This window comes from Rhizobium sp. WYCCWR 11152 (assembly GCF_013087615.1).
GTDB lineage: Bacteria > Pseudomonadota > Alphaproteobacteria > Rhizobiales > Rhizobiaceae > Rhizobium > Rhizobium indicum.
The window spans coordinates 338913-396583 of the sequence record NZ_JABFCP010000002.1 but is presented as its reverse complement, the minus strand read 5'-3'; the positions used below and the strand labels follow the sequence as shown (position 1 = coordinate 396583).

Below are 57671 nucleotides of genomic sequence, written 5' to 3'. Positions count from 1 at the left end.
GAGTGTGGTGTCGGCGTTGAAGCCGACCCCACGCTTGCTCGTGGCCTCTTCGGACGCCAAAGCTGTCATTGCGCCATTGCCTGCTTGGCGGCGGAAGCAATAGCCTCCATCGCCTGGTCGACGCTCATCTGTCCCTTGGCAGCGCTATTGATTGCCGTGTTTACACCGCTGGAAAATTGCGGATACCAAGGCGGCGTGCCTTGCGGGAACAGCGGCTCAACCGTCTTCGACTGCGCCACGAGAGCGTCGCCGCTGTTCAGCTTTCCGGACTCGTTCAGTTCGGAAAGCGCCGACGTGCGTGTCGGCAGGAAGCCGTTCACGGCATTCTTCTTCTGAAAGTCCTTGCTGGTAAACCATTTGACGAAGGCGATCGCCGCCTCCTTGTTGGGAGAGACATTTGGAATAGCCAGCGCTTCTGGAAGGCCGAAACTGCGCGTTTCACCGCTTGCCGTCGGTACCAGGATCGCCTCTACCTGGCCGGCGACTTTCGACTGCTTGGGATCGTTCATCTGGCCAAGACGACCAGGCTCACCGGAGATCATGATGCTGGTGATGCCCTGCGCGAACATGCTCTCATTGATCTGGCTGTCCTTCAGGCCGGTAGACGCCGGATCGACCAGCCCTTCCTTGAGGAGCATCAGCTCGAAAGCAAGCGCCTTGTAACCAGCCGAATCCGGCGAGGTGAACAGCGGATTGAAGTCCTTGTCGAAGAGTTCGCCGCCGAAGGCCTTGGTCAGCAAGTACCAGCTCGTTGACGCGCCTTCCGTCGCTGAGACCGGCAGGCCGATCGGATACTCGACAATGCCCTTTTCCTTGATCTTCTTGGCTGCAGCGACCAGGGCGTCCAATGTTTTCGGCATCTCGGTGATACCTGCATCCGCGAAATGCTTCTTGTTGACGAGCATCACCCGGAAGTCGTTGGTGTAGGGAATTCCCAATAACTTGCCGTCAACCGTGAAGATCTTGGCAACGCCGATATCCTTCACCGTGTCGGCGTCGATCACGTCGTTGAGCGGCATATACCAACCGGCCGCGCTGAACTGACCGGTCCAGGACCAATCGAATTCGGTCACATCCGCTGGCGCTGTACCGGCAACCAAGGCTGTCACCAGCTTCGGGCGGATGTCGTCCCACGACAGGGTCTGCAGGTCGACGTGAATGCCGGTTTCGGCTTCGAAGTCAGAGGCGATGTTCGGTCCCTGCGGCGATGGCATGAGCACCGTGATCGACTGACCGGCAAGCGGCTTGGCGTCCTGGCCAAGAGCCGGTGCGGCGATTGCCAAGGCCGCCGATGCAAGTAGAGGCAAGATCAATTTATGCATGTTCCCATCCTTCATTATTCTTGAGCTCAATTCACTGGGATGTGCGGTCACCGCCTTCGGCCGTGGCCACGATTTGCCCGAACCAGCCGTCGTCCAACGGCCAGTCGAGAAGTTGGGCGGCAGCCAGGAGCGCGCCGCCAATCGGGGGAAGTTTCGGCAAAACCGTAGGCCTGCCGATTCGCCGTTCAAGCGCCTCCAAAAGAAGCCGGCTCGAAAAAGTACCGCCGGCATAGGTCCAGTCGGCATCCGGATCACAGTGGCCGGCAATTGCCTTATGATGCTTCGCGAGTTCATCGGCGGCCTGCTCGATCAAGCCGACCGCTCCTTTGTCGCCGCCAAGTGCGATCTGATCGACGAGGGTCGAAATTGCTGCAATGTCCGCCCGTGCATTCGCCAGGGAGCTGGCCCAATCGCCGAGCCCATTCATGGGATTGCTCAAGTCGATGCCAAGGTGGTCAAACAGAGCCGTTGCGAGAGCTGTTGCCGGAGCGCGCCCGTCCAAGCTTTGGCTGACGAGATTGAGCGCCCTCTGCCCGATCCAATGGCTGCTGCCCTCGTCACCGACGAGATCTCCCCAGCCGCCGGTCCGCGCCGACTGGCCTTTGGAATTGCGCGCCCATGCCATTGAACCCGTGCCGGAAAGAATGAGGATACCCGGCTCGCCCGCAAAAGCACCGAGGTGCGCCGCGTCGACGTCGTTGAGGACGCGCCGGTGGACGTTTGGGAATAGGCGCTCGATCGCATCCCGCTGTAGAGCCGAAAGGCGTTCGACCTCCCCGTAGGCGGGCAGTGCTGCGGCGACGGCCGCCAGATTTCCTTCATCGCGAAAGGGAAGGAGATGCTGCTCCAGCTCCTGGAGCCAATTCGGATTGTCCATGGGATTGACCCCATGGCCGCGGGAACGCCGCAATATCCGCCCACGCTTGTCCGCGAGGGCAACCAGCACCTTGCTTCCGCCACCGTCGATGCCGAGGATCAGCGCGTCGCTCACTCTTTCGCCCTCAGATCCGCGATTGTTGCGTCGACGCCGAAGTTGACGAGTTCCTCGCGCCAATGCCGCGAAAGCCCGGAATCGGTAATGACTTTCGCAGTGTCCAGCGGCGCGACCTTGTAAGTCGCCATGGTTCCGAATTTCGAGGAATCGGCCAGGACGAAACGATTGGCCGACCGAGCCAGCATGCGCCGGTTGAGGCTCGCTTCCGCACTGTCCACGCTGTAGATCGCACCGTCGGAGCTGATGGCGCTGGCGCCAAGAAAGAGCTGGTCGAACCATAATGTTTCCAGCATTGCCTCCGCCTGAGGTCCGACAAGCGACGCATTCTCGCTGCGCAGCTGACCGCCGAGAAGCACCACTTCCAAATTCGGAATATTCAGGAATTCCTGCGCTACCGTTAGGCCGTTGGTGAATATCCTGAGCGGCATGGGGTTGATGCGAACGAGGCGCGCAAGCTGCAGGACGGTGGTTCCCGCGTCGAGAAAGATTGCCGTACGCGGATGAAGCAGGTCGTAGGCCGCGGTGGCAATCGCCCGTTTGGCCGATAGATGGCGCTTTTCGCGCTCCTGAAATGCGACCTCAACCGACGATCCTTCGGCAATGCGCGCTCCACCATGCACGCGATCAATGGCGCCCTCCTGCTCAAGAATCTGCAGGTCTCTACGAACCGTGGCAAGCGATGCTCCGATCGCATCGGCAAGCGCCTGAATGGTCGAAAAGCCGTTCGCGTAGAGGTGGCTGCGAATGGCATCCAGTCGATCGACCTTCACTCCAACTGCCTGGCTCAAAGACAACTCCCTCTGGATCCTTCCCCAATTTCGATCACATTTTCATTTCAAATGATCAGTGTCAATCAATTTTCTGACGTTTTTTGATTTATTGGAATGAAGGCTGGAATGAAAAAGACGCGCCGTGAATTCACGGCGCGCCTAAACGAATGAACTGCCATGCGCTTCTGGCTGGCTTATCCACGGGATCTCACTGATATCTCGGCAACAAATCGCCGTGTGCATCGATCAGGTCGTCGACAAGGTGCCAGATTTGGTCTGGAGACAATTCCGCAGACGTATGCGGATCGAGCAGAGCGGCTTGGTAGATGCGCTCGCGGTTTTTTGTCAGAGCCGCCTCGACCGTCAACTGCTGAACGGAAACGCTCAAGTTCATGACGGCGGAAAGCTGAGAGGGGATCCGACCGACCCGGACCGGCTGAATTCCATTTCTGTCGACATGGCAAGGCACTTCCACAATGCATTCATCGGGCAGATTCTCGATCAGGCCGTTGTTTGGAACATTGCCGTATATCAGCGCCGGGTTGCCAGTGACCGCGGCATGAATGATGCCGGCCGCGTATTCGTTGCTGCGGCACACCTCGATCGGTTTGTCGCCTTCCAGTTCTTTGCGCAGGGCATGCCACTCTTCGATCTGCACTTCGCAGCGCCGGATGTATTCGTCCAGCGGAATATTGAGCTGATCGATCAGATCCCCTCGTCCCTCCTTGATGTACCAGGAGGTATATTCGGAGAAATGCTCGCTGGATTCGGTGACGAAGTGGCCGAGCCGTTTGAGCACATCGAACCGCACCCGATCGTCCGGCGGAACGCGGCCATCGGCGGCGAGAGCGTTCAGTCTCGGATAAAGGTCTTCCCGCCGTCCATCGCTATGAACTTTCTCATATTTCAGGAAGAAGGCGACGTGATTGATGCCAGCCGAAACGTAGTTCACGTTGGCAATGTCCTCTCCGAGGCATTGCGCGAGATGCCCGGCTGTATGCTGCACACTGTGACACAGGCCGACGGTGCGGATTTCCGGGGCCAGATCCTTGATCGCCCAGCAGTTGATGGCCATCGGGTTGACGTACTGCATCAAAAGAGCCTGCGGGCAAACCTCCTGCATGTCTCGGCAGATCGCCTCAAGGACTGGTATCGTCCGCAAACCGCGGAAAATGCCGCCGATGCCAAGGGTGTCGGCGATCGTCTGACGCAAGCCGTATTTTTTTGGAATGTCGAAGTCCGTGACGGTAGCCGGTTTGTAGCCACCGACCTGCATCATGAGGATGACGAAATCAGACCCGCGCAGCGCCTCTCGCCGGTCGAGCGTGGCGTCGATCCTGACGTTTGAAAGCTTAAGCGACTCGCAGATCCGGCGAGCGACGATCTCTGACGTCTTCAGTCGCTCTGGATCAATATCGAAGAGACTGATGACGTAGTCGCCGCCTCTCTGCGAGGATAGGACATCTCCCAGAATGTTCTGTGCAAAAACGGTGCTACCAGCGCCTACTAGGCAAATCTTCGGCATTGCAATCTCCCTATCGGTTGTGATTGCTTACTGCTCCTTCTAGATCAGAATTTCTTCCTGACATCGGCCTATTAATTCCGGAATTCGAGTCTCAGACACATGAAACATCTCCAAAGCCGCGGCGAATGGATTGGATCCCGAGGGGAGTTCCTGATCGAGCGTCACATCGCTGATGCGATGGCCGCACCGCATTGGCACGACCACGTTGAAATAAACCTGCTCATGGCAGGCCAGATGACCTACCTCTTTAATGGAAGGCAGGAACAGGTGGAGGCCGGCCGCTTGGTTTTATTCTGGGCTGCAATTCCGCATCAGACGATCGCTGTTAGCGAAAATGCGCCGCTGGTATGCGTCTATCTTCCCCTTATCGATTTCCTGGGTCTGCCGGTGGACAGGAAAGCAAGGCAGTCGATCATGCAGGGGAGATTTCTGGCGCAGGCAAATCAGGAAACGATGGATGCGTTGACCCTCCCACGATGGGAAAAGGAATGGCAGTGCGGTAGTGCGGCAAGACGGAAATTGGTTGTGGAGGAAGCACGACTGCGAATACGACGTCTGATCCTGGACAATGCTGAAAGCGACAATTCGCCAACCCATGTTTCTCCGACATCGTTGGCCGGCCAGGCAGTGCGACACGTCGAGCTGCTGATCGACCTCATCAATTCCCGCTATGCAGATCCGGTAGGCGTAGCCGATCTCGCAAAACTCGCTGGCATGCATCCAAGCACCGCCAACAGCGCTTTCCGAAAGATTTTGGGAATATCAGTCAACGAATACCTGACCCGACATCGGATTGCCCGGGCGATGCAGCGACTGACGGACACGGAGGATCCGGTCCTCCAGATCGGTTTTGACTGCGGGTTTGGTTCCAGCAGTCGCTTCTACGAGATTTTCAAGGAGCGAACGGGGACGACCCCCCGTCATTTCCGAGAAGCGGTGAACTCCAAGAACACTCCGGCGCCTTGACGAATGGTCCGCCGGAAAAACTATTTGATCTGTTCGACTAGCGTGCGTCTACAAGGCAACGTTCTCTTCGCCGTCATGATCGCCTGGTCGGCACGTGTTACGGCTTCGGCCCCAGCCTGTTTCCCAGATCATCCCCGGTCACAACGCGCCCTGCGGCGACGGGACGCCGACGCGAATGGCCTGCGAAAAAATCGGCGAAAGACCGTCGTCGTGCGCCCTTGCAGCGATGTGTGCGGCCGACCGAAGTTGCGACAAGGGAACGGAGGTGTCCAGCGCGCGCCGGTCATAGGCGTATTCCGGCAGGTATCCGTTGACGACGAGGCGCCAGTCCATCGGCACGGCGTCGCCTGCGACGCGCATCATCTTGACGATGGTCGTCGTGCAGTTGGTCGTCAGCGAATTGTAGAAGGCGGGCGTGGCCGCAAGGGCGTTTGCGTCGGAGACGTACTCGCGCAGAAGAAGCCTCGCAGCTGCAGGCGACGCCCTCAGGCGGTAGATCTGGACGTCCTCACCGCGAAAATTGGAGCGGAGGCCGATCACATCTCTTTCGTCTGCGGCGAGGATGACTAGAGGGCTGTTTTTGAAGAGGTCCGCCAGCGGCGAGAACGTGCCTCCAGAAAGGCGACGCACTTCGATAGACCACGCCATATAGCGGCCGTCGTCGAAGCCGAAGCTCATGATGACATGCGCGATGGTCGGACCTGACCAGTACGACATGAACATGTCGACGGTCTTCAACTTGTTCAGGTCATAACTGCGCTTCGTCCATCGTTCCGTGAAGTCGGTGGCGCTGCGCCACTCGAAATCGCGGACATTTGTCAGCGTCAACAGATCACCGTCGAATTCGCCGGTGACCTGACGAGCGACGTCCGGAGCCCACGCTCCATTTGCCTGCGGCTCGATAGTGCTCCACCAGACGAGGACAAGGACGAACGCGGCCCCAAACGCGAGGACCGCACGAAAGCGCCTTCTGCCAAAGAGCGCCACGACGACGGCGGCGCCAAAAAGCCCGAACAAGATGGCGCTGGCTTGCCTGCCGACCTCGGGCAACGGCAAGCGGTACCAAAGCGCCAGCGACGACCAAGCCGATGCAAAGACGACAAGCAAGACGAGCACTGCAATGGCGATCGCACGGGCCGGTCGAATCATTTTGCTTTTCCAAACGAGTTTGAAGCGTTCGTCCTGATCGTTGGACCCTATCGGTTTCCGGACACGAAGCCCAGAACCTATCCGAAGCGACAGGCCGCCGGATCCTCCATTTTGGTATGGCTTGAATTCCGCTGGCGTGACCGACGGTGCCAGCAGGCATGACAAAACCAAGATATTCTTCATGGAAACCGCCAGCGCAGATGAAGTCACTTGACCTCCCGATCGCATGCGGCTCCTGAAGAGATTCGAACCGCGGCAACAGATTGCCGCGCAATTGGCCAATTCGATCAACTGAAGGGGCGAACACTCAAAACTAAGACGTCGCAAGGCTGGATGGCACCGGCACCGAACCACGCCCGTCAAATGACGGACGCGGCTCAGCGGGAGGCGCCGAGGGATCAGCCTATCCGACTGCCTTCGGCTGAGAAGAGGTGGATTTTCTCGGATTTGGGCGCGACGTGGATTTGCTGGTCGGCTTTTATATCCAGCCGCCGGTGCAGCACGATGGTTGCCGTCTGCGTGCCGACACGCACCGAAAGATGGGTCTCCGCACCGGTCGGCTCGACAGTCAGCACGGTGGCCGGAATGCCAGTCTCCGCAATGTCGAGGTCTTCCGGGCGGATGCCGTAGGTGCGCGCCGCGCTTTGGCTCAATTGTGGCGGAAGCGGCAGGGACACACCGCCTTCGATACGGAAGCCGCCGTCGCTGACGCCACCCTCGAAGAGGTTCATCGACGGCGAGCCGATGAAGGCGGCGACGAAGGTGTTATCCGGGCGGTCGTAGAGATCGAGCGGCTTGCCGATCTGCTCGATGCGGCCGGCGCGCATGACGACGATCTTGTCGGCCATGGTCATCGCCTCGATCTGGTCGTGGGTGACGTAAACGATGGTAGTGCCAAGGCGCTGATGCAGCTCCTTGATTTCGCTGCGCATGGTCACCCGCAGCTTGGCGTCGAGGTTGGACAGCGGCTCGTCAAAGAGGAACACTTTCGGATGGCGTACGATGGCGCGGCCCATGGCGACGCGCTGGCGCTGGCCGCCGGAAAGCTGCTTTGGCAAGCGCTCCAGCAGGGGTTCAAGTGCGAGAATGCCGGCGGCTTCTCTCACCAGCTTGTCGATGGTCGCCTTATCGCGCCCCTGCAGCTTCAGGGCAAAGCCCATATTTTCGCGCACCGTCATGTGCGGATAGAGCGCGTAGGACTGGAACACCATCGCGATATCGCGCTCCTTCGGCGCGACGTCGTTGACGACGCGGCCGTCGATGCGGATTTCACCGCCGCTGATATCCTCTAGCCCCGCCAGCATGCGCAGAAGCGTGGACTTGCCGCAGCCGGACGGCCCGACGAGCGTGACGAACTCACCGTCCTCGATATCCGCGGAAACCCCGTGGATAACGGAGGCCGCGCCGTATTGCTTCAGAACCCGGTCGATTGCTACCGATGCCATTGTCTGTCCGCCCTCACAGTTTCAATTGCCAGACGCCGGCCTCGGCGACGGCGCCGGTGAGCGTTGCCGAACGTGCGGCGGCAAAGCCCGGAATGCGTTTGGACCCCGTCCAGCGGCCGTTGTCAGCGAAGACCTCGATGGAGCCGGCATCGAGGAAGATGCGCAGGCTGGACGGTTTCGCGCCGGCGGCGACGTAACGTGGCGGCGTCACACCGGTGCGAGCGTCGAAGACAATCGCCAGACCATCGGCATCGAGTTTCACGCCTAGATCGACATCCGGATGATCGAAGGTGAGATCGAAGGCGGCGCCCGGCTCGGTGAGATCAAGTACGATCTCGACGGCGCCGGTGCCGAGCGGCACGGTCTTGCCAGCGGCAAGCGCGGTGTCATCAAGCAACTGATGGCGCAGGCTTTCGACGGCTGCGACCGGCGGGGTCAGCACGGTGTCGCCGTCGAGAAGCACGCGGCGCGGCAGGGTCATGGTCGTCGGGAAGTCGTCCTTCTTGGAAAAATCCGTCCAGTTGGCGAGCCAGGCGATGCCGACCGGCTCGTCGCCATCGACGAAAGCCTGGAAGGCATAGGCATCCGAACCGAAATCCAACTCCTGCACGAACTCCGCGGTGAAGGTGCGGCCATCAAAACCGCCGACGGTGACGGAGGTGAGGTTGCGGCGGCCGGTGGCCGGGTCGCGGCTGGTGAGCAGACCGAAGATCAGCGCCCAGCGGGTTTCTGCGTTTTTGCCGGAAAGCGGCACCATGCAGGGGCATTCCGCCGCCGTCATGCCGAAACCGTCCTCACGATGGAGGATACCGAGGAAGGTCCAGCCATCGGCGCCTTGCGCGTCTGCGGTTTCATAGAGCAGTACGACGCCGCCCTGCCTGTCGCGGCTGCCGAGCAGCATCTTCCAGCGCCCGTCCGGGCCTTTGAAGACATAGGGGTCGCGGAAATCGGTGGTGAGGTTCAAGCCTTCCGGGCGCAGCGGCATCACGATTTCCGACGGCCCGGCGACGATGCCGTCGCGGCTGACCGCGGAAAGCTGGATTTGCTCTTCCGGTTGCCGGTCACGCACATGCTCGGTGTAGAAGACGCGGATCTCCTCGCCTTCCGGGCCGGCGCCGGGGATCGCCGAGCCGGAGAAGGCACCGCCGCGGCCATCGTCCTTTTCCGATAGATGCGCCGCCGGGAAGAGGAACATGGGCAGATGCCTCCAGCGGACGAAATCCTTCGAGACGGCATGCCCCCAGTGCATAGTGTTCCAGCGCGGCTCATGAGGATAGTGCTGGTAGAAGAGGTGAGCGTTTCCGCCGAACCGTCCAAACCCGTTCGGATCGTTCATCCAGCCGAAGGGCGGGCGGAAATGGTAGCTGTCGGGCACGTCGGGGGCGGCGGTGCGGGCATCGCTGTGCAGGACGCGGATGCCCTCCTTCATCACGGTTTCCGGCCGGAAGGCGTAAGCGACTGAGAGCGCTGTGGTTGTCGCATCATAGGACAGCGTGGCACGACCGCCTTTCGCGAGCGTCACAGCGAAGAACTCAAATTCCCCCGTGCGGCGGGTCGAGGGCTCGCCGATGTCGTTGCCATCAACGGCGACGAAGAGCTTCGCCTCGCCGCCGGCATGGCGCGCCTTCAGCCAGAGATGCAGCACCGTGCCTTCGGGCAGCTCCGCTTCAATGGTTTCAGGTGCTGACGTTTCGGATTTTGCCTGCAGAGACATGATCAACCTTTCACGGCGGAGCCGACGAATGAACTGACGAACCAGCGCTGGAAAGCCAGATAGAGAATGAGGACCGGGATCATCATCAGCACCGAGGCGGCCATGGCGCGGTCCCAGTAGATGCTGTCCTGTCCGAAGAAGGTGGCGATGGCGACGGCAATCGGCCGAGCATAGTCGGTCTGAGTGACCAGCGTCGGCCACAGATACTGGTTCCAGCTTTCGATGCCCATGAGGATCGAGACCGTGGCGAGCGCCGGCAGGCTGAGCGGCATGTAGATCGACCGGTAGATGCGGAAGGCCGATGCGCCGTCCATTTCCGCCGCTTCATAGAGTTCTTTCGGCAGCTGCGCGAAGAACTGGTAGAAGAGGAAGACATAGAGCGGGCTTGCCACCCAGGGCAGGATCTGCACCGCGAAGGTATCCGTCAGCCCCGCCCGCGACATCATGACGACGAGCGGCATGATGATGCTTTCCTGCGGGATGACATAGAGCGCGACGATCAGCGCCAAGAGCGCCGCCTTGCCGCGCAGCGAGCCCCAGGCGAGAACGAAGCCCGCCATGGAATTGACGACCAGTCCCGAGACGACTGTGGCGACGAGGATCACCAGCGAATTGAAGAGATATCGGCCATAGGCCAGCTCGCCGGAGAAATGGGCGATCTCCTTGTAGTTCGACAGCGTCGGGTCGCTGACCCAGAAGGCGCGGAAGCTGCCCATGTCGGCGAGAATGCGGAAGCGGTCGTCCTTCAGGCTGGCGATCAGCAGCATGAACAGCGGCGAGATCATCACCAGCGCGATGACCAGGATGCAGAGGCTCTGCACGATGCGCAGGCTTCTCTTGCCGTTGCCCCTTGCGATTGCCAGCGGGACGGGCTGGGTCAAAGCGAGATCAGACATCGAAGCGCCTCAGGAGTTTGCGTTGCAGGAGCGCGATCAGAAGAACGATGACGAAGAGGATGACGGACACGGCCGATGCGTAGCCGAGTTTCTGCTCCTCGAAGCCGGCGCGCACCATATAGTGGACAACGGTTTCGGTGCTTTCGTTCGGGCCGCCCTGGGTGAGGATCGCCACCTGCGTATAGAGCTTGAAGGCCTGGATCGTGGTGATGACCAGCACGAAGACATGGGTCGGGCGAAGGCCGGGCATGGTGACGTGCCAGAAGCGGCGCAGCGCGCTTGCCCCGTCGATGCGGGCGGCATCGTATAGTTCTTCGGGAATGCCCTGCAGGCCGGCGAGATAGATGATCATCTGAAAGCCATAGGCCTGCCAGGCTGAAAGCAACACGATGGAGAACATCGCCCAGTTGGGGTCGCCGAGCCAGTCGATCGGCTGAATCGTGCCGCCGGAAAGGAAACCGACGATCTGGTTGAGCGGGCCGCTCGGGTACTGGAAAAGCGTGCCCCAGATGACGCAGACCACCACCATGGAGGTGATCGCCGGCAGGAAGAACAGGCCGCGCAGCAGGTTTTGCATCGGCAGCTTCTGATGCAAGAGTAGCGCGGTCAGGAAGGCGAGGCCGCACTGCAGCGGCAGCACCCAGACGGTGAAGCGCGTGACGTTCCACAGCGAGGTCCAGAACAGCGGATCGGTGAAGACGCGCTCGAAATTCAGGAGGCCGACGAAGCGTACCGGCGTCGGGCGCGGCACGAGCGGCTGGTTGGTCATCGCCGTCCAGAAGGACAAGAGGAACGGCGTGATCAGGAATATCGCCATAAGCAGAAAGGCAGGCGCGATCATCGCCATTTCCTGCCAGAGCCGCTGGTTGTCGCGGCGTTTCGCCGGACGTTGCAAAGCGGGCGTGGAGGTCTGTTGCAAAGTCATTGTTTCCTCCTCATCGGTCATCCTCCCGAGATAGTCCAGGGCCGGCCGGAGAGCCGGCCCCGTCAAAACCCCTTACTGCTGCTCGTCGAAGGGCGGGTAGCCGGCGTTGTCCTCGATATCCTCGTCGATCTTCTTGGCGGCGGCCGTCAGCGCTTCCTGCGCGTCACCACCGTTGAAGATCTTGTCGACGGCCTGCATGAAGGCCGAGGTGATCGTCGGATAGGCCGGGTGCGGCGGACGGGCGATCGCGGTCTTGGAAGCCTGCTCAAAGGCGACGGCGAGCGGACCGCCTTCCGCATAGAGCGGGGATTCGGCGGCGAAGCTCTTCAGGCCCGGATAGGCGGACTGGGTCTTGGCGTACTCTCTGTATTCCTTGTCCTTCAGCAGGAAGCTCAGGAACTTGCCGGCGATCTCAGGGTTTTCCGAGGTCGCGGAAATGCCCCAGATCCAGGTTCCGTTCGGGCTCACGCCCTTGTCGCCGATCTTCGGCAGCGGCATGACGACGATATTGTCCTTCATCGCTGCCGATGCCTCCGCGTAGAACCAGTGGCCGCCCATGGCGAGCGCGGCCGGCTGTCCTTCGGCGTAGAACTGGTTGGTGCCCGACGAAGTCGGTACGACCCAGCCCTTCTTCACCCAGTCCTGCATCATCGTCAGCGCCTTGACGCAGGCCTCGCCATCGAGCGTGCCGCTGGCCTTCCAAGTCTTGCGGTCGATCAGGTCGCAGCCGGCGCTTTCGAGCAGGGGGCCGTAGGCATAGGTGATCCACTCGGTCTTGATGCCGTAACCTCGGAAGGTGTCGATCGGCCACTTCACGCCTTCGAGCTTGGAAAGCTTTTCGAGATAACCTTCGAATTCCTCGCGGGTCCAGGCATCATCGACCGATTTCGGAATGCGGGCGCCAATGGCTTCAAGATATTTCTTATTGCCGTAGAGCACGACCGAGGAGTCGGTGAGGCCGATCGCATAGAGGTCCTTGTCGATCGGATAGGTGCCCTGGGCGATATTCGAATCCGTCATGTCATCGAGCAGGTCCTTGTCAATGAGCGGCTTGACGGGCTGTAGATAGCCGGACCAGACATAATTGGCGAGGAACGGAGCATCGAATTCCATGATATCGGGCAGCTGCTTGGCCATGACGGCGGCGCTGAACTTTTCGTTATAGGCATCGTGCGGCGCGTAGATCATCTCGATGTCGACATCGGGATTGGCGGCCTCGAAGCGGGTGGCAACGTCGCCATAGGCCTTCACCCAGCCGGGATCGCCCTGGTGCATGACGTGGATGACGGTCTTCGCCTCGGCGAAACCGGCGGTCGCGACCAGGGCAGCGGACGCTAGGAGTGCGGGAAGTAAACGATTACCCATTAAAATCCTCATTTCGTATTCTCCTCCTGTTTGGCACTATTCGATGTTCAGACGGATGCCCGTTCGACCAGATGGAACGGCAGTTTATGCAGATGCGGCGGTTCGGGCTGCTCGGCCAGGAGGATCTCCATGGCAAGGCGGCCCATGGCGCGGTGCGGCAGGGCCATCGTCGTCAATGGCGGGTCCAGCCGCGAGGCCAGCTCGACCTGGTTGTCGAAGCTTGCCACCGCGATATCATCCGGAATGCGAAGGCCGGCACGGGCAAGCGCCGCATAGACTTCCATCGCCACGCGGTCATTGCCGCACAAGATGGCGTCAGGCCGTTGACCGGATTTCAGAAGCGCCTCCACATGAGAGGCAACAAGGCTTGGCGCGCGGTCGCTATAGACGCTGCGGCGCACCGCCGGCAGAACGCCGATGGGGTCGATGCCCCCCTCCTCAAGCGCCGCACGAAACCCCGTCTCGCGTAGCGTGCCGGCGAGAATGCCCGGCAGGTTGATGAAGGCGATGCGGCGGCGGCCGGCGACGAGGAGATAACGCACGATCTCCCGCGCGCCGCCCTCTTCGTCCGGCACCAGCGCGGTGACGCGGCCGGCAGCCTCGCGGCAGTTGATCATGACGCCGACGGCGCCCGCCAACCTGTCCGGCAGGGCGACATCCTTGTGGTACATGGCGGCATAAGCAACGGCGCGCGGCCGGAACTGCTGCACCTCGTCGAGCACCGAGCCGATAGACTGGCCGCTGCGGTGGTTGACCGCAAAGACCGCCATGCCGGCGCTGCGGGCCGCCCCGTCGAGGCCACGCACGATCTCGGTGGCGAAGGGCGAAGTGATGAGGCCGTCGGAGACGACTCCGACCAGCGGCAGCCAGCCCTGACGCACGCCACGCGCCGCAAGGTTGGTCACGTAGCCGAGTTCTTCCGCAATGGCTTTGACCTTCTGGCGCGTATCGTCCGACATGCGGGCGGAGCCGCCGTGCAATGCGCCGGAAACCGTCTTTACCGAGACGCCCGCACGTTCCGCGATGTCAGAAAGAGATGCTGCCACGATCCTCACCATCCTCCTTGGGTGATCGATTACCCAATAGTCGTGGCGGACGCGTTTTGTCAAGCGGCTTTTTACGCGCACTGCTCAGCGTTCCGAACACCTATCTGTCAATCGGCGCACAAACTGCCCCCTATCGGCGCGCAATCTTTACCCCCTGTAGACGATCAGCGCTTGGCCTGCCCGGCGCTGGTCGGGGTTGCCTCTGCTGCCGAAATGACCGCCGATCCGAGCGGAGTTACAAGTGACGTTTGGCCGGTACGACGCGCCGTCCGGTAAATGATGGCTCTAGTGGAGCGTGCCGCTGATCACCATTTTTGACACGAATGCGGAAAGAAGCTGGCTATCGAAATGGCCCGGCGAATTCATCATCATGTTGATCGCCTCCGCTTGCGAGAAGGCGCGCTTATACGGCCTGATTGTGGTCAGCGCTTCGTAAACGTCACAAATCGCCGCAAGCCGGGCGACGTAAGGGATCTTCTTTCCGGCGAGCCGGCCAGGATAGCCCGAGCCATCGAACTTTTCATGGTGGTACCGACAAATGTCGAGCACCGGCTTCGGGACATGCGCGACATGGGAAACCAGCTCATATCCCCGCTGAGGATGCCCGCGGACAAGATCCATTTCCTCGGCCGTCAGTTTACCGGGTTTCGTCAAAATTTCGTCCGGGAGCGCCATTTTTCCAAGATCGTGAACCAGTCCGCCGAGTCCCAATACCCGCACATCCTCTTCTCCATGACCGAGGCTGCGCCCTAGGGTGATCATCAACGCGCTTACCGCCAGCGAGTGGAGGAACGTCAGCTCATCTTTTTCCTTCAGCTTTGCGACTGCGATCAGCGCGCCGGCGTTGTCGAAGGCTGCCGACATGATCCGCTCCACAGCTGCGCTTGCCGCATCACTGGCGAAAGAAGCTTTGATCCTGGCGTGGGCAAGCATTTGGCGGATCTGCGGTCTTGTATCCTCGACGCATTCCCTCGCCTGCTTGATATCCTTCGCCGAAAACACGGCACGAAGCTGGGTGTCAAACGCAGCCCGGTCGATGTCCTGTGCCCCGCCCGGATCGACATCCGCGCCTTTTCCGACGTCGATAACAACAGTCATCAGGCGGTTTGCCATCAAACTCTCGACCTGACCGGCGGCCGAGATCAGGAACGGCTTGAACCGGCGTGTCCTGTCTTCTCCCTCAATCTCGACGTCCTCGACATACATTCCTACCCGCAATTGGCTGACATGTATCCGTTTTCGCATCTCTGATCCGTTCAAAATAATCTTGGTACTCAAGCGTTGTCTCAGGTATCCGGGGCTGGCCCGAGCGCGAAAACCTCGCTCAGGCTATAGGGCTCCGGCACGGGTCTTGTCTTGGTTGAGCCGTTGTCCATGCTGCTCTAAAATGGCCGCGGCAACCGTTCGATCGACTGCTTTCGAAAACAGATAGCCCTGTCCGAGCTTGCAGCCGAGCTGGCTCAATTGAACAGCTTGGGGTTCTGTTTCAATCCCTTCTGCGACGACCCGGATCCCCAGCTTGTCAGCTATTCCGATCAGGCCCTCAACGATGAAGGTCCCAGCGTCGCCCGGCACCATGCGGTCGATGAAGGACTTGTCGATCTTGATGATGTCGACCGGCACCGTCAGCAGATGGGTCAAAGACGCGTAGCCCGTGCCGAAGTCGTCGAGGGCAACCCGCAAGCCCTTGGACCGAAGAGCCTTTATCTCGTCCGCTACGACATAGTCCCGTTGTCCGAGATAAACCGATTCCGTCACTTCGAGGATGATGTGCTTGAGAGGAACCTCCGCGTCCCCGAAAATTCGGCACAGCCTGTCTTGCAGATTGCCGCCACGAAAATCTGCGGCGGACAGGTTGATGCCGACATGTTGGAGAGGAAGGCCTCGGGCGAGCCAGCTGCGGATGTCTTTCGCAACCCTCAGCAACATCCGTTGGGTCAGCTCAGCAGCAATATGCGCGTCTTTCGTCGCCTCATGGAAATGCGCTGCTGCTATGATTTGGCCGGAAGGCGTGGTCATTCGACACAAGGCTTCGAAACCAACAATTTCCCGCGTATCCAGGCGCAAGATCGGTTGGTAATGCGCGTCGATCCGATCGTCTTTTAGGGCGATGCCCACGTCCCGAACCGCCCTGAAGCGTCTGGTGAGGGCGGTGCCCAGGCCGGGATAGTGTTGCACGTACCGGCCACGGTTGTGTTCTTTCGCATGGTAGAGCGCCACATCGGCGTTCTGGCGGGTCTGATCGGGGTTTGTTTCGGTCTCTGCCAACGCGCCGCCAATCGTCGCGGCGGGAAAGACGACATGGCCGTCGCACGTTGAAGGAGAGGACAGTGCTTCGAGGATGGCGGATGCCCTCGCATTCAGATCAAGGTCTTTGTCGTCCGATACAATGACAGCAAACTCATCTCCACCAAGCCTGAACGTGTTTTTGGCGCCTGCTGTCGCGGAGATCCGGTCTGCAACCACTTGAATCAATGCGTCGCCGGCTGCGTGCCCGAACGTGTCGTTCACCAGTTTCAAGTTGTCGATGTCCACCAGCAAGATGCCCCAGGCGCGCCGGGATCGAGGCAGATCTTCGGCGAGAAGCTGGTTGAAACGAGCACGATTCGACAGTCCCGTCATAGCGTCGCTGTATGTCAGTCGCTGACGTTCCATCACCCGTTCTTCGCGATCGATGGCGATTGTGCAAAGATGGACACAAGCCTCGACGAGGTCCCGTTCGACGGCCTTCGGAGCGCCGTGTTCTCGATAATAGAAGGCGAAGGTGCCGATCACCCGCTCGCCGCTCTTGATCGGGCTGGACCAGCAAGCCCGCAACCCTAGCGGAAGAACCAGAGACTTGAAGTCCTGCCAACGAGGATCGGTCTCGATATCGGTGACAACGACCGCTTCTCCAAAATAGGCAGCAGCGCCACAGGAGCCCGCAAGAGGACCGGCTTCAAGATTGTCGACAGCCGCTGAATAGTCAGGCGGAAGAGAGGGTCCAGCAAGCGTGTGAAGACGGCTCCCGTCGAACGTCAGCACCGAAGCAATGACCCCGGGAACGACGGCCTCAACCCGGAGGCAAAGTTGCTCGATCGTTGCTGCCAGAGGTTCCCCTTTGGCAATCATTTCCAGAATGGCATTCTGCAACTCAAGGATCATGACGTCACTTCCCGGAAGGAGACCCTCCGTACCAAACCGACTTTCAAATCAGGTTACGCCGTTGATTAGATTTTGATCGAATAGACGCACTCGCGAGCCATCAACGGCCGAGCCCCCAAGCGGGGTAGAAGGTCCAGACCCGAGGCCGGGTCGATCGGCTCACGCAGACCTTGAATAATCGATCGTGGGACTCATCTCCTTTTGCTCGTGGAACAGACGTTTCGGGCTGTGAACGGGTGTGATGCCCGGATTGGCGCATGCCCGGCGCATAATCCCCTCTGGTTGGCGGGCTTGGTGCCTTGTTCCGCGATGCCATGCCGTTTGAGGCAGACGTCCTCGACCGTCGGCTTGCTTCATTCAGATGTCACGGAGAGCAGAACATGACGAAAGTTCCAACTATTGCTCGTATCTGGCGCGGTCGCACGAAGCCGGAATTTGCTGATGAATACGAAGCTTACAATCGCGCTGAGGGAGTTCCACCACTGCTAAAGACGGCACTCGGCGCCCAATTGTTGCGCGAAGATCGAAAGGATGAAACATGGTTCACGACGATCTCCTACTGGGCCGACATACAATCGATGACGGCGTTTACGAAAGGTGATCCGGAGCAGGTTCATCATCTGGCGCGAGATGCAGAACTACTTTGCGAACTTCCCGAGCGTATCCAGATACATAAGATAGTGGTCCCGCCTAGGCTGCGCTGAGAACCCCCGCCCTTTCGCATATCTCTGTGACGTCTCCGCTCCGTCTTGAAAGATCAATGCGCGCGACATCGGCACAAATCCAAAACGTTTTGGCTTGACTCCCAAAACGTTTTGGAGAATCTTTTTCTCACCTCGGGAGGAAGATCTTGGCCAATCTCAAACAGCTCGCGCAATCGCTGGGACTGTCGATCACCACGGTGTCGCGTGCGCTCGACGGTTATGCCGATGTGTCGGCCGCCACGCGCGAGCGGGTTCGCGAGGCCGCCGACAAGGTTGGCTACCGGCCGAATGCTTCGGCCCGCCGCCTCCGCAGGCAACGCGCCGAGCTCGTTGCCGTCACGCTGCCGAGCGATCCCGGCCATATCGGCCCTCCGCATTTCCTCGATATGTTGTCCGGCTGTGCCGAACATCTTGCTGCTGCCGGCCTCAATCTGGTGATTGCGCCCGTGCCGCGCGGCGAGAGCGAACTCGACATCTGCCGTCGCTTCGTCGATGGCCGCCGCGTCGACGCCATGCTTCTCGTCCGCACCAAGCGGAAGGACGAGCGCGTCGAATTCCTGCAGTCGCGCGGCATTCCCTTCGTTACCAACGGCCGCAGCGAAAGCCTGCTGCCGCATCCCTTTATCGACGGTGACGGCTTTGCCGGCTTCCGGGCCGCGACGCTACGCTTCCATGGCGCCGGCCACCGTCGTATCGGCCATATCGCCGGCCCGCAGGAATATTACTTCGCACATGACCGTTGCCGTGGCTGGCGGGCGGCAATGGAGGAATGCGGCCTGGCCACTGATCTCTGCGCCGAAGGTGCGCCGTTGGAACAGGGCGGTTATCTCGCAGCACTCGAACTTCTGCGCCAACCCTCGCGTCCGACCGCACTCGTCTGCGCCACCGACGAAATGGCGATCGGGGCGCTCAGGGCGTTGCGCGAGGTCGATGGCGGCAACCAGATCAGCATCGTCGGCCATGACGACCTGCCGATGGGCGCCTTCACCAGCCCGCCGCTCTCGACCATGCGCATGACCGGCGAACACCTCGGCGCGAGCTTCGCCTCGCTGCTGCTGCGCGCCATTGCCGGCGAACCCGCCGAAGAACTCCAGGAGCTTCACGCGATCGAATTCGTCGATCGCGACAGCCACCGCCGTCCGCTTCGAGCGGCATAGACAGCAGTGCATCTCAAACAAAGAACAATGAAGGAGGAGAAGATGAAACATATCATGTCATTTGGAATTCTGGCTTCCACCGTGCTGGCCTTCGCCTCGCCGGTGCTTGCCCAGACGGTTTTCGTGTCCACCCAGCTTCGTCCGATCGAGGAGGCGACCGTCGTTCGCGAGGAACTTCTGAAGGACGTCGGCTCGGTTGATTACGTGGTCGAGGAGCCGCCGCAGTTTGCGGTGCGCATGGAGGCCGAACGCCAGGCCGGCAAGCACACCGTCAGCCTCGTGGGTGCGCTGCATGGGGAGCTCTCGCCGCTCGCCGACAAGGACACGCTCGAGCCGCTCGACGATCTTGCCAAGAAGCTGGCAGCGAGCGGCATGCCGCAGTCGCTGCTCGACCTCGGCAAGCTCGGCAAGTCGACCCAGCAGTACATTCCGTGGATGCAGGCGACCTATGTCATGGCCGCCAAGAAGGAAGCCCTGCAATACCTGCCTGATGGCGCCGACGTGAACGCGCTGAACTACGATCAGCTGATCGAGTGGGGCAAGAACATGCAGGAGGCGACGGGCCAGCCGCAGATCGGTTTCCCGGCCGGCCCGAAGGGGCTGATGGCGCGTTACTTCCAGGGCTATTTCTATCCGTCGTTTACGGGAGGTGTCGTGCGCACCTTCCAGAGTGCGGATGCGGCCGCCGGCTGGGAGAAGCTGAAGGCGCTATGGGCCTATGTGACACCGAACTCGACCAGCTACGACTTCATGCAGGAGCCGCTGGCAGCCGGCGAAGTCATGGTCGCCTGGGACCATATCGCTCGCCTGAAGAATGCCATTTCTGCAGCACCTGACGATTATGTCGTCTTCCCGGCGCCTGCGGGTCCGAAGGGCCGCGGCTACATGCCGGTCGTTGCCGGTCTCGCCATTCCGAAGGGGGCGCCTGACAAGGCCGGCGCCGAAAAGGTCATCGAGCACCTGTCCATGCCGGAGACGCAGCTCCTCACTGCCTCCAAGGTCGGCTTCTTTCCGACGCTGAACATCAAGCTGCCGCCGGATCTCGACGCCGGCGTCGCCCTTCTCGCCGGTGCGGTCACGGCCACCCAGGCTTCCAAGGACGCGGTCATCTCGCTGCTCCCAGTCGGTCTCGGCGACAAGGGCGGCGAGTTCAACAAGGTCTACATGGACAGTTTCCAGCGCATCGTGCTGCAGAACGAGCCCGTTGCCGACGTGCTGAAAGCCCAGGGCGCCACGATGGCCAAGCTGATGGCCGACACCAAGGCTGCCTGCTGGGCACCCGATGCCAAGAGCGACGGCCCCTGCCCGGTCGAATAAATCCGCTTAGCAAGCGTCCGGGCGAAATGCCCGGGCGCTCCTTCACCACTCTGCTCGTCAAGGCGGGAGCCGATGACCAATAGCCGACCCTGGATCCCCTATCTGCTAATCCTGCCATCCGTCGCCTTCCTGGCGCTGTTGTTCGTCGTGCCGCTGGTGCAGACGATCTGGCTGGCGGTTTCGGACAATGGCGCGCCGTCGCTCGCGAATGCCGAGCGCATGCTAACCGACATCAATTTCACCCGCTCGGTGAAGAACACCTTCCTGCTGACGATCGCGGTCGTGCCGGTGCAGATCGCCATTGCGCTTGCCATGGGCACGATGGTCGCCAAGGTCGGCCGCGGGCGGGAGACGATCCTGTGGATCTGGACTATCCCGCTCGGCATTTCCGACCTCGCCGCCGGTCTCGTCTGGCTGTCGATCCTGCAGAATACCGGCTATCTGAATTCGCTGCTCTTCGGCCTCGGCATCATCGGCAGGCAGGCAAGCTGGCTTTCCTACCAGACACCGGTCGCGCTCTTCATCGCGATTGCGGTGGCCGAAATCTGGCGCGGCACGGCCATCGTCATGGTGATCATCGTCGCCGGTCTCAACCAGGTGCCGAAGGAATTCAAGGAAGCCGCCGAAATCTTCGGCGCAGGCCCGTGGACGCGCTTCTGGCGCATCACCCTGCCGCTGATCCGTCCGGCCCTGCAATCGGCGCTGATCCTACGCACCGTGCTCGCCTTCGAGGTCTTCGCGGTGGTCTATGCGCTCGGCGGACGCAATTTCCCGGTCCTCGTCGGCGAGGCCTACAACTGGCAGAATCAGAACCAGAACTACAGCGTTGCTGCCGCCTATGCGGTGCTGATCATGATCATCTCGCTTGCCGCCACGCTCATCTATCTGAAGGCCTTGAAAGTCGATCCGGAGCGCCTGCCATGACCACGGACACCATCAGTACGGCCAAAGACACACCCAAAGCCGCCGGCTTCATCTCTTCACGCCGCTGGCTGCTCTGGAGCGGCATTGCCGCACTCTGTGCCTGGGTGCTGGTGCCGATCTATCTGGTCGCACTCGGGGCGCTCGGCGGCCGCCAGGGCGTCTATATCTGGCCGAAGACCGGTCTTCCCACGGGCATATCGCTCGAGCCCTTCATTCTCTTTCTGAAAACCGAAGGCGTCGTCCAGTCCTTCCTCAATTCGCTGGGCGCAGCCGGCATCACGGTGGCGCTTTCGATCCTGCTGGGCGCGCCGGCAGGTTACGCGCTCGCCCGCTACGATTTCCGCGGCAAGGACAGCTACCGCCTGCTGGTGTTGCTGACCCGCGCCTTTCCGCTGGCAATCCTGGCGCTGCCGCTGACGGTCTCCTTCATCCGGCTCGGCCTCTACGATACGATCGTCGGCGTCGGCCTCATCCATACGGTCCTGGCGCTGCCCTTCGCGGCACTCGTCACGCAAGGGATTTTCCTCGGCGTGCCGAAGGAGTTGGAGGAAGCTGCCTGGGTGTTCGGCTGCACCCGCATCCAGGCCTTCTTCAAGGTGGTGGCACCCTTGGCGCTTCCCGGCATCGTCGCAACCGCGGTCTTTGCCTTCGTCATCTCGTGGAACGAGGTCTTTGCCGCCTCGGTGCTGACGGTGCGCAACCGCACGCTGACCGCCTACCTGCTGACCGTGCTTTCGGAAAGCCCGATGCACTACCGTTTTGCCGGGGGCCTGATGCTCATCCTTCCCTCGGTTGTCTTCATTTTCGCGGTCAGGCGCTACCTCTTCGCGATCTGGGGCATTTCCTCCAAATAACGGGACCAGAGATATGGCCAATATTGTCATCGACCGCATTCGCAAGAGCTTCGGAGCCTTCCAGGCGCTGAAAGAGGTCTCGCTGACGATCAACGACGGCGAATTCGTCTCGCTGCTCGGCCCGTCCGGCTGCGGCAAGACCACGCTGCTGCGCATCATCGCCGGCCTCGAGACGGCAACATCGGGAGATGTCCGTATCGGCGACAAGTCGGTGATCGGCTTGCCTCCCAAGGATCGCGGCCTTGCGATGGTCTTCCAGAACTATGCCGTCTTTCCGCATATGACGGTCTACGAAAACGTCGCCTTCGGGCTGCGGATGCAGAAGGCCGACGACGCACGCGTGAAGGCGCAGGTCGAGAAGGCCGCCGGCCTGTTGCATATCGAGCAATATCTCGACCGCTACCCGAACAAGCTTTCCGGCGGCCAGCGCCAGCGCGTCGCGGTCGCTCGCGCCCTTGCCGTCGAACCGAAGGTTCTCCTGATGGATGAGCCGCTTTCGAACCTCGACGCGCTGCTCCGCCTCGAAATGCGCACCGAACTCAAGACGGTGCTGCAATCGGCGGGGACCACGACGATCTACGTCACCCACGATCAGACGGAAGCGATGGGCCTTTCCGACCGCATCGCCGTCATGCATGGCGGCGTGGTCGAGCAGGTCGGCCATCCGGTCGAGATCTACAATCACCCGGCGACACGTTTCGTCGGCGGCTTCATCGGCAACCCGCCGATGAACTTCATCAAGGTGCCGGTCACGAACAGCCAGGTTGCAGCCGGCGCCGAGCGGCTTGCCGCGCCGCAGGGCTCCGGCAATGAGGTGATTCTCGGCCTGCGCGGCGAGGCAGTCGAACTCGCGCCGCTGCCGCAGGGCCTCGAAATGCGGGTGCGCGTTGCCGAGCCGATGGGCTCGCACCTGCTTTTGACCGGCTCGATCCACGACCAGCCGGTCCGTGTCATCCTGCCGGCCTCGGAAACCGTGAAGAGCGGCGACACGATCGGCCTGAAGCTCGACCAGAAACGCATTACCTGGCTTTCGCCCGAAAGCGGCAAGTCCTTTCCGGCCGTCCAGGCCTAAGAATACCGGAGCATCCAGAATGAACACGCATATCGACCAGGCGAAGCGCATCCTCGCCGTGAACGATCGCGGCGGCTATACCGTGCCGACCGACCGGCTCTATCCCTTCCAGTGGAACTGGGATTCCGCCTTCGTCGCCATGGGCTTTGCGCTCTACGATACCGATCGCGCCTATCGGGAGTTGGAGCGGCTGGTCGAGGGCCAGTGGGCGGACGGGATGATCCCGCATATCGTCTTCCACGCGCCCAGCGATACCTATTTCCCGGGGCCGAACGTCTGGCGTACGAAGCATACGACCCCGACTTCTGGCATAACCCAGCCGCCGGTCTTCGCGATCGCACTGCGCAAGCTGTATGAGGCCGCCGGCAAGGATGCCGAGGCGCGCACTCTCCCCCTCTACGAAGCGGCGCTGAAATGGCATCGCTGGTGGTACTCGGCGCGCGACCCCGAAGGCACCGGCCTCGTCGCACTCCTGCATCCCTGGGAAAGCGGCAGCGACAATTCTCCCGCCTGGGACATCGCGCTCGCTCGTGTACCCACCACCACCGATACCCCCGTCGTGCGCAAGGATACCGGCCATGTCGATGCCGACATGCGTCCGCGCGACGAGGATTACCGCCGCTTCATCCATCTCGTCGATACTTATGCCGCTTGCGGCTGGGATCCGGCGAAACAATGGGAAAAGGCACCGTTCAAGGTCGCGGAGATCCAGACGACCGCCATCCTGCTCAAGGCCGGCGAAGATTTGGAAGCCCTCGCCCGCGAGTTTGGCCGGATGGACGATGTCGCCGAGATCGCCGCGTTGAATGCGCTGACCCGCAAGGCTATCCTCGCCCAGTGGCGCCCCGCCCTGTCACGCTTCGTCTCGCGCGATCTCGTCTCCGGCGAGGATATAGAGGCCGCGACTCAAGCCGGCTTCATCCCCCTACTCTCACTAGACCTCGAAAAGCCGATCGCGGATGCGTTGGTTGACGAGATGAGGGCCTGGTCCAAGAGCCTCAAGGTCGCCTTCCCCACAACCAAGCCCGGCAGCGCAAGCTGGGAACCGAAGCGTTACTGGCGCGGCCCCGCCTGGGCGATCATAAACTGGCTTCTGATCAACGGCCTCAAACGCAATGGCCATGCGGATGCCTCCGAAGAGCTGCGAAAATCCACTGTCACGGCGATCGAAACGGAAGGTTTCGCCGAATATTTCGACCCCGTCACCGGCGAAGGCTGCGGCGGCCTCGGCTTTTCCTGGACGGCTGCTGCGTATCTGTGGCTTGAGCGAGGCGTAGACCCTGCCTGAGCGTGGTGTCGCGCCTAACAAGCCATTTTCGCGATCAGCGCTCCAAGGATCGCTTATATGTAAAGCGTATGATTTAATCATACGGCATGCTATAAGGAGATAACGAGGATACACACCATGCGCACAACCCAACCTCTCACCATCACCCTCCCGCTGGAAATGGCGCAAATGGTGAAGGCCAAAGTCAGCTCCGGCGAATATGCGACCGAGAGCGAAGTTATCCGTGACGGCCTGCGCACCTTGGCCGCCCGCGACGCCGCCGTTGAAAAATGGCTACGCGATGAGGTCCTGCCTACCTATGACGAAATGAAAGCCCACCCCGAGCGCGCCCTCTCCGCCGAGGAAGTTCGCCAGCGGCTCGATGCCCGTGTAGCCGCTCACGCCAAGAAATAACGCAGGGCATGAACTGCACCGTTATTTTTGCGCCCGAGGCGAGCGACGACCTCGAAACCCTGCTGGTGTATCTGATAGACGAGGCCGGGCCGGAGACGGCTCGCAACTACGTCAGTAAGATTGTGGATTACTGCCTCAGCTTTGAGACGTTTCCCGAGCGGGGCGCCGCGCGTGACGACCTGCGGCCGGGACTGCGCGTCGTTGGGTATCGCGGCAAGGCAAGCATCGCGTTTGTGGTGGAAGAGAACATCGTATCTATCCTGCGTGTCTTCCATCGCGGCCAGGACGTCAGCTTCGACGACAATTAGCAAACGGTTCAAACCAGACGACAGGATCGACCGCTCGCCCTAATCCGGCTGCCATGGCTGCATGGTGAGCACATTGCCGCCCAGCTTGGCGAAGGCGCGCTGGCGGCAGGAGAAGACGAGGATCTGCTGGTCGCGTGACTGGCGGTGCAGCGCATCGAACATCCGCTCGATCCGGTCGTCGTCGGAATAAACAAGCGCATCATCGAGGATGACGGGCGCCGGCCGGCCGTCGCGGGCGAGCAGCCGGGCGAACGCAAGGCGGGTCAGCACCGAGAGCTGCTCCCGCATGCCGCCGCTCAGCCGATCGACATCCTCGTCCAGGCCGTTGCGGCGCACGATCTGCGGCAGCAAGGTGTCGCCGTCGAAGGTAATCGAGATGTCGTCGAACAGCAGGCCGACCAGCGGGGCGAGTTCGCTCATGACCGGCTTGAGATAGAGGTCGCGCGCGGCTGCTCGCGTCGCCGTCAGCGCCTTGCGCAGGCGATCCAGGACGGCGACCTCCGCCTCGAACCGCTTTACCTGTTCCCGCGCAGCGTCAAGCAAACCGCGAGTTTCCAACCAGTTTTCTTCCACCGCACTGTCTGAGCGGGTACGAATTTGACCGCCGAGGTCGGCAAGCTCTTCGCGTAACCTGGCAATTTCACGTGCTGCGGCGTCGGCGACCGAACGTGCCCTGGCAAGAGCGGCTTCCGCGCCGGCGAGGTCCCGCCCGGCCCTGCGCAAAGGCCCGGCCCGGAGCTCAACCGCGTCGCATTGTTCTTTGGCGCTGGAAAGCTTTGCCGCAAGGTCCCGTTGCAATTCCGTTCGGCTGCCTTCGGGACCGATGATCGCGACGATGGCCTCGAGGTCCTGACCAAGTTTGGCGTGCTCCGTCTGCGCACGCAATATTGCCTCGCCGGCCTCCATGCGCATCATCGACGCTTCCCGGGCCCGGTTTCGCGCCAGGTCGATACGCTGCGTCGCATCCGCGAGACGGGCGCGCACCTCCTCCGGGTCGGTGTCGAGTTCGACTGGGCCCTGGCTGAGTACCGCAAAGCGTGCGGCATCGAGGTGAAGCTGGTCGATACCATTCGGAGCCACGTCGGCGAACCGCTGCCGTGCCCGCACCAGTTCCTCGTGCTTGTTCCGGGCGGCAATATCGCGCTGTCGCGCCGCCCGCAAACTCTCGACACCGAGCCTGGCAAGCAATGTTTGGCGCGTGGCTTCCGCGGTCTCGAGCGCTCCGTCCTGTTCTGCCTGCCGGCTGGAATGGATCGTCAGCGTACCGACGCCTGCTATGTCGAGTTTCGCCACCCCGGCAAAGCTCTTGTCCTCGCCCCCCGGCAAAGGTTGGCGATCCATGCTCACCGAGCCGGAGGCGTCTTTCAGGTAGTCGATCCTGAGCCTGGGAAGACCGACTTCGGCTGCTGCACGCAAGCCAACGATCTTTAGATCCAACGCTTCGAGCCGTTCGATCGCATCGGCTGGAATGGCGAGCAATGCATGTGCAGCCTCCGCGTCCTCGATCTGCCGCCGCGCCGCTTCCGCCTGGTCGAGATGCAGACGAACCTCCGCCAGCCGCTCTGCGGCATGGCGCGAACGCAGTGCTGCCTCCAGCCGGGCCAGCCATTCGCGGTTTACCCGCTCATCCTCTTCGGCTGCCTGAACCTCCGCCGTTGCTGCCTCGCTTTCGGCCAGCGATGCCGCGCGTCGCTCGGCTGCATTTGAAAGCTCTTTTTCCGTCACGGCGAAACGCCGCGCGAGTTCGTCACTGCGGTTCAATGCCGCGTGGAAGCGGTCGAATGCCTGCTGCGCCTCATCGCGACGGCTGGCGGCCAGGGCAGCTTCGGCATCGAGTGCCTTGAGTTCCCTGTCGTGCAGTTTAGCGGCCTCGAGCACCGACTCGGCATTGGCAATCGCCGCCTTCCGGCCCGCCTCTTCGTCCGAATTTTCCAGTTCGCTGAGTCTCGCCTGCACAGAGCGGCGGCGGTCGAGTGCGCCATGCAGCATCTCCACCTCCTTGGCCAGCCGCGCCTCCTCCGCCTGCAGCCGGTCACGATCGTCGAGCGCGGCGACAAAGCGGCCTCCGGTCTTTGGCCGGAGCGTCGCGGTGACCAGGCGATTGAGTTCATCCTCGCAGGCTTCGAGCACCGCCGACATGCGCCGTCCGCCCGTCAGTGCCTCCACCTCGCCCTGCACCGAAGACAACAGGCTTTCGCGCACCCGCTTGTCGTTTTCTTCCTCGCTCTTGCTACGATTTTCGATGCCGGTGACGCCCTGGCGCACCCAGAGCAGGCCTGCCGGGCCGGCAGTTCCGCCGGAAATGAGATCGCCGATGAAAGCCTCGGCCTCGTCGGCCTGGGCGACGAGCCGGCCGCTGCCGAGATCGGTGACGCTGGCGCGCCGTCCGCCATAGAACTGCTTCGTCAGGCGATAGCGGCCGGCTTCGATCGTGATATCGGCCTCGACGATCGGATTGCCACTGCTATAGGGACGCAGCATCTGTACGCTCTTTGGCGTGCCGCCGTGCGGCTGGAAGAACAGCGCATGCAGCGCCTCGAAACAGGTCGATTTGCCGTGTTCGTTGGCAGCGCTCAGCACATTGACGCCGTCGGTAATGCCCTCGATGGCTATGCCACGGCCGGCGAAGCGTTTGACATTGTGAAGGCGAAGAGCGTTGAGTTTCATCGATCAATCGCCTCGCAATAGGAAAACAGGCGGATCAACGCCTCGCGCGCCACGCCCCTGTCATCGCCCGAGCGGGATTGGTCGAGGCTTTCGGCAAGCAGCAAATCCGCAGTATCGCGTAGCGCACCGGCTCGGTCGATGATCTCGAGATCATCGCTCTCGCAATCGGTCCCCAGCAGTTCCGTATCGATCTCCAGATGCGCAAATTCCGGCGCGACCTGTTGCAGCAGGCTGGTCATTGCTGTGCGCCCGTTCAATCGGGCACGGCCGGACAGCGCGACGCGCAACAGGGTTTGTCGCCGCGCGAAGGGTTCCGGCAGTGCCGCCTTCAGCGCTTCAACACCGTCTTCCGATGCCAGCAGCGGAAGCTGCAATGTCTGCCAGGAAAAGCTGGCGGTCACTGCTGCCGTCGTCGTCGGCATCGCTCCCTGCCCGGCAATGGAAACGACCATCGCCTGCCCCGGCCGGTCATGCTTGAAACGGTCCGGCTCGGGCGCGCCGCTATAATATGTTCTGGCGTCCACCGCCACCGATCCGTGCCAATCGCCGAGCGCCATGTAGTCGAGGCCGGCCAGCGCCGCGCGGTTCGGCGCAATCACGTTGGTGGCCGTGGCATCCTCCGAAAATTCCTGGATCGGGCCATGGGCGAGGCCGATGCGGATAGCGCCGTCCGGTGTGGCGGCACCCGTCATCCATTCGGTCAGGTCGCGGCCCGGCCTCCTGGTCGTGCAAGGCGCCGGCAGCAGCATGACATCAGGTCCAAGCGGAAGGGGCGCCGCTTCCGTCGCCAGGATGACATTGTCGGGCACCACGCCACGCGCAGCACTCCAGAGCTGGTCCGCCAGCAGTGAATCGTGATTGCCCGGAAGCAGAACCCAACGCAGCGGTGAATTCCGGGCCATCTCGCCAAGCGCTTGGCGAAGCACGGCCGGTGTCGGCGTCTCGGTATCGAAGGTGTCGCCCGCGAGCAGGATGACACCAGCCCCATGCTCTCGTGCCGCACTGGCGAGTCTCCCGATCACGCCATGCCGCGCCTCGCGCAGGCGCCCTCTCAAATCCTCCGGAAGATTGCCAAACCGCTTGCCAATATGAAGGTCCGAACTGTGCAAGAAGGAAAACATCAATCAGCCATGTTTGCGCTGCGCTGCGAGCTTTCGAGCATGGTCAAGGACCTCTCGTCCGTAGTTTCGTGATTCCGTTGTTCCGTGACAGACCATGCCTCCCGACAACAGGCGAGGCAAGTCGATCCTGGCTGAACAAGCTGTTATCCAATGCTTGTCTAATTTTGAGTGATGCTCGACATCATATTCCCCAGTCGCCGTTCAAGGAGGTAGGCATCTGTTCCATCGTGCCGCGTCGTCTGCCGTCAATTCCGCGGCTCGCGGTCGAACGCCTGTGGACCTTCATGGCAGGCGGCATCTCAGGCCTCCAATATCGCGGGGAGCCGTTCGCGAAGCTCCTTTACCAGCACGCGTTCATTTTCCGAGTAGTCGACCGGGACGTTCACCAGATGGACGCCGCCTCCGGAGAATGCCTCTTCGAGAACCTGTTTGAACTGGCCGATATCGTCGACCCGGGTTCCCTTGGCGCCGTAGGATTCGGCATATTTCACGAAGTCGGGATTGCCGAAGGTCATCCCGAAATCCGGGAACTCGTCCACCGCCTGCTTCCAGCGGATCATCCCATAAGCATTGTCCTCGATGACAAGAACGACGAGGTTGAGCTTCAGCCGGACAGCCGTCTCGAGTTCCTGGGAATTCATCATGAAGCCGCCATCGCCGCAGATCGCCATGACCCGCCGCTCCGGGTAGAGCATCGAGGCAACCATGGCCGAAGGCAGCCCCGCTCCCATCGTTGCAAGAGCATTGTCGAGCAGCAGCGTGTTTGCCATCCGCGTGCGGTAATTCCGGGCGAACCAGATCTTGTACATGCCGTTGTCGAGCGCCAGGATGCCATCATTTGGCATCACCTCTCTTATGTCGTGAACCAGGCGCTGTGGCGTGAAGCGATCCTCCGTCGCCCGCGCGGCGATGCGCTCGAGAATGCGTTCCCGGAGATGAAGAAGCGCCTGCGCGTTTGGCAGCTTGCCCTCGAGGCGATCCGCCAGCGCCTTCAGCGAAGGGCCGATGTCGCCGATGACTTCGGATTGCGGGAAGTAGACCTGCTCGACGGTCGCCGGCTGATATCCGACATGAACGACCTTCGGGCCGCCCTTGCCCATGATGAACGGTGGCTTCTCGATCGTGTCATGGCCGATCGTGATGATGAGGTCAGCCTGTTCGATGGCCTCGTGGACATAATCCCGCTCCGACAGCGCGGCGGTGCCCATATAAAGTTCGGTTCCGCCGGGAACCGTTCCCTTCCCCATCTGAGTGGTAAAGAACGGAATGCGGGTGCGGATCACGAATTGCGCGATGTCGGAGGTCGAGCGGGGACGGGAGGCGGCGGCCCCGAACATCAGAAGCGGACGTTTGGCTGCGGCGATGAGAGCGGCGGCGCGATCGAGGGCCGCATCGCTTGCCGTCGGCAGTTCGAGCTGATGCGGCGCAATCAGCGCCACCTCCTGGCATTCTTCGGCCGCGATATCTTCCGGAAGCTCCAGATGCACCGGCCCCGGCCTTTCCTCCTGGGCGATGCGGAACGCCTCCCTGACCGTCGTCGGGATCATCTGCGGCGACACGATCTGCCTTGCGAGCTTGGTGAGCGGCTTCATCGACGCGACGACGTCGACCACCTGGAAACGCGCCTGGCGGGACGAGAGGATCCCCTTCTGACCTGTGATCATCACCATCGGCATCGCGCCGAGCAAGGCATAGGCGGCACCCGTCGAGAGGTTAAGAGCACCAGGCCCGAGCGTCGTCAGGCAGACGCCGGGCTTTCCTGTCAGGCGGCCATAGGTCGCCGCCATGAAAGCTGCTGCCTGCTCGTGTCGGGTGAGCACGAGCTCAATCGACGACTTGCGGATGGATTCGACGACGTCGAGATTCTCTTCGCCTGGGATGCCGAAAATGCGGTCGACACCTTCGTTCTCAAGCGCTGCCACTAGAAGATCGGAGCCTTTGGTCATGGATCGTTGCCCGTGCTGTTCGGTTCGAGGCTTCCAGAAAGGAAGGCCCCTCGAAGATAAGTTCTTTTCCGGGCCTGTCCATGCGTTCGGCGGCATCGGCGGTTGTCCTCAATCCCGCCGAGAATTTGTAGATAGGTTTTGCCGCGGAAATAAAAAAGCTCTCCGCAGTTCTGTTGGCAAACAGCTTGACTGATGACGTAATGATGTCGCAGTTCAGCCCGGTATTCCCGCCGGCAGCACACAGATCCGGCCGCCGGTTCGCCTTGGTGAGATTTGCCGGTGGTCGCTACCAAAGCGAACGTTCTATGTCGATGCGCTGTGTGTTTTGTGAATTTAAAGCTACGCTCGGCCGGATTTACCGAAGACGACCGCGCTTGGCCCTGCGCTCGCAAAAGCATGAAACATGCGACACATCGGTTTCCAAATAGGATAGATCGCAAACCAGAGCTGAGTCTTTCACCATGTCACAACGCAGCGGCGGGGATTTGGTGCCTGGCGCGCAAGCGGCCGTTGCCGATAGTGGTGGCCAGTAGCTGCTCGTCAAGCTTGCCCTCCCATTTGGCGACCACGACGGTGGCAAGCGCATTGCCGATCAGATTAACAAAAGTCAGCCCCTCGGCGAGGATGCGGTGAATTCCGAGGATCAGCGCGATGCTGGCGACCGGGATGGTTCCGGTGGTGTTCAGGGTTGCCGCCAGTACAACGAAGGCCGCTCCGGCGATGCCCGCCGCTCCCTTCGAGGTGAGCAGTAGCACCGCGATCAGGCCGAGTTCGTGCCAGAAGGTCAGATGTGTGTTCGTCGCCTGTGCCAGGAACACCGCGACGGTGGTCAGATAGAGGCATGTGCCGTCGAGATTGAACGAATAGCCGGCCGGGATGACGAAGCCGACCACACTTTCCTCACAGCCGGCCTTGCGCATCTTCTGGATGAGGCGCGGCAGCACCGTTTCGGTCGAGGTGGTCGCAGCAACGATGACGATTTCATCCCAGAGATAGCCTAGCAGCCACCACAGGCTGACACCGCACCAATGGGCGACGCTGCCGAGGACGATTGTTGTGAACAGTGCGCAGACGACGAAGAACTCGATGATTAACTCGCCCAGCGACCAGAGCGAGGCGGTGCCGAACTGACCGACGGTAAAGGCAATTGCGCCGAAGGCGCCGAGCGGCGCGAAGTACATGATGTAGCCGATGATTTTGAAGAACCCTTGCGAGGCGCTTTCGATCACCTGGAACACCGGGCGTCCGCGCTCTCCGATGGCGGCGATGGCGATACCGAACAGGACAGAGATAAACAGCACCTGCAGAACGTGTCCTTCCGTCAGCGCGCTGGCGAAGGTGTCCGGGATGATGTCAAGGAAATAGCTTGAAATGGACTGATCGTGCGCCGTCGCGAGATAGGTCTTGATCGATGCGGTATCGATTGCGGCAGCGTCGATGTTCATGCCCTCGCCCGGACGCCACAGATCGACTGCGATCAGTCCAAAGATCAGCGCCAAGATCGTGATCGCCTCGAAATAGATGATGGATTTCAGCGCGACACGCCCGACGCTCTTCATGTCGTTCATGCCGGCGATACCATGCACAACGGTGACGAAGATGATCGGCCCGATCATCATGCGGATCATTTTGATGAAGGCATCGCCGAAAGGTTTCATCGCCACCGCAGTGGCGGGCGCGAAATGACCGAGGAGGATGCCGAGCAGCGTCCCTGCCAGCACCTGAAACCACAACTGGCCAAGGAGGCTGAAGCGGCCCGCCGGTTTTTGCGTCTCACCTTCAGGTGTCATCGTTTTACTCGCCTCCAAATACGTCATGTTTTATTTCCTCCCAAGCTGCCGCCTGGCCATGATGTCCCATCTTTCAATTGTTCAATGGCAACTGTACCGTTCAATTGGCGCGCCCGGCGGCCCCGAAACGGTGACTGCGGAAGCAGCGATGCGGGCACCCGCAAAGATCGGCCGGCAACTAACCGGCCAGCGGTCCCGTGCGTCCCTGCACATCGTGGACGATGGCCGCTCCGGCGTCTGCCGGGCCGTGAATGATGGCGGTATCGGCGCGTTCGATCTGGTCATCACATCGGGCATGCTCGATCCTCCCTCCTGTCTTGGCTGGGAATTAAGGGAGGGAATATTGAGCCGCAAAGCAAACTTGATTTGCGCACCGGTCATAAGCTGTGTTGAAGTGTGATGATGATTGCACACCGCGAACTCAACCTTCGCCACCTCGAGGCCGTCGCCGCCGCCGCGCGGCTGGGCAGCATCAGCAGCGCGTCTCACATCATGAATTTGTCGCAGCCTGCTCTGACCCAGGCCGTTGCCAAGGTCGAGGCGCAGCTTGGCCATGTGCTATTCGATCGCCAGCCGAGCGGCGTTACCAGCACCGAGGCGGGGCGCTTGATCACGGCCCGCATCGAACGCGCGCTCGCCTATGTGGCGCGCGGCGGCCAAAGCGTGCGACGTGGCGCCCGCTTGCCGCCGCTGCCCCATATCGAGCGGCGCATCACTTTTGGACAATTGCGCGCGCTGATCGCGGTCGATCAAGCAGGCAGCTTTGCGCTGGCATCAAAGCGAATTGGCCTGTCTGAACCGGCATTGCATCGCGCGAGCCGCGATCTGGAGCAGTTGCTGGGCGTACCGCTTCTCGTCCGGCAGGGGCGTACCGTTCAGCCGACGGCGACGGCCGCCGTGTTGCTGCGGTTCGCCCGTCTGGCGCAATCGGAGCTGGAGGCTGGGTTCGACGAATTGGAGGCACTGCGGTCGGAGGGCGCCGGACGTGTCACTGTCGGCACCATGCCGCTGGCGCGTGCAATCCTGTTGCCGCAAGCATTGGCTCGTTTCGCTCGCGCCTATCCAATGGCGTCGGTGAACGTGGTGGAGGGGCCATATGTGGAACTGTTGGCCAGACTTCGCGAAGGCGAGATGGATCTGCTGATCGGGGCAATGCGCGACCCCCCGCCGGTCAAGGACATCGCTCAGGAACCGCTGTTCATCGATGATCCGGTGATCGTCGGTCGCGCCGGACATCCCCTGCTGTCCAAGCCGGGATTTGCCTTCTCGAGGCTATTGGATTTCCCATGGGTTATCGCCGCAACGGGCGCGCCGGTGCGTCATCGGTGGGAGGAGATGTTCACAGAGCACGGCCTTGAGCCGCCACGGCTACGCATCGAATGCGGTTCGGTTCTGGTGGTCCGCGGGCTGATGCTGGAGGACGATTGGTTGACGCTGATGTCGCGCGACCAGTTCCTGTTCGAGCGGCGTGCTGGCCTGCTCAGCGAAATCGCCGGCGCTGGGCTGTCGTTGCGTCGCCAGATCGGCCTCACGGTGCGCGATGACTGGCGTCCGACACAGCTGCAAACGGCATTCACGGATATCTTCCGCACGGTTTGTGCGCAGTGGACTTCAGGAAAAGCAATGGAGCGTGAACCCTTCCGATATGCCTGATCATCGTCCGGTTCGTTAGAACGGGGCATGAGCAAACACCAAACGATCGCATTCACCGGTTTTGGAAAGCCTTCGGAGGCTTTCCGTAGGGGCTGGCGCCCGCGCCGGCTGCGACCTCGAGCGAATGCTGGTCCAGGAGCCAAGCCGCGCCACCGCCGGCTGGCTGCCCATGCCTTCCCCTTCATCGGCTGGATTGGCTGCCGAGGCGAACGCATCTTTGCCGCTACAGGAACCTCAAAGCTATGATCATCGACTGCCACGGTCACTACACCACCGCTCCGGCGCTCCATGGCGAATGGCGAGCACGACAGGAGGCTGCCATCAAATCGGGCGGCGATATCGATCCCGCCTATCCAGACATTTCCGACGATGAGATCCGCGAGACCATCGAGGCCAACCAGCTGCGCCTGCTGCGCGAGCGCGGCGCCGACATGACTATTTTCTCGCCTCGGGCTTCGGCGATGGCGCCGCATATCGGCGGAGAATTGGTGGCAAAGGTCTGGGCGCGCCGTTCCAACGATTTGATCAAGCGCGTGATCGATCTCTATCCCGAGACTTTCGTGGGCGTTTGCCAGCTGCCGCAATCCCCTGGGGTCTCGATCGCCAACGCGATCGATGAGTTGGAGCGCTGCGTCAACGAGCTCGGCTTCGTCGGCTGCAATCTCAATCCCGATCCCTCCGGCGGCAAGTTCGATTCGCCGCCGCTCACCGATCGCGCCTGGTACCCCTTCTTCGAAAAGATGGTGGAACTCGACGTTCCCGCGATGATCCACGTTTCCGGCAGTTGCAATTGTGCGATGCATGCGACCGGCGCCTATTACATTGCCGCAGACACCATTGCCTTCATGCAGTTCGTCGAGGGCGACCTGTTTGGGGATTTCCCCTCGCTGCGGTTCATCATTCCGCATGGCGGCGGAGCCGTTCCCTATCACTGGGGCCGTTATCGTGGCCTCTCCTACATGCTGAAGCGGCCGCCGCTGGTCGAGCACGTGATGAAGAACGTCTATTTCGATACCTGCGTCTATCATCAGCCGGGCATCGACCTGTTGTTCGAGGTGATCGATGTGGAAAACATCCTGTTCGGATCGGAAATGGTTGGCGCAGTGCGCGGGATCGACCCGCAGACGGGTCACTATTTCGACGACACCAAGCGCTATATCGAAGCTCTGACGATATCCGATGAGGACAAGCGGAAGGTGTTCGAACTCAACGCGCGCCGCGTCTATCCGCGTCTCGATGCACAGCTCAAGGCACGGGGGCTGTGATGGCAAATTTCCAGATGGATCCCGATTGGCTCCGCTATCATCCCGACCCGAGCAAGCCGCGCTACATTCCGCCGCCGGGTGCAGTGGATGCGCATTGCCATGTCTTCGGGCCTGGGGATGTGTTTCCCTATGCGCCCGAGAGGAAATACACACCCTGCGATGCCGGCAAAGAGCAACTGTTCTCCCTGCGTGATTTTCTCGGGTTCGAGCGCAACGTCATCGTCCAGGCGACATGCCACGGCGCCGACAATCGTGCCCTGGTCGATGCGCTGCATGCGGCTGGCGATCGTGCTCGCGGGATAGCGACGGTGCGCGACACGGTGACGAACGAGGAGCTCGCCGAACTGCATGACGCAGGGGTGCGCGGCGTGCGCTTCAACTTCGTTCGCCGCCTGGTCGACCCGAAACCGGATGCCTATTATCGTGCGATCATCGACCGTATCGCACCGCTTGGCTGGCAGGTGGTGATCTATTTCGAGGCGGCCGATCTCGAGGAGCGCTGGGACTTCTTCACCTCGCTGCCGACGACCGTCGTCGTCGACCACATGGGCCGGCCGGATGTCTCCCAGCCTGTCGATGGCCCGCAGTTCGGCCGCTTTATCCGCTTCATGACCGAGCATGAAAATGTTGTCAGCAAGGTGAGCTGCCCGGAGCGACTGTCGCGATCAGGTCCGCCGAACTACGACGACGTCGTTCCGTTTGCGCGGACGCTGGTCGAGCGCTTCCCGGAGCGTGTCCTGTGGGGCACCGATTGGCCGCATCCGAACATGAAGGACCACATGCCCGACGACGGCGCGCTGGTGGACATCATCCCGCGCATCGCGCCGTCCGAGGAGCTTCAGCGCAAGCTGCTGGTTGAAAATCCCATGCGGCTCTATTGGCGGTAACCCGCCTTCGGGAATGGCCGGGCGACGCATCCCACGCAGGTGGTGGGCGGCAATCTGGATGCGCAACGCATTCATGCATCGGTTGTACGGACATCGCTGCGTGCATCGACATCTATCAAGAGGAGGAGATTAGGAACATGAGCATAGGACAACAAGTGAGCACGCCATCCCGGCGGATCGTAACATTGATGAAATCGATAATCCCGGCGATCGTTCTAATACTCGCGATGGCGGTGGAAGCACCGGCGCAGGAGAACGACTATCCGAGCCGCGAGATCAGTCTTGTCATTCCGTTCGGCCCTGGTGGAATTGCCGACATCACTGCGCGCATCGTCGCGGATTCTCTCGGCAAAAAGCTTGGGAAACAGATCGTCATCCTGAATCAGCCTGGCGCGGGAGGATCGGTCGCCGCACGGGTGGCGCTGAATGGGGAGCCAGACGGATATACGCTCGCTCTGCTGTCGAACGGAACCGCAATCAGCGTTCCGTTGTTCAAAAACCTGCAGTTCGATCCCGTCGCCGATTTCGTTCCGGTATCCAGCCTCGCCTACTTCGACTTCGTATTCGTGACCAAGGCGGATGGCAAATTCAAGTCCCTCAAGGATATTCTCGAAGCGGCCCGCGCAAACCCGGGCGCGCTCAATGTCGGGACGATTAATGTCGGGAGCAGCCAGAACCTTGCGGCCGAACTCTTCAAATCGACGGCCGGAGTGGACCTCACGATCGTTCCCTACAAGGGCACGCCGGATCTTCAAGTTGCCCTTCTCGGTGGGGAGCTTGACCTGATCATCGATAGCCAGACGGCGCTAAAGGCGGCACTCCAGCAGAACCAGGCTGCTGCGATTGCATCATCTGGCTCCACCCGTTCTATCCTCTTGCCGGACGTTCCGACGGCCCAGGAAGAAGGCGTAAAAGGGTTCGATGTCACGTCCTGGAACGGTATCTTCGCTCCCGCCGGCACACCGCAGGCCGTCGTGAACAAACTGAACACGGCGCTCGTCGAGGTTCTTGGCGACCCCGACGTCAAGAAGCGGTTTGCGGATCTCGGCATCGAGGCCCGTTCCAGCACGCCGCAAGAAATCGGCGATCGTCTGAAGGCTGATATCGACAAGTGGTCAAAGGTCATAAAGGATGCGGGCATCGTGCGGCAATAGTTCGTAACGCGTCGGCCAACTATGCCCAACCCTCATCCACGTCGCATCCTTCTCTCCTTTCGAAGGGGAGAAGTTTCGCAACGGCCTGCGCAAGGGCAGTACCGGTAGATTGTATGCGTCCCGCCTGAGAGAGGGATGTTTGATCTCGCGTCGCCTTTAACGCCAGGAGACACCATGAAATCCATCAGTTTCGATACCACCAATGCGATTTGCGGCGCGCTTTTCGTCGCGACCGGCGCTTTCTTCGCCATCCAGTCGCTGGGGCTCGACCTCGGCACGGCAGTGCGCATGGGGCCTGGTTATTTCCCGCTGGTGCTTGCCGCCGTGCTCGTGCTTCTCGGCGCGATCATCTTCATTCAGGCGCTGCGGGTCGAGGGCGAGCCGATCGACCCGTTTGCCTGGCGCGGCATGCTCTTCATCCTGCCGGCACCGGTATTCTTCGGGCTGACGGTGCGCGGGCTCGGCTTCGCGCCGTCACTGTTCCTCACCGCCTTCATCGCCTGCTTCGCATCGCAAAAGATGAACGTGTTCTTCGCGATCGTGCTGTCGTTGCTGCTGACCATCTTTTCGGTCGGAGTCTTCAGCTACGGGCTCGGGCTGCCGTTCGAGCGCTTCGGCCCCTGGGTCCGGTTCTAGGAGACGATGATGGATCTTTTCAGCAATCTCGCGCTCGGCTTTGCAACAGCCGGCACTCCGGAAAACCTGCTCTTCTGCTTGATCGGCGTGCTGCTCGGCACGCTGATCGGCGTGCTGCCCGGGATCGGCGCCACTGCGACGATCGCCATGCTCTTGCCGATCACCTTCCAACTTGAACCGGTTTCCTCGCTGATCATGCTCGCCGGCATCTATTACGGCGCGCAGTACGGCGGCTCGACGACGGCGATCCTGATCAACATGCCGGGCGAATCCTCCTCGGCCGTGACCGCGATCGACGGCTACCAGATGGCCCGCAAGGGCAGGGCCGGCGCAGCGCTTGCGATCGCGGCGCTCGGCTCGTTCTTTGCCGGCACGGTCTCGACCTTTCTCGTCGCGATCTTCGCACCGCCGCTGACCGCAATCGCGCTGCAGTTCGGCTCGGCGGAATATTTCTCGCTGATGATCGTCGGCCTCGTCTCCTCGATCGCACTCGCGCATGGCTCAGTCGTCAAGGCGCTGGCCATGGTGGCGCTCGGGCTGCTGCTTGGCCTCGTCGGCACCGACATCTACACCGGCACGCCACGCTTCACGCTCGGCATCCGTGAATATGCGGACGGGCTGAACTTCGTGGCGCTTGCCGTCGGCGTGTTCGGCGTGGCGGAAATCCTGCGCAACCTCGAGGGCGAGTCGACACGCACGGTGCTGATGGCCAAGGTCACCGGCCTTTTGCCGTCCCGCCAGGAATTCAAGGAGATGATTGCGCCGGTCATTCGCGGTACGGCAATCGGTTCGGCGCTCGGCATCCTGCCAGGTGGTGGCGCCATTCTCGCTGCTTTTGCCTCCTATACGGTGGAAAAGCGGATGTCGAAGACGCCGGAGGAATTCGGCAAGGGCGCGATCGCCGGCGTTGCGGGACCGGAATCGGCGAACAATGCCGGCGCGCAGACTTCGTTCATTCCGCTCTTGACGCTCGGCATTCCGGCCAATCCGGTCATGGCGCTGATGGTCGGGGCGATGATCATCCAGGGCATCGTACCCGGTCCGAACGTCGCCACCGAGCAGCCGGCGCTGTTCTGGGGTATCATCGCCTCGATGTGGATCGGCAACCTGATGCTGGTCATCCTTAACCTGCCGCTGATCGGGCTCTGGGTGAAGCTCTTGACCGTGCCTTACTACGTGCTCTTCCCCATCATCATGGCCTTTTGCTCGATCGGGGTCTACAGCGTCAACGCCAACGTCTACGATCTCTACGCCGTCGCCTTCTTCGGGCTCATCGGCTATGTGCTGGCGAAGCTTCGCTGTGAGCCGGCGCCGCTTCTGCTCGGCTTCGTGCTCGGGCCATTGCTCGAAGAAAACCTCCGGCGCGCCATGATCCTGTCGCGTGGCGATCCGACCACCTTCGTTACGCGGCCGATCAGCGCCATTCTTCTGGCCATTGCGGTCGCCGTCCTCATTGTCGTCTTCCTGCCGAGCGTCAAGAAGAAGCGTGAGGAGGTGTTCCAGGAAGAGGATTGAGAACAAATTCGCCCTACCGCAACGGGATTGGAATACTGACGTGGTTGCATTGCTCCAGTCGTTGCCCCAGACTCTCTTGATCATCGTCAATAGCCGCAAATACTGCGAGTCTGCCGAGTACTCGGTGTTGTTTCAGTGGCCTTGACCGCGCTTACTCAAGGAAGGTTATGTTGTTTGCATCCCTTGATCGTGGTCAGCGCCTCGCGATCCTCAATGCGTCACTCCGCAATTGGGAATTATTGCGCAGCGATTGGCGGTACCCTTTGGCTCTTCCATCTCTGCGAAGAATGTCGACGCATCGCCGAAATGGTTCAGCGAACACTACTTCGAGATCCTTCGCGACCTCCTGACCCGTTGCCGGTCCGTTATCCATCCAAGCGCCCCGCTCGGCTGCTCGGCGTGACGCTTCATCGCTTAAAATGATAAAATCGTCGATGTTCAGCCACAGTTCCAGCTTGATCTTGAATTGCGACGGGTACTTGCGACGTCATTGAGCGCAATTGGCTGATATGGATGTCCCCAAGCGCTCCCTGAGAATGAAGTTCGCAGGAGCACTGCGGGCATTCGTAGCCAGCGCTCAGTCGAAAAATACGTCTTGGTCTTCACCTGCGAACTTGAAGTCGCCTTAAGACCAAGAACAAAATTAAAGATATTTGCGCTGCCTGCTTCGCGCGTGAAGCTGAGATAGGAGCCGAATCGTTCGTATTCGACATTTCGAAGGTTTTGGATCGAGGCGAGAGTATCCTCGAAATCACGCCAGCACGCCTGCTTCACGATGATCTCGAAAATGCGCAGGACGGCCGGGGCGAGACGTCCCTGAGCGTCGGTCGTCGGCCCAATGATCTTGGCGCGGATCTCAAGGATATCGCCCATTTCATCTCCACGAACCTTAACGAAGGTTGAGCTGAGGGGACGCACCTCGTCCCGTTCGTAGATGCGCTGAAAATAACATTCATAGCTGCGATTGCGCATCGATGCGGCTTTCCATTCGCTCATCTCGATGCCGGCCTCTCGAAGAGCACCGCAAATATTCGGCCCCGAGACGCGCCACATCCGCAGAAACTGACTTGCCAATTCCAGCTTCGGGACCTCGATCAGCTGCAGTGATATCGACATCGGCGGCAGGGGAGAAGGAGCTTCCGGATCAGGGCGGGCGGCTATGCGAGATGATCGGGCAGCCTTATTGAGAGCTCGGTTTTCAAAGACCCCGAGTGGATCTTCGAGCTGGTGGACCTCACGATAAAAAACGACGATGCCTGCAAGAAGCAAAATTGATATCAAAAGCCCCGCCCAAAGCAGAGACCGGCGGTTGCTCGGCAATCGGAAATTCCGGTTCCGAAGTGGGCTGTCGCGAGGAGGATCGACTGCTGATAGCACTTTATCCATGGCGCGACCTCACAAGCAAAATAGGAGCGGCGAGTTCGAACTCAATCAACCTCGATCCTATTTGCGACCCACCGGCATCGGTCGGCGCTTCGACCAATCAGCCCTGCTGGCGACTCCTTCTAAGGTGAGCGACGGATGTGAAAACGGTACAGTCGGTCCGACTCACCTTCGATACTGTAAGTGTGAAGTTGCGTTTGTCGAGCGTCAAGCGGCAACCCCAGTGAACGGCGTTCGCCCTCTAAAATTGGTGCGGAAGAGCGCACGGGCGGCCGACAACTGCACTGGTCCAGCATTGTGATCCAGCCCGTCAAGGAAGTGCTCGCCCGATCGACTATTTTCCGTCCGTTTTTCCCGTTTGTTTCGTGGCTGCCTTCAGCGCGCCTTGCTGCAAATCGGCCTCGTCGGCAAGAATGGCGGCGGCCTCGTCGAGCAAGACGTCTTTTGCGTTCTTGCGGGCATTCTCGATGGCAATATCAGCGCTCAGGCTGCGCTCGCCTGCCTCCAGGCCGTCATCTCCAAGATCCTCGCCACCGCTTGCTTGCGCTCGATCCTTGAACCGTTTCTCGCGCGCCGTCGCTTCTTTGCGACGTTCGGCTTCATTGAGGGAAACAATTCCTTTTTCACGCTGCGCCTTGAGGTCGGCAATGTCTTTTATCAGGCGTTGGAAGTCCGGATCGCTCTCGATCCGCGCATCATGGCGGCTTTGCAATGTCGGCAGCAACGTCGTGACAGTGTCGGCGGCCGTGTACTTCGCAGGTTTGATCTGAGCCCACGGCAGGGCATTGTCATAACTGGTCTCGCCGAAGCTCGTCGGATCGGAAAGTCCTGGCAAGCCGATATCGGGCGTTACGCCGTGCAGCTGTGTCGTCCCGCCGTTGACCCGGAAAAACTGGGCAATCGTCACCTTCAGCTCCCCTAACTCGGGTTTGCTGTTGCGGACGATCTGGTCAAGATCGACGACGGTCTGAACGGTGCCCTTCCCGAAACTGGGTTCGCCGACGATCACGCCTCGACCGTAATCCTGGATTGCCGCGGCAAAAATCTCAGAAGCCGACGCCGACCCGCGATTGATCAGGACACCCATCGGGCCTGCCCAGACAGGCGCTGCAAGCTCCGAGCTCCTCACGTCGACCTTGCCATCGCTGCCGCGCTGCTGAACCACCGGGCCATTGCCGATGAACAGACCGGTCAAATCAATTGCCTCGTCCAATGAACCGCCGCCATTGTTGCGCAGGTCGATGAGAACGCTGTCGACTTTTTCTTCCTTCAACTCGTCGAGAAGCTTGGCGACATCGCGGCTTGCGCTTTTGTAATCCTGGTCTCCTTTGCGCTTGGCTTCAAAATCCTCATAGAATACCGGCAGCGTGATGATCCCGATTTTACGCGTGGCGTCGCCCACTTTTACGGACAGCACAGTCTTCCTGGCAGCCTGCTTATCGAGACTGATTTTATCGCGCACCAGGCTGATGACGCGATGCGTGCCATCAGCTCCGGCATCTGCCGGCAGGATGTCCAGCCGCACGACGGAGCCTTTTTTCCCGCGTATCATTTGCACGACTTCATCAAGGCGCGTGCCCACCACTTCTTTGATCGCCCCATCCTTGCCTTGACCAACGCCGGTAATGCGGTCTCCGACCGCAAGCTTGCCGGAAAGCTGCGCCGGCCCGCCAGGCACGAGCTCACGGATCGTCGTGTAGTCGTCGCGTTCCTGCAGCACAGCACCGATACCAAACAGCGAAAGCTTCATCGAGACATTGAAGTCGGCTGAAGCGGCCGCGCCGAAATAGTCCGTGTGCGGATCGATCGACGTTGAATAGGCATCCATGAACGACTGGAAAACGTCGTCGCTTTTAAACTTGTAAGCGCGTTCGAGTATGTTTTCATAACGTTTGTCGAGTGTTTCGCGAATGGCCGCGTCGTTTTTGCCGCCGAGTTTCAACCGCAACCAGTCGCTCTTGACGCGCTTGCGCCAAAGCTCATTGCTCTCGGCTTCAGACTGCGACCATGGCGCTTTATCGCGCAGCACCGAATAATTTTCCTGCGCACTGAAATCGAAGTCCTGCTTCAGCAGGCTGCGCGCATAGTTCATGCGATCGACAACGCGCTGTTCATAGGCGTTGAAAATCGCAAACGGGATCTTCAAGTCCTTCCGTTCTATCGCATCGTCGATCTCGCTGCGATCGGACATGAACTTGTCGATGTCCGCTTGCAGGAAGAGCATGCGGTCCGGATCAAGTGACTTGATGAACTGATCCATGATCCTGGCCGACAAGGCGTCGTCGAGTGGAACGGGCTTGTAGCTATACCGCGAAAGAAATTGTGCGCTCAACTCAGCGGCTTGCGCCTGTCGCTTTAGCGGCGCCAAAACAGGCGGTGATGCGACTTCAGCATATGCGGACTGTGCAATTGCAAGAAATGCACCAAAGAAAACGTAGGCTATGCGCATTCAGCGTTGATCCAATTCTTAGTGCCGAGTGTCGATCTGCGATCTATGTGACGCAATCATGGTTTTTTGGCAACCAAATGGCAAACGACATGGTTTGCAAAGCCGCGGAAACATATCCGGCGCGTGGTCGGCGTCTCCGCAGCCGGCGCTCAATCCGCCTGCACGTCTTGCCAGGAATCGAAAGTCGCAGCCTGACCGCGACGGCGCCCGCTGCGGTCGACAAGATCCCAGACGATGGCTTTTTCGATATAGAAACGCCGCCCTGACTTGGCAATGCGAAGTCCGCGGTAGTCGGCGATAAAGCCGTTGGCCGCCACGGTATTCAACAGCCTGTCACGTTCCGCGCGATCGGGTGCCTCCGCCGACAGACGCGATGGCAAAGTGATGAACTCGTCCCATGAATATTCAAAGCAGGCCTGGGCCGCGCGGTTTGCGTAGATAAAGCGCGGATCGGCGTCGGTGTTGTGAGCAAGGACAACGGCCGGCGACTGGTCATAAAGCCATTCAGCACCCTGGCCTTCCGGCGTCAGACTGCGTCCCACGCTTCGTTCGAAGCTTTCCGCCATCAATGCGTAAAATTCGAGATCGGAGGACAAGTCGAGTCCGGCGTCGTTATAGTTGGCAACCATGCTGCGCATCCTGGATTGCGGCGAGAGGTGTTGAAGTGGTGTTCTCGCTTGAAAGGCTAGCTCCAAATGCGACGCGGTCAAGCTGGGCGACCGGGACTTCAGGCATCATCCTGGAGGTAGCGTTCCGCGAGCCTTGCCCACATGGCTGCGCCAACCGTCAGGCTGGCGTCGGCGAAATCATATTTGGGGCTATGCAGGATGGCGGAATTCATGCCGTTGCCGAGACGCAGGAAGCTGCCCGGCTTGTGCTCGAGAAAGTGCGAGAAATCCTCGCTGCCGGGAATGAGCGGGCACGTCGCGACCTTGTCTTCGCCGATCAGTTCCATCGCGACGATCCGGGCAAAATCCGTCTCGGCAGGCGAATTGACGACGACAGGATTGCCGCGATCGTAGTCGATCTCGATGGAAGCATTGTGCCCTTCTGCCACCGAGCGGGCGAGCTTGGTGATGCGCTGCTGTAGGAGGTCGCGAATGCCAGGCTCGAAGGAGCGCACGCTCAGTGCGAGCTTGGCATACTCAGGAATGACGTTGACGGCATCGCCGGCATGGATCGTGCCGACGGTGATGACCGCCGTCTGGGTCGGATCGAGGTTGCGCGAGATGATGGTCTGCAGCGAGACGACGAGGTTGCACGCCACGACCACGGGATCGACGGTCAGGTGCGGCCGCGAGGCATGGCCGCCTTTGCCCTTGATGGTAATCTCGACGGTATCAGACGCCGCCATCATCGGACCGGATCGCAGCAGGATGGTGCCTTCGGGAGCGCCGGGGTGGTTATGGAGGCCAAAGATGGCATCGAACGGAAACCGCTCGAACAGGCCGTCGGCGATCATTGCCTGGGCGCCGCTATTCTTGCTCGCCTCTTCCGCTGGCTGGAAGATTAGCGTCACCGTGCCGTTGAAGCGGCGGGTGCGAGCGAGATATTCGGCGGCGCCGAGCAGCACGGTCGTATGGCCGTCATGGCCGCAGGCATGCATCTTGCCGGGGGTGCCGCTGGCATAGGCAAGTCCGGTTTCCTCGACGATCGGCAGTGCATCCATGTCGGCGCGGATGGCGATGCCCTTGCTGCCCTTGCCGGCGCTGAGGCGGGCGACAACGCCATGGCCGCCGACATCGCGGGTCACGTCATAACCCCAGCCCTCCAGCTTTTCCGCAACGTAACGCGCCGTTTCCGCTTCTTCAAAGGAGAGTTCCGGATGGGCATGCAGATACTGGCGGGTCGCCTTCAGCTCCGCCTCCATGGCTTCGAAATCGGAAACGCGGGCATAGGCATTGTCGAGCGTGGGCATGAAAACATCCAGTCTTGATCGAAAAGGGCGATTGCTCCGGCCCGAGGGTCGAAGCAGAAGCTGATATCAGTTAGAGAAAACGGGCGAGAAAAGCCTGGGTCCGGGGATGTTGCGGATTGCCGATGACATCCTCGGGCTTGCCCATCTCGACGACATTGCCGCCGTCCATGAACACCACCCGATCGGCCGCCTCGCGGGCGAAGCCGATCTCATGGGTAACGACGATCATCGTCAGGCCCTGTTTGGCGAGATCGCGCATGGTGGAGAGAACTTCGCCGACCAGCTCCGGGTCAAGCGCCGAGGTAGGCTCATCGAACAGCATCAGCTTCGGCTTGATCGCAAGCGCGCGGGCGATGGCGACGCGCTGCTGCTGACCGCCGGAGAGCTGACGGGGATAGCTCCCGGCCTTTTCCGACAGACCCACTCGCTCCAAAAGCCGCAGGGCGTTCTCGGTCGCGGCCTTGCGGCTTTCGCCGTGCACGCCGACCGGGGCCTCGACGATGTTCTGCAGGACCGTCATATGCGGATAGAGATTGAACTGCTGGAACACCATGCCGATCTTGCGCCGCTGGCTGGCGATCCTGTTGCTGGACAGCTTTTCCAGCCGGTCTTTGCGAAGGCGGTAGCCGATCTGTTCGCCATCGACTTCGATGAACCCTTTATTGATGGCCTCAAGATGGTTGATGCAGCGCAGGAAGGTCGACTTTCCCGACCCGGACGGGCCAAGCACCACGACGACTTCCCCCGGCATGACGTCGAGGTCGATCCCCTTCAGCACTTCGAGCTGGTCGAAGGACTTGTGGACATTGCGGGCTCTGACGAGAGGTTTTGCAATTTCGGCAGCGGTCAATGGCTTGCCTCCTCGACAAGGGTCTCGGATTTGGCGGCAGCGGCATTGTTGCGCCGTTCGCTGCGGCCGTAATAGGCCTCGATATAGCTCTGGCCGAGATTGAGGATGGAAGTAATGAAGAGGTACCAGAGGACCGCGACCAGCAGCATCGGCACGATCTCGAAGGTGCGATTGTAGATCGACTGGACGGAATAGAGCAGATCGGCCATGGCGATGACGCTGACGAGTGACGTTGCCTTGATCATGCTGATCAGCTGGTTGCCCGTCGGCGGCACGATCGAGCGCATCGCCTGCGGAATGATGATCCGCCACAGCGCTCTCGCCTTGGTCATGCCGAAGGCTTCCGCCGTCTCGAACTGGCCGCGATCGACCGAGAGCAGGCCGCCGCGAATGATTTCGGCCATGTAGGCCGCTTCGTTCAAGGCAAGGCCGACGATTGCCGCCGTCATCGGCGTGATCACCGAATTGGTCTCCCAGCTGGCGAGCGTCGGGCCGAACGGAATAGCGATCGAAAGCTCGGGAAAAAGGGTCGAGAGATTGTACCAGAAGATCAGCTGCACCAGGAGCGGCGTGCCGCGAAAGAACCAGATGAACAGCGACGCCAGCGACCGAGCGAGCCGGTCATTCGACAGCCTGGCGATCGCCAGTCCGAGGCCGAGAACGATGCCGATGGCCATCGCGACCACCGTCAGGCCCAGGCTGACGTAAAGGCCATTGATAACAGTCGGATCGAAGAAATAAGCCACGACGACAGGCCAGCCGAAATTCTCGTTATGGGCGACGATCCATAGGAAGTTGGCGGCAATCAGGAGCACGACCACCCACAGGACGAGCCGGCCCGTTTGAAAAGGCTTGTGGGCGTGGGCAACATCCCGGAAGTCCGCACCGCCCAAAGGCGGTGCGGCAGTCGTGCGGTCATTGCTCATTTCGGCAGGGCTCCACCAAGATTGAGGCCGGGCTGCTTGATCATGTTGTTCTCAAGACCCCATTTCTTCATGATGGCGGCATAGGCGCCGTTATCCATCAACGCCTTGATCGAGTCGAGCAGAACGGGGCCGAGCGGCGAGCCCTTCGGCACGACGGCGCCCTGATAGAGATCCTCAAACCCGTTTTTCTGGCCGACGCCGCTCAGTTCCAGCTGGCCGTTTGCCTGAGACACGAAATAGGTCAGCGGCGCCTGCGAAGAGAAGAAGGCATCGGCGCGTTTGGAGCGGACCGCCAGGATCGAGCTCGGCTGATCGGTGTAGGACTGCACTTCGGGCGCGGGCTTGCCCGCCACCTTGCACTTTTCGACCTGGGCCTGGATTACCTTTTCGGCGGAGCCGCCGGCCATAACGGCAATGCGATTGCCGCAGGCGCTGTCGAGCGAGGTGATGGCCTTCGGATTGCCCTTCTGGACGGAGAAGACCACGTATTCCTGAACCCAGTCGACGAAATCATTGGCCTCTTCACGGGTCTTGAAGTCGCCGATCGGGCCGAAGGCGAACTGGTATCGGCCGGAATTGATGCCGGCGAGCAACGCGCTCAACCCGCTGACGGTTTCGTGCTCGATCTCGACGCCGAGCATCTGGCCGATCGCATCGGTCAGGTCAGCGCTGGCGCCGGTCAGTTTCGTACCGGTGACGATCTCATAGGGAGGAAAGGAACCGTTGTTGACGGAGATCATCTTGCCGTCCGTGCGGATCTTCTCCGGCAGGCGGGCGCGAAGAGCCTCGTTGACGGTCTGCTTTGGTACGGCCGCCTCCTGGGCGAAGACCGACGTCGTCATCATCAGACCCAGCAGGGCGGCGGAAGCGATCAGTTTCGAATGCATGTCATTCCCCTTTTTTGGTTTTGCGAAAATGGTAATTCAACGTTGAGGCCTGTGATGAGTTTCATTGGCCTTGTTCACAGGGCCTTGGCGTGCCACGGAAACAGCTCGGCGGGCGTCAAAAGGCGCGGCATGATCTTCTGTTCGTAGAGTTCCTCGGCAAAGTCGGCGATCATTGCCTCGTTCTCGGCAAGCCCGCTGGCCCTCCAGGTCGGCGGCAGATCAGCCGCGCAGCGGCGCAGTTCGTCGATCATCCAGGGCGTGGTGTCGGCGTATTTCTCGCGCTTTTCCAGCCAGAGACGCTGGGACTCGTCGATCACCTCGCTGAGTTCATCCATGATCCAGGGATGCTCCTTGACGATATCAGCCTTGAAGCCGATCAGATGCATGCCTGGGACATAGCCAACCTCATTGAGGTAAGCGACTTCGGCGGCGCGGAAATCATCCAGCACCTGGCGGAGCGGCGATTCTTGGTCGAAGAAACCTTTCGGCATGAAAGGCGTAAACACGGCGTCGAGCCCGCCATCCAGCAAAAGATCGACCATCGGACGCTCGCCGGGAGCAGGTTCGATGCGGCCAGGCCGTCCAAAACCGTCGAGCCGGTCGACGATCGGATGGGCCTCGGTCAGGCGCCCGGCATACCACATGGCATCCTCGACGCCGACGCCTTCCCGGCGCAACGCGGCACGGGTCCAGGTATTTCCGGAATCTCGCCAGCCGGTCACGCCGATGTTCTTGCCGGCCAGATCGGAGAGCTTGCGGATCGGACTATCCTTGGCGGTGATGATGCAGCGATGGCGGAAGCCGCGCATGATGAAGTTCGGCATGCCCAGAACCCGATCATCGCCGTCATGGCGCATCTGCGAATAGCGGCTGAAGGACATTTCCGCGGCGTCATGCGCTGCGTCATCGGCGAGGCTCGAGACCAGCGTGCCCACACGATCCACTTTGATATCGAGACGGGAAGAACTGACATCACCGAGCACAAGCGGTGTCATGTAATCCCAGTCCCTAAGGGCGATGCGAAGCGTCACAGGCATGCAAAAACTCACAAAATTGCTCGACGGGTGGCAAATTAAATGTTCAAAATAGAGAGTACAAATGTTATTACGTTATTGAACATTTAAAGTGAGGGAAAAATGGGCGACGCGGTCGAAGCCTCCTGGTTTGCCGAAAAAATAGCCGACCGCAGCATCAGGGGAATCGCTCTCGAAACGAGCGCTCTGATCCGTGCCGGTATCCTGCCCGTTGGGACACGCCTGCCGGCGATCCGCGATATCGCTTACGAATTGCATGTCAGCCCGGCAACGATCTCCGAAGCCTGGAGCGAATTGCGGCGGCAGAAGATCATCAGCGGCCGGGGGCGCAACGGCACCTGGGTCAGCGGCGACCGCTTCGTCGCCAAGCCGGAACGTCTCGCCAGCTCGGGAAATTATGCGGCGGGTGTGCTCGACCTCACCTTAGCCGGGCCGGATGCAGCACTTCTTCCCCGCCTGGCCGAAGCGATGGCCTATGGCGCGTCCGTCGATGATCTCAACAGCTATGAGCGCAGCCGGATCGTCCCTGAGTTGAAGGACGCCGTTTCAGAGCGATGGCCGTATGAGGCGGAAGCCTTTCTGGCCACCAATGGCGGTTACAACGCCGTCTATACGATATTGCATGCGCTGGTTTCCTCGGGTTCGTTGGTCGCGATCGAACATCCGACCGCGATGCGGCTGCTCGATATTCTGGAAGATCTCGGCGTGAAAATCATCCCTGTCGCCTGCGACGGCGAAGGCCCCCTGCCGGATTCGCTCAGCGAAGCATTGCGGCAACGTCCGGCGGCTTTTCTGTTCCAGCCGCGGCTGCATTCGGTGACCGGCGTTACGGTCAGTTCATCCCGCCTCGGTCAGCTAGGAGATGTGCTGGAAGACAGCGATACGCTTGTTATCGAGGATGACGGCGTCGGCGACGTGTCGGCAGCGCCTCCGCAGTCGCTGGGCGGCCGATTTGCGGAGCGGACGATCCATATCCTCTCGCTCTCGAAAAGCCTCGGCCCGGATCTGCGTCTCGCGGTTCTGTCGAGTTCCGCGCCTATCGTCGACCAGATCCAGTCTTACCGTTCCTTCAGCGCCGGCTGGACGAGCCGTATCCTGCAAGGGGCCGCCGCCTGGCTATTGCGCGATCCGGAAACCTGGCAGCTTATCGGCGAGGCGCGCGAGATCTATCAGCAGAGGCGCGATGCTCTTGCAGATGCGCTTAGCGAACGGGGAATAGCGATACCGCCAGGCCAGGGCCTGTGCCTCTGGGTGCCCGTCGTCTCCGAACCATTCGCGATGGTTACGCTCGCCGCACGCAATATCGCTGTCAACCCGGGCAACAAATTCTCCGTCTTGCCCAGCAATCATATTCGAGTGGCGACCAGCACGCTTAGCGATCGCTGCGAGGAAGCCGCCGATGCGATCGCTCTGGCTCATGCGCCGTGAAGGTAGGGGCCTGCACCTCGCGTACTACTTTCCCTCAAGCCATTCCTGCAGCTCTGCCTCCGCCCGCTCCAGAGCGCTGTAGTTCAGGAGTTTGCGCATGAAAGCGACCGTGACGGCGCGGGCGCGCAGATTGAAGCGGCCGTCCTCGTGGTCGTCACCGGCGCTCTGGTAGACGTCGAGCTTGTCGTAGAGCTGCTGCAGGCGGTTCTGCACGCTGCGCAGCGACAGGCCCCGGCGTTTGGCGATGGCCCGGTCGGTGAGGCCGAGAGCGATATCGACGAGGATCTCGTATTCGGAATCGGTGAAGCCGTTTGTCTGGCCGAGGCTCTTCTGCTGCAGGCCCCGCACCTCGCGGTCGATGACGCATTGGCTCTCGATAAAGATCGAGCGCAGCGCAAGCTTCAGCCGCTCGTCGGAGGCGGATTTCAGCACATAGCCATAGGCGGCGCCATCCGGCACGATGCGGGAGACGCCGCGCACATAGGCCTCATCCGAGTAATTCGACCAGAACAGGATGCGGGTCTCCGGCCGCTCCTTCCAGATGGTGCGCGCCGCCTCGATGCCGTTGCGGTTGGCCATCTGCAGGTCCATGACGATATGCGCCGACTTGTGGTCGCGGGCGAGCTTCTCGCCGGCGGTTCCGTTCTCCGCCTCGATCACCGTGTCGCATTCCGGCAGGGCCGCGTTGACCGCCTCGTGCAGATAGGACCGGTGCAGCGGGTCGTCCTCGACGATCAGAACCTTCATGGTGCCCTTCTCCTCAGTTTGGCCCGCTCGGCGGGTCGTGCGGTGCGAGCGGTAGCACGACGCGCACCACAGTTCCGCGATTGTTGTGGCCGGGCCCGGTCGTGAACCGCGCCGAAATCAGCCGCGCACGGGTCTTCATATTGTCGATACCGCCGCCGATCCGGCCCCGCGCCTTGGCGAGCCCGGTCCCGTCGTCGGAGATTTCGATTGACAACCGATCGTCATCGGCCTCGAGCCGCACCATGACGGCCAGCGGAGCGGCATGGCGCACCGCATTGTTGATCGCCTCCTGTGCGATCCGGAACAGCGCGACGCTGACGGTCGGTTCCAGTCGCTCCAGCGCGCCGTGCGTCTCGTCGACAAGGCCCCATTCGATGCCCGATCCCGTGTCGCGGGTCGATCGGTCCAGATGATGCTCGATCGCCTGGGCGAGGCCGAAGAGCTGGAGCACGGAGGGTTTTGCCTGTTCGATGATCTGCCGCAGATCCTGCATGCAATGCTGCAGGGAACGGGAGATCGGCTCCAACGTCTCGGGCGCCATCTCGCCGTTGCGCGACAGCCGGTCGATCCGGCGGGCGAGCCGCGTCAGGTCGGCGAGCGTCTGGTCGTGCAGGTCCATGCCGATGCGCTGGCGTTCCTGCTCCAGCGCTTCGGTAAGTTTCAGCGCACCTTGCCGCAAGCCCTCCTCGCGGGCGCGGGCCTCTGCCTCGACAATGGCCGAGCGTTGCGCCTGCTCGGCTGCCTGCAGCGCGAAGAAATAGGGCGTCAGCAGATCGGCAATGATGCGGGCGCGTTCGATATCCTCCATCGTATAGACGCCCGCCCTGTGCGACGAACAGGAAAGCGCTGCGATGATCGTGCCCTGCACCTTCATCGGCACATGCAAGCGGCTTCTCAGCGACTGTTCGACGATCGGCCGCTTGAATGCGCCCTCGAAGTGGAAACGCGGATCGGTCATGGCGTCGTCCGCCAGCAGAAAATCCACCTCGCCCCAGAGCAGCGAGCGGATGGGGCTGTTGACAACAGGCGCGCCGGCAAGGCCGCCCCAGGCAGTCTCGATGCCCGTCTCATAGGCGGTGTGGTAGTTGCCGCCCTCAAGCAGCACGCAGACATCGAGGTGGTCGTGCGGGATGATATGGGCGACCTCGGCCGCGACGGAACGGATAGCCGAGCGGAAGTCGAGCTGGCCCGCGAGCAGCCGGGAAATGCCGAGATAATGGTCGAACATGGCTGCGGGTACGAGATGCAGCATCGTCAGTTCCTCCCCGAGACGGCGCCGGGCTCCTCAACCCGCCGCGACTCTTTCCCAGTAAGCGCCCGCGGGAGCGCCGCCGTCTTGCGTAAACCCGCAGCTTGTTGCGCAAAACCCGCAAACGGATTGCCGCCTTGCCCCTGTACAGGCCGATCGATCTCCCGCATCCTGCCCTTACTGAGAGGAGGAAGCTCAGTGCAAGAACAATTTTCACTCGGACCCAATTGGGCCGGCAGGAGTGAAGCGATCCGCCGACCAGCGCGATCATCAGGGAGGAAGACATGACAATCCGTAAGATGCTTCTGGCATCGGCCGCTATTGCTTGCGCCGCGATGCCCGTTTCAGCCTTTGCCGAGACATCGGCCAAGAAAATCGCCCTTTCCAACAACTATGCCGGCAACTCATGGCGCCAGGCCATGCTGACGAGCTGGGGCAAGGTCACGGGCGAAGCCGTGAAGGCCGGCACCGTTGCCGCAGCCGACCCTTTCACCACCGCCGAGAACCAGGCGACGGAACAGGCGGCGCAGATCCAGAACATGATCCTGCAGGGTTATGACGCCATCGTGCTGAACGCCGCCTCGCCGACGGCGCTGAACGGCGCGGTCAAGGAAGCCTGCGATGCCGGCATCACCGTCGTGTCCTTCGACGGTATCGTGACCGAACCCTGCGCCTGGCGTATCGCCGTCAACTTCAAGGAAATGGGCCGCAGTGAGGTCGAGTACTTGTCGAAGAAACTTCCGGACGGCGGCAACCTGCTCGAGATCCGCGGCCTTGCCGGTGTCTTCGTCGACGACGAAATCTCGGCCGGCATCCACGAGGGTGTCAAGCAGTTCCCGCAGTTCAAGGTCGTTGGCTCCGTGCACGGCGACTGGGCGCAGGACGTGGCGCAGAAGGCTGTTGCCGGCATCCTGCCGAGCCTGCCCGACATCGCCGGCGTGGTAACGCAGGGCGGCGACGGCTATGGCGCCGCACAGGCGATTGCCGCGACCGACCGGAAGATGCCGATCATTATCATGGGCAACCGCGAGGACGAACTGAAGTGGTGGAAGGAGCAGAAGGACGCGAAGGGTTACGAGACCATGTCCGTCTCCATCGCGCCCGGCGTCTCCACGCTCGCTTTCTGGGTGGCCCAGCAGATCCTCGACGGCAAGGAAGTCAAGAAGGACCTCGTCGTGCCCTTCCTGCGCATTGACCAGGACAATCTCGAAACCAACCTCGCCAATACCCAGGCCGGCGGCGTCGCCAACGTGGAATACTCGCAGGCAGACGCAATCAAGGTCATCGAGTCGGCAAAGTAATTCTCCCGGCGACTGCCGCGCGGCCGCAGAAGGTCGCGCGGCATTTTTTTTCAAGCAGGCATGGCGGGCAGCATGGATGACGTTTTGAAGGCGGTGATCGCCGTCGATGGCGCCAAGGTGAGTTTCGGCGCAGTCAGGGCACTCGATGGCGTGACCCTTCGCGTCATGCCGGGCGAATGCGTCGGGCTTGTCGGACACAATGGCGCCGGCAAGTCCACCATCGTCAGCGTCATCAACGGCGGCCTCACACCGCACGAAGGAAGTGTGGCGAGCGACGGCGAACGGCTGGAGCGTTATGGCATCAACGCTGCCCGTGCCCGCGGCGTGCGCTGTGTCTTCCAGGAGCTTTCGCTCTGCCCCAACCTTTCGATCGTCGAGAACACGCGCATCATGCATCGCCATCTCGGTGGCTTCGGCTGGCGGCGGCGCGCCGCAAAAATCATCGAGACGAGCCTCGACGCGGTCTTTCCCGGCCACGGCATCGACAGCAGCCGGGCCGTGGGAGATCTTTCGATCGCCGAGCGGCAGATGGTCGAGATCGCCATGGCCTTTTCCGACGCCGGCATTGCGCCGCGGCTGGTGATCCTCGACGAACCTACCTCGTCGCTCGATGCAAGCCTTGCCCGGCAGATGCTCGATCATGTCCGCCGCTTCATCGCCAGGGGCGGGTCCGTCATCTTCATCTCGCATATTCTGCACGAGATCCTCGAAACCGCCGACCGCATCATCGTCATGAAGGACGGCCGCGTCGTCGCCGAGCGTCTAGCGCAGGGCTTTGACCATCACGGCCTCGTGGAAGCGATGGGCACCGTTGCCAAAGAGGAGACCAAGCAGCACTCGGCGCGCGAACAATCCACCGCTCCGCTCATTTTGTCCCATCAGGCGAAAGGCCTTTCCTTTGCGGCCCGCAAGGGCGAGATCATCGGATTGGCGGGTCTGGCAGGCCATGGGCAGACCGAACTCTTGCTCGCCCTGCATGCCGCCCAGTCCGGCAACTGGCTGCCCGAGCGCGATCCGCTCGTCACCTTCGTCGCCGGCGACCGCCGCCTCAACGGCGTCTTCGAGCTGTGGAGCATCCTGCGCAACTTCTCCATCGCCTCGCTCGGTGACCTCTCCCGGCGCGGGCTGATCCTCGCAAACGAGGAGGAGACCAAAGGCGCCGACTGGAAGCGGCGGATCGAGATCCGCACGCCCGATATGGACAACCGCATCCTGTCGCTTTCCGGCGGCAACCAGCAGAAGGTGCTCTTTGCCCGCGCGCTTGCGACGCGCGCACCTGTTGTCCTGATGGATGACCCGATGCGCGGCGTCGACGTCGGCACCAAGCAGGAGGTCTATGCGATCATCCGCGAGGAAGCGGCGCGCGGCCGCACCTTCATCTGGTACTCGACCGAAATGGACGAGGTCCGCCTTTGCGACCGCGTCTACGTTTTCCGCGAAGGCCGCATCACGACCGAACTCGCCGGCGACGCCGTCAGCGAGGCGAACATCATCGCCGCCTCCTTCGAAGGGGTTGCCGCATGACGTTCCGGCTGTCGTCCGACGCCATGCGTCTTGCCATTCCTGCCCTGTCGCTGACGCTGCTGCTTGCCGCCGTCTTCTGGCTGCAGCCGCGCGCCATGAGCTATGTCGGCCTCAACCTGTTGTTCAACCTGGCTGTGCCGATCGCGCTTGCGACGATCGCCCAGATGATCGTGATGGCAGTGAACGATCTCGATCTCTCGATGGGGGCCTTCGTCAGCTTCGTCGCCTGCGTCACCGCGACCTTTCTGCGGGATGCTCCGGTGATCGGCGTGCTGATCCTTGCCGGCGCGATCGCAACCTATGCGGCGCTCGGCGTCATCATTTATCTGCGCAACCTGCCGTCCATCGTCGTGACCCTTGGCATGAGCTTCGTCTGGGGCGGCCTCGCCGTCCTGCTGCTGCCGGCACCGGGCGGGCAGGCGCCGGACTGGGTGCGCTGGCTGATGACCGTCAAGCCGCCGCTGGCGCCGATGGCGATCGTCGCCAGCATCGTCATCGCCTTGGTCGCCCATCTTCTCGTCATGCGGTCGTCGCTCGGCGTGCTGATGCGCGGCATCGGCGGCAACCAACGCTCGGTCGAGCGCGCCGGCTGGTCGATTGTCGGCGCGCGCGCTGCCGCCTACGGTCTTGCCGGCCTCTTTGCCGTGCTCGCCGGCATCGCCCTCGTCGGCCTGACCACCTCGGCCGATGCCAATATCGCGTTGCGCTACACGCTGCTGTCGATCGCCGGCGTGATCCTCGGCGGCGGCGAGTTCATCGGCGGCCGCGTCTCCCCGATCGGTGCCGTCATCGGTGCGCTGACGCTGACGCTTGCCGGCTCGTTCCTGTCCTTCCTGCGCATCTCGCCGGACTGGCAGATCGGGGCTCAAGGCGCGATCCTGATCATCGTGCTGGCACTTCGACTGATGCTGAACCGCCTGGAGAAGCGGGAGAAACGCCGATGACCCCGCTCCTTCGCCTATTACGTAAACCCTGGATCTGGTCGTGGCTTGCCGCCTTTGTCGTCTGGTTCCTGACGATCATGGTGACGCTCGGCGCCAGCACGCTTGGCCTGTCGCAGGCAGCCCTCACCTTCGCAGCCTTCTCGGTCATCGTCGGCATCGGCCAGATGTTCGTCATCACGCTCGGCCCCGGCAACATCGATCTCTCGGTTCCCGCCACCATGACGCTTGCCGGCACGGTGGCGTTGAAGCTGATGAATGTCGAAAACGGCATGATCCTGCCGGGCCTTCTTGTCGCCATCGTCATCGGCCTTGTCGTCGGCCTCGGCAACTATGCACTCATCAAGGCGCTGCGCATCCCGCCGATCATCGCCACGCTGTCCATGAGCTTCATCGTGCAGTCTGCCGCGATCTGGACGAACCGGGGGTTGCGCATCAAGCCTCCGAGCGTGCTGGCGGAATTCACCACGTCGAACACGCTCGGCGTGCCGAACGTGGCGATCGTGGCACTCCTGATCTCGCTCCTCGCCTGGTTCCTGCTCGAGAAGACGATCTACGGGCGGTGGATCTCGGCGATCGGCCAGAGCATGCCGGCCGCGCGCATGGCGGGCATACCGGTCGACGGCACGCGTTTCGTCACCTACCTCTTCTGTGCCGTGCTCGCATCGGTCGCAGGCTATCTGCTCGCCTGCTTCTCCGGCGGCGCGGCGCTCAACATGGGTTCGGAATATCTGCTGATGTCGATCGCTGTCGTCGTGATCGGCGGCACGGCGGTGGCCGGCGGCGATTCCAACGTGCCGGGCATCTGGGGCGCATCGCTCTTCATGTTCCTCGTCGTCTCGATGCTCAACACGTACGGGGTCGGTGCGGGCATCCGCCTGATCATGACCGGCCTCATCATCATCAGCGTCATCATGCTCGCCGGCGGTCGCCGCGCCGGCATGCGATAAACGGAAAGACCCCCATGGCCGAGGCCAGCATCTACGAAATCCACGACCCGCGCTTCCGGCAGATGATCGTAACGAGCGCCGGCCTCGACGAACTCTATTCCGGCTGCCGCTGGGCGGAGGGTCCCGTCTGGTTCAACGACGCGAACCAGCTGCTGTGGAGCGACATTCCCAA

51 protein-coding genes (2 of these 51 cut by a window edge) are annotated in these 57671 nt (G+C 61.3%); 23 read left to right on the top strand and 28 right to left on the bottom strand.

The annotated features are described in order from the left end of the window. From G9X67_RS02120 to G9X67_RS02100, 5 genes are all read right to left on the bottom strand, one after another. Nucleotides 1-69, bottom strand: the 5' portion of a protein-coding gene (locus tag G9X67_RS02120; protein WP_171597914.1) for a sugar ABC transporter permease. 849 nt of this gene lie to the left of the window's left edge; only the first 69 of its 918 coding nucleotides appear in the window; it begins with the start codon at nucleotides 67-69; the stop codon falls past the left edge of the window. Next, on the bottom strand, nucleotides 66-1322 hold the full coding sequence (locus tag G9X67_RS02115) for a sugar ABC transporter substrate-binding protein (protein ID WP_128459253.1): 1257 nt from the start codon (nucleotides 1320-1322) through the stop codon (nucleotides 66-68). Before G9X67_RS02115 ends, G9X67_RS02120 begins: the two co-directional genes overlap by 4 nt. A 31-nt stretch (nucleotides 1323-1353) precedes the next feature. After that, nucleotides 1354-2313 carry a BadF/BadG/BcrA/BcrD ATPase family protein gene (locus G9X67_RS02110; protein ID WP_138388962.1) on the bottom strand — a complete coding sequence of 320 codons (960 nt, stop codon included), beginning with the start codon at nucleotides 2311-2313 and terminating at the stop codon, nucleotides 1354-1356. Then, entirely contained in the window at nucleotides 2310-3104 is a 795-nt protein-coding gene (locus tag G9X67_RS02105) for a DeoR/GlpR family DNA-binding transcription regulator (protein ID WP_138388963.1), read from the bottom strand. Before G9X67_RS02105 ends, G9X67_RS02110 begins: the two co-directional genes overlap by 4 nt. 190 nt (nucleotides 3105-3294) lie before the next feature. Beyond that, on the bottom strand, nucleotides 3295-4611 hold the full coding sequence (locus G9X67_RS02100; RefSeq protein WP_171597913.1) for an alpha-glucosidase/alpha-galactosidase: 1317 nt from the start codon (nucleotides 4609-4611) through the stop codon (nucleotides 3295-3297). Between the two features lie 99 nt (nucleotides 4612-4710). On the opposite strand from G9X67_RS02100, the gene G9X67_RS02095 reads away from it, so the two are divergent. Beyond that, entirely contained in the window at nucleotides 4711-5577 is an 867-nt protein-coding gene (locus G9X67_RS02095) for a helix-turn-helix domain-containing protein (protein WP_138333060.1), read from the top strand. Nucleotides 5578-5715: 138 nt separating this feature from the next. On the opposite strand, the gene G9X67_RS02090 is transcribed toward G9X67_RS02095, so the two are convergent. From G9X67_RS02090 to G9X67_RS02050, 9 genes are all read right to left on the bottom strand, one after another. Next, nucleotides 5716-6726, bottom strand: coding sequence for a DUF4105 domain-containing protein (locus tag G9X67_RS02090; protein ID WP_171597977.1), 1011 nt, complete (start codon nucleotides 6724-6726; stop codon nucleotides 5716-5718). A gap of 398 nt (nucleotides 6727-7124) precedes the next feature. Beyond that, complete coding sequence (gene ugpC, locus G9X67_RS02085) at nucleotides 7125-8171, bottom strand: sn-glycerol-3-phosphate ABC transporter ATP-binding protein UgpC (protein WP_171597912.1); 1047 nt, start codon at nucleotides 8169-8171, stop codon at nucleotides 7125-7127. A 13-nt stretch (nucleotides 8172-8184) separates the two neighbouring features. Beyond that, a complete protein-coding gene (locus tag G9X67_RS02080) occupies nucleotides 8185-9885 on the bottom strand; it encodes a glycoside hydrolase family 32 protein (protein WP_171597911.1) in 1701 nt (566 codons plus the stop codon). 2 nt (nucleotides 9886-9887) lie between these two features. Then, nucleotides 9888-10781, bottom strand: a complete 894-nt coding sequence (locus G9X67_RS02075) for a carbohydrate ABC transporter permease (RefSeq protein ID WP_138333065.1) — start codon at nucleotides 10779-10781, stop codon at nucleotides 9888-9890. Then, nucleotides 10774-11706: a sugar ABC transporter permease gene (locus tag G9X67_RS02070; RefSeq protein ID WP_171597910.1), complete on the bottom strand. Its 933-nt coding sequence runs from the start codon at nucleotides 11704-11706 to the stop codon at nucleotides 10774-10776. The genes G9X67_RS02075 and G9X67_RS02070 overlap by 8 nt, the downstream gene beginning before the upstream one ends. 72 nt (nucleotides 11707-11778) lie before the next feature. Beyond that, nucleotides 11779-13071: a sugar ABC transporter substrate-binding protein gene (locus G9X67_RS02065; protein ID WP_171597909.1), complete on the bottom strand. Its 1293-nt coding sequence runs from the start codon at nucleotides 13069-13071 to the stop codon at nucleotides 11779-11781. A 47-nt stretch (nucleotides 13072-13118) separates the two neighbouring features. Then, nucleotides 13119-14129, bottom strand: a complete 1011-nt coding sequence (locus G9X67_RS02060) for a LacI family DNA-binding transcriptional regulator (RefSeq protein ID WP_138388968.1) — start codon at nucleotides 14127-14129, stop codon at nucleotides 13119-13121. A 273-nt stretch (nucleotides 14130-14402) separates the two neighbouring features. After that, entirely contained in the window at nucleotides 14403-15362 is a 960-nt protein-coding gene (locus tag G9X67_RS02055) for an HD-GYP domain-containing protein (RefSeq protein WP_171597976.1), read from the bottom strand. 84 nt (nucleotides 15363-15446) lie between these two features. Further along, nucleotides 15447-17261 (bottom strand): EAL domain-containing protein, encoded by a 1815-nt coding sequence (locus tag G9X67_RS02050; RefSeq protein ID WP_171597908.1) that lies wholly within the window; start codon nucleotides 17259-17261, stop codon nucleotides 15447-15449. 380 nt (nucleotides 17262-17641) lie between these two features. Between G9X67_RS02050 and G9X67_RS02045 the strand changes: the two genes are divergently transcribed. From G9X67_RS02045 to G9X67_RS02005, 9 genes are all read left to right on the top strand, one after another. Continuing rightward, on the top strand, nucleotides 17642-17965 hold the full coding sequence (locus tag G9X67_RS02045) for a hypothetical protein (RefSeq protein ID WP_171597907.1): 324 nt from the start codon (nucleotides 17642-17644) through the stop codon (nucleotides 17963-17965). Nucleotides 17966-18111: 146 nt separating this feature from the next. After that, complete coding sequence (locus G9X67_RS02040; protein ID WP_171597906.1) at nucleotides 18112-19122, top strand: LacI family DNA-binding transcriptional regulator; 1011 nt, start codon at nucleotides 18112-18114, stop codon at nucleotides 19120-19122. A 42-nt stretch (nucleotides 19123-19164) separates the two neighbouring features. Continuing rightward, nucleotides 19165-20439: an extracellular solute-binding protein gene (locus G9X67_RS02035; protein WP_171597905.1), complete on the top strand. Its 1275-nt coding sequence runs from the start codon at nucleotides 19165-19167 to the stop codon at nucleotides 20437-20439. Nucleotides 20440-20511: 72 nt separating this feature from the next. Beyond that, nucleotides 20512-21363: a sugar ABC transporter permease gene (locus tag G9X67_RS02030; RefSeq protein WP_171597904.1), complete on the top strand. Its 852-nt coding sequence runs from the start codon at nucleotides 20512-20514 to the stop codon at nucleotides 21361-21363. Then, nucleotides 21360-22217, top strand: coding sequence for a carbohydrate ABC transporter permease (locus G9X67_RS02025; RefSeq protein WP_171597903.1), 858 nt, complete (start codon nucleotides 21360-21362; stop codon nucleotides 22215-22217). Before G9X67_RS02030 ends, G9X67_RS02025 begins: the two co-directional genes overlap by 4 nt. Before the next feature lie 13 nt (nucleotides 22218-22230). After that, nucleotides 22231-23289: an ABC transporter ATP-binding protein gene (locus tag G9X67_RS02020; protein WP_171597902.1), complete on the top strand. Its 1059-nt coding sequence runs from the start codon at nucleotides 22231-22233 to the stop codon at nucleotides 23287-23289. Nucleotides 23290-23308: 19 nt separating this feature from the next. Next, nucleotides 23309-24577 (top strand): trehalase family glycosidase, encoded by a 1269-nt coding sequence (locus tag G9X67_RS02015; RefSeq protein ID WP_171597901.1) that lies wholly within the window; start codon nucleotides 23309-23311, stop codon nucleotides 24575-24577. 117 nt (nucleotides 24578-24694) lie between these two features. Next, complete coding sequence (locus G9X67_RS02010) at nucleotides 24695-24970, top strand: type II toxin-antitoxin system ParD family antitoxin (protein WP_171597900.1); 276 nt, start codon at nucleotides 24695-24697, stop codon at nucleotides 24968-24970. Between the two features lie 8 nt (nucleotides 24971-24978). Next, complete coding sequence (locus G9X67_RS02005) at nucleotides 24979-25278, top strand: type II toxin-antitoxin system RelE/ParE family toxin (protein ID WP_138333088.1); 300 nt, start codon at nucleotides 24979-24981, stop codon at nucleotides 25276-25278. A 39-nt stretch (nucleotides 25279-25317) separates the two neighbouring features. On the opposite strand, the gene G9X67_RS02000 is transcribed toward G9X67_RS02005, so the two are convergent. From G9X67_RS02000 to dctA, 4 genes are all read right to left on the bottom strand, one after another. Further along, complete coding sequence (locus tag G9X67_RS02000; protein ID WP_171597899.1) at nucleotides 25318-27945, bottom strand: AAA family ATPase; 2628 nt, start codon at nucleotides 27943-27945, stop codon at nucleotides 25318-25320. Further along, nucleotides 27942-29066 (bottom strand): DNA repair exonuclease, encoded by a 1125-nt coding sequence (locus tag G9X67_RS01995; protein WP_138388977.1) that lies wholly within the window; start codon nucleotides 29064-29066, stop codon nucleotides 27942-27944. Before G9X67_RS01995 ends, G9X67_RS02000 begins: the two co-directional genes overlap by 4 nt. Before the next feature lie 299 nt (nucleotides 29067-29365). After that, entirely contained in the window at nucleotides 29366-31012 is a 1647-nt protein-coding gene (locus G9X67_RS01990; RefSeq protein WP_171597898.1) for an acetolactate synthase large subunit, read from the bottom strand. A 464-nt stretch (nucleotides 31013-31476) separates the two neighbouring features. Beyond that, entirely contained in the window at nucleotides 31477-32829 is a 1353-nt protein-coding gene (gene dctA / locus G9X67_RS01985; RefSeq protein ID WP_246705343.1) for a C4-dicarboxylate transporter DctA, read from the bottom strand. Between dctA and G9X67_RS01980 the strand changes: the two genes are divergently transcribed. The 7 genes from G9X67_RS01980 (at nucleotide 32828) to G9X67_RS01950 (ending at nucleotide 39912) form a co-directional block, all read left to right on the top strand. Next, nucleotides 32828-33202: a hypothetical protein gene (locus G9X67_RS01980; RefSeq protein WP_138388980.1), complete on the top strand. Its 375-nt coding sequence runs from the start codon at nucleotides 32828-32830 to the stop codon at nucleotides 33200-33202. The genes dctA and G9X67_RS01980 overlap by 2 nt on opposite strands. Beyond that, on the top strand, nucleotides 33202-34455 hold the full coding sequence (locus tag G9X67_RS01975; protein ID WP_246705342.1) for a LysR family transcriptional regulator: 1254 nt from the start codon (nucleotides 33202-33204) through the stop codon (nucleotides 34453-34455). The genes G9X67_RS01980 and G9X67_RS01975 overlap by 1 nt, the downstream gene beginning before the upstream one ends. Nucleotides 34456-34697: 242 nt before the next feature. Beyond that, nucleotides 34698-35720 (top strand): amidohydrolase family protein, encoded by a 1023-nt coding sequence (locus G9X67_RS01970; protein WP_171597897.1) that lies wholly within the window; start codon nucleotides 34698-34700, stop codon nucleotides 35718-35720. Next, nucleotides 35720-36607 (top strand): amidohydrolase family protein, encoded by an 888-nt coding sequence (locus G9X67_RS01965; protein ID WP_138388981.1) that lies wholly within the window; start codon nucleotides 35720-35722, stop codon nucleotides 36605-36607. The genes G9X67_RS01970 and G9X67_RS01965 overlap by 1 nt, the downstream gene beginning before the upstream one ends. Continuing rightward, nucleotides 36598-37761 (top strand): tripartite tricarboxylate transporter substrate binding protein, encoded by a 1164-nt coding sequence (locus tag G9X67_RS01960; protein WP_246705341.1) that lies wholly within the window; start codon nucleotides 36598-36600, stop codon nucleotides 37759-37761. Before G9X67_RS01965 ends, G9X67_RS01960 begins: the two co-directional genes overlap by 10 nt. 174 nt (nucleotides 37762-37935) lie before the next feature. Beyond that, nucleotides 37936-38397 carry a tripartite tricarboxylate transporter TctB family protein gene (locus G9X67_RS01955; protein ID WP_138388982.1) on the top strand — a complete coding sequence of 154 codons (462 nt, stop codon included), beginning with the start codon at nucleotides 37936-37938 and terminating at the stop codon, nucleotides 38395-38397. A 9-nt stretch (nucleotides 38398-38406) separates the two neighbouring features. Then, nucleotides 38407-39912 carry a tripartite tricarboxylate transporter permease gene (locus tag G9X67_RS01950; RefSeq protein ID WP_171597896.1) on the top strand — a complete coding sequence of 502 codons (1506 nt, stop codon included), beginning with the start codon at nucleotides 38407-38409 and terminating at the stop codon, nucleotides 39910-39912. Nucleotides 39913-40350: 438 nt separating this feature from the next. Here the strand turns inward: G9X67_RS01950 and G9X67_RS01945 are convergent, their stop codons facing one another. The 8 genes from G9X67_RS01945 to G9X67_RS01910 form a co-directional block, all read right to left on the bottom strand. Next, the gene (locus tag G9X67_RS01945) at nucleotides 40351-41232 is read right to left on the bottom strand and encodes a DUF6030 family protein (RefSeq protein ID WP_138331162.1); all 882 of its coding nucleotides are present in this window, start codon (nucleotides 41230-41232) and stop codon (nucleotides 40351-40353) included. 397 nt (nucleotides 41233-41629) lie between these two features. After that, nucleotides 41630-43744 (bottom strand): carboxy terminal-processing peptidase, encoded by a 2115-nt coding sequence (locus G9X67_RS01940; protein ID WP_171597895.1) that lies wholly within the window; start codon nucleotides 43742-43744, stop codon nucleotides 41630-41632. Between the two features lie 149 nt (nucleotides 43745-43893). Then, nucleotides 43894-44373 (bottom strand): MEKHLA domain-containing protein, encoded by a 480-nt coding sequence (locus tag G9X67_RS01935; RefSeq protein ID WP_171597894.1) that lies wholly within the window; start codon nucleotides 44371-44373, stop codon nucleotides 43894-43896. Nucleotides 44374-44471: 98 nt separating this feature from the next. After that, the gene (locus G9X67_RS01930; protein WP_171597893.1) at nucleotides 44472-45662 is read right to left on the bottom strand and encodes a M20 aminoacylase family protein; all 1191 of its coding nucleotides are present in this window, start codon (nucleotides 45660-45662) and stop codon (nucleotides 44472-44474) included. 70 nt (nucleotides 45663-45732) lie between these two features. After that, a complete protein-coding gene (locus G9X67_RS01925) occupies nucleotides 45733-46512 on the bottom strand; it encodes an amino acid ABC transporter ATP-binding protein (RefSeq protein WP_138330703.1) in 780 nt (259 codons plus the stop codon). Then, the gene (locus G9X67_RS01920) at nucleotides 46509-47438 is read right to left on the bottom strand and encodes an amino acid ABC transporter permease (RefSeq protein ID WP_171597892.1); all 930 of its coding nucleotides are present in this window, start codon (nucleotides 47436-47438) and stop codon (nucleotides 46509-46511) included. Before G9X67_RS01920 ends, G9X67_RS01925 begins: the two co-directional genes overlap by 4 nt. Beyond that, nucleotides 47435-48325 carry an ABC transporter substrate-binding protein gene (locus tag G9X67_RS01915; RefSeq protein ID WP_171597891.1) on the bottom strand — a complete coding sequence of 297 codons (891 nt, stop codon included), beginning with the start codon at nucleotides 48323-48325 and terminating at the stop codon, nucleotides 47435-47437. The genes G9X67_RS01920 and G9X67_RS01915 overlap by 4 nt, the downstream gene beginning before the upstream one ends. 74 nt (nucleotides 48326-48399) lie before the next feature. After that, a complete protein-coding gene (locus G9X67_RS01910; protein WP_171597890.1) occupies nucleotides 48400-49362 on the bottom strand; it encodes a nitrate ABC transporter substrate-binding protein in 963 nt (320 codons plus the stop codon). Nucleotides 49363-49461: 99 nt separating this feature from the next. On the opposite strand from G9X67_RS01910, the gene G9X67_RS01905 reads away from it, so the two are divergent. Continuing rightward, nucleotides 49462-50787, top strand: coding sequence for a PLP-dependent aminotransferase family protein (locus tag G9X67_RS01905; protein WP_171597889.1), 1326 nt, complete (start codon nucleotides 49462-49464; stop codon nucleotides 50785-50787). Nucleotides 50788-50811: 24 nt separating this feature from the next. Here G9X67_RS01905 and G9X67_RS01900 read toward each other — a convergent pair whose 3' ends face one another. Both G9X67_RS01900 and G9X67_RS01895 read right to left on the bottom strand, forming a co-directional pair. Continuing rightward, nucleotides 50812-51534, bottom strand: coding sequence for a response regulator transcription factor (locus tag G9X67_RS01900; RefSeq protein ID WP_138330708.1), 723 nt, complete (start codon nucleotides 51532-51534; stop codon nucleotides 50812-50814). Between the two features lie 13 nt (nucleotides 51535-51547). Next, nucleotides 51548-52786 (bottom strand): sensor histidine kinase, encoded by a 1239-nt coding sequence (locus tag G9X67_RS01895; protein WP_138330709.1) that lies wholly within the window; start codon nucleotides 52784-52786, stop codon nucleotides 51548-51550. A gap of 281 nt (nucleotides 52787-53067) precedes the next feature. Here G9X67_RS01895 and G9X67_RS01890 point away from each other — a divergent pair, with 281 nt between their 5' ends. From G9X67_RS01890 to G9X67_RS01870, 5 genes are all read left to right on the top strand, one after another. After that, complete coding sequence (locus G9X67_RS01890; protein ID WP_171597888.1) at nucleotides 53068-54084, top strand: ABC transporter substrate-binding protein; 1017 nt, start codon at nucleotides 53068-53070, stop codon at nucleotides 54082-54084. A gap of 72 nt (nucleotides 54085-54156) precedes the next feature. Then, the gene (locus G9X67_RS01885) at nucleotides 54157-55608 is read left to right on the top strand and encodes a sugar ABC transporter ATP-binding protein (protein ID WP_171597887.1); all 1452 of its coding nucleotides are present in this window, start codon (nucleotides 54157-54159) and stop codon (nucleotides 55606-55608) included. Then, complete coding sequence (locus G9X67_RS01880) at nucleotides 55605-56552, top strand: ABC transporter permease (protein ID WP_171597886.1); 948 nt, start codon at nucleotides 55605-55607, stop codon at nucleotides 56550-56552. Before G9X67_RS01885 ends, G9X67_RS01880 begins: the two co-directional genes overlap by 4 nt. After that, nucleotides 56549-57499, top strand: coding sequence for an ABC transporter permease (locus G9X67_RS01875; protein WP_171597885.1), 951 nt, complete (start codon nucleotides 56549-56551; stop codon nucleotides 57497-57499). The genes G9X67_RS01880 and G9X67_RS01875 overlap by 4 nt, the downstream gene beginning before the upstream one ends. Before the next feature lie 14 nt (nucleotides 57500-57513). Next, nucleotides 57514-57671 carry the beginning of an SMP-30/gluconolactonase/LRE family protein gene (locus G9X67_RS01870; protein WP_171597884.1) on the top strand. The gene runs 757 nt beyond the window's last position, so 158 of the gene's 915 nt are visible here — the first part of the coding sequence; the start codon lies at nucleotides 57514-57516; the stop codon falls past the right edge of the window.

Bases quoted from the DNA above. Each gene is read 5' to 3' on its own strand.
- G9X67_RS01910 (WP_171597890.1), bottom strand. From the start codon at position 49,362: ATGCCTGTGACGCTTCGCATCGCCCTTAGGGACTGGGATTACATGACA.
- G9X67_RS01900 (WP_138330708.1), bottom strand. From the start codon at position 51,534: ATGAAGGTTCTGATCGTCGAGGACGACCCGCTGCACCGGTCCTATCTG.
- G9X67_RS02025 (WP_171597903.1), top strand. From the start codon at position 21,360: ATGACCACGGACACCATCAGTACGGCCAAAGACACACCCAAAGCCGCC.
- G9X67_RS01990 (WP_171597898.1), bottom strand. From the start codon at position 31,012: ATGACCAAAGGCTCCGATCTTCTAGTGGCAGCGCTTGAGAACGAAGGT.
- G9X67_RS01875 (WP_171597885.1), top strand. From the start codon at position 56,549: ATGACCCCGCTCCTTCGCCTATTACGTAAACCCTGGATCTGGTCGTGG.
- G9X67_RS01890 (WP_171597888.1), top strand. From the start codon at position 53,068: ATGACAATCCGTAAGATGCTTCTGGCATCGGCCGCTATTGCTTGCGCC.
- G9X67_RS01905 (WP_171597889.1), top strand. From the start codon at position 49,462: ATGGGCGACGCGGTCGAAGCCTCCTGGTTTGCCGAAAAAATAGCCGAC.
- G9X67_RS02035 (WP_171597905.1), top strand. From the start codon at position 19,165: ATGAAACATATCATGTCATTTGGAATTCTGGCTTCCACCGTGCTGGCC.
- G9X67_RS02115 (WP_128459253.1), bottom strand. From the start codon at position 1,322: ATGCATAAATTGATCTTGCCTCTACTTGCATCGGCGGCCTTGGCAATC.
- G9X67_RS02075 (WP_138333065.1), bottom strand. From the start codon at position 10,781: ATGTCTGATCTCGCTTTGACCCAGCCCGTCCCGCTGGCAATCGCAAGG.
- G9X67_RS01995 (WP_138388977.1), bottom strand. From the start codon at position 29,066: ATGTTTTCCTTCTTGCACAGTTCGGACCTTCATATTGGCAAGCGGTTT.
- G9X67_RS02100 (WP_171597913.1), bottom strand. From the start codon at position 4,611: ATGCCGAAGATTTGCCTAGTAGGCGCTGGTAGCACCGTTTTTGCACAG.
- G9X67_RS02090 (WP_171597977.1), bottom strand. From the start codon at position 6,726: ATGATTCGACCGGCCCGTGCGATCGCCATTGCAGTGCTCGTCTTGCTT.
- G9X67_RS01930 (WP_171597893.1), bottom strand. From the start codon at position 45,662: ATGCCCACGCTCGACAATGCCTATGCCCGCGTTTCCGATTTCGAAGCC.
- G9X67_RS02000 (WP_171597899.1), bottom strand. From the start codon at position 27,945: ATGAAACTCAACGCTCTTCGCCTTCACAATGTCAAACGCTTCGCCGGC.
- G9X67_RS01970 (WP_171597897.1), top strand. From the start codon at position 34,698: ATGATCATCGACTGCCACGGTCACTACACCACCGCTCCGGCGCTCCAT.
- G9X67_RS01965 (WP_138388981.1), top strand. From the start codon at position 35,720: ATGGCAAATTTCCAGATGGATCCCGATTGGCTCCGCTATCATCCCGAC.
- G9X67_RS02050 (WP_171597908.1), bottom strand. From the start codon at position 17,261: ATGATCCTTGAGTTGCAGAATGCCATTCTGGAAATGATTGCCAAAGGG.
- G9X67_RS01935 (WP_171597894.1), bottom strand. From the start codon at position 44,373: ATGGTTGCCAACTATAACGACGCCGGACTCGACTTGTCCTCCGATCTC.
- G9X67_RS01955 (WP_138388982.1), top strand. From the start codon at position 37,936: ATGAAATCCATCAGTTTCGATACCACCAATGCGATTTGCGGCGCGCTT.
- G9X67_RS02015 (WP_171597901.1), top strand. From the start codon at position 23,309: ATGAACACGCATATCGACCAGGCGAAGCGCATCCTCGCCGTGAACGAT.
- G9X67_RS02020 (WP_171597902.1), top strand. From the start codon at position 22,231: ATGGCCAATATTGTCATCGACCGCATTCGCAAGAGCTTCGGAGCCTTC.
- G9X67_RS02080 (WP_171597911.1), bottom strand. From the start codon at position 9,885: ATGTCTCTGCAGGCAAAATCCGAAACGTCAGCACCTGAAACCATTGAA.
- G9X67_RS01975 (WP_246705342.1), top strand. From the start codon at position 33,202: ATGATGATTGCACACCGCGAACTCAACCTTCGCCACCTCGAGGCCGTC.
- G9X67_RS01885 (WP_171597887.1), top strand. From the start codon at position 54,157: ATGGATGACGTTTTGAAGGCGGTGATCGCCGTCGATGGCGCCAAGGTG.
- G9X67_RS02070 (WP_171597910.1), bottom strand. From the start codon at position 11,706: ATGACTTTGCAACAGACCTCCACGCCCGCTTTGCAACGTCCGGCGAAA.
- G9X67_RS02065 (WP_171597909.1), bottom strand. From the start codon at position 13,071: ATGGGTAATCGTTTACTTCCCGCACTCCTAGCGTCCGCTGCCCTGGTC.
- G9X67_RS01940 (WP_171597895.1), bottom strand. From the start codon at position 43,744: ATGCGCATAGCCTACGTTTTCTTTGGTGCATTTCTTGCAATTGCACAG.
- G9X67_RS01915 (WP_171597891.1), bottom strand. From the start codon at position 48,325: ATGCATTCGAAACTGATCGCTTCCGCCGCCCTGCTGGGTCTGATGATG.
- G9X67_RS02045 (WP_171597907.1), top strand. From the start codon at position 17,642: ATGACGAAAGTTCCAACTATTGCTCGTATCTGGCGCGGTCGCACGAAG.
- G9X67_RS02095 (WP_138333060.1), top strand. From the start codon at position 4,711: ATGAAACATCTCCAAAGCCGCGGCGAATGGATTGGATCCCGAGGGGAG.
- G9X67_RS01980 (WP_138388980.1), top strand. From the start codon at position 32,828: ATGTTTTATTTCCTCCCAAGCTGCCGCCTGGCCATGATGTCCCATCTT.
- G9X67_RS01950 (WP_171597896.1), top strand. From the start codon at position 38,407: ATGGATCTTTTCAGCAATCTCGCGCTCGGCTTTGCAACAGCCGGCACT.
- G9X67_RS02030 (WP_171597904.1), top strand. From the start codon at position 20,512: ATGACCAATAGCCGACCCTGGATCCCCTATCTGCTAATCCTGCCATCC.
- G9X67_RS01920 (WP_171597892.1), bottom strand. From the start codon at position 47,438: ATGAGCAATGACCGCACGACTGCCGCACCGCCTTTGGGCGGTGCGGAC.
- G9X67_RS02055 (WP_171597976.1), bottom strand. From the start codon at position 15,362: ATGCGAAAACGGATACATGTCAGCCAATTGCGGGTAGGAATGTATGTC.
- G9X67_RS02060 (WP_138388968.1), bottom strand. From the start codon at position 14,129: ATGGTGAGGATCGTGGCAGCATCTCTTTCTGACATCGCGGAACGTGCG.
- dctA (WP_246705343.1), bottom strand. From the start codon at position 32,829: ATGACGTATTTGGAGGCGAGTAAAACGATGACACCTGAAGGTGAGACG.
- G9X67_RS01880 (WP_171597886.1), top strand. From the start codon at position 55,605: ATGACGTTCCGGCTGTCGTCCGACGCCATGCGTCTTGCCATTCCTGCC.
- ugpC (WP_171597912.1), bottom strand. From the start codon at position 8,171: ATGGCATCGGTAGCAATCGACCGGGTTCTGAAGCAATACGGCGCGGCC.
- G9X67_RS02005 (WP_138333088.1), top strand. From the start codon at position 24,979: ATGAACTGCACCGTTATTTTTGCGCCCGAGGCGAGCGACGACCTCGAA.
- G9X67_RS01895 (WP_138330709.1), bottom strand. From the start codon at position 52,786: ATGCTGCATCTCGTACCCGCAGCCATGTTCGACCATTATCTCGGCATT.
- G9X67_RS02010 (WP_171597900.1), top strand. From the start codon at position 24,695: ATGCGCACAACCCAACCTCTCACCATCACCCTCCCGCTGGAAATGGCG.